Source organism: Pseudoalteromonas sp. A601 (assembly GCF_002165575.1).
In the GTDB taxonomy this organism is placed as follows: Bacteria; Pseudomonadota; Gammaproteobacteria; order Enterobacterales; family Alteromonadaceae; genus Pseudoalteromonas.
In genome coordinates, this window is sequence record NZ_MXQF01000002.1 from 115,343 (window position 1) to 173,013 (window position 57,671).

The window sequence follows — 57,671 nt, forward strand, 5'->3', positions numbered from 1 at the left end:
ACTGAGCCGAGACAGCACTTCAACAAAGGTGACATTTTCTATCCATAACGGAGCTTGCTGCGTGTCACTCAATAGCGCCATAAAATCATCAGCACTACTGCCATGTACTGTGATGCTTCCACGCACTTCTAATATGCCGTTTTCATGCTTTTTATAGGAAATGCTAGCGCCATCTTGCTGCTTCCATAGCTGCCATTGTTTTTCCTGAGCTGGCGCAGTTAAACAATAAAAAGCAGTAATAAATAACAGTAATTTAGTTAGCATTCACATTCCTTTGCGTTGCTTATTACAAACGCTTATTGCCAATAAGGCTGAATTTTAAAGGACGCTTGACGGCTTTGCTCCATCGCTGCGACTAAAAACTCTGACTTTTTCTCAAGCCAGCGCTGAATTTTTGCAAGCTCTTCGTCGTCTTGTCCCGCACATAACTGCTTTAAGTATTCCAGCGTACTTAACTCATAAATCCCATGAGAAATGTCTAACCAAGGAATACGAAATTCACTACGCTCTTCTTTATCGTACAACGCACCTAAACAATTACCGCTCAGTAGGCTATTTTCTAAACGAGCCCTAAGATTTAAGTACTCTTTAGAGCTAATAGCTTGTTGTTCTGGTAGCAATTGATGTAAGTCTTGCCAATCCTTATTGAATAATCGGCTTGCAATGTCAGCCACCGGCTGCTCCGCAGCTTGATATTCTGCTTGACTCCAGCTTTTGCGCCATTGCTTATCAACAAGCCAAGTGGTTAAGGCTAATAATAGTCGGTTATAGCGTGCGGTATGAAATAGTTTATTAATATCGTCAATACTCGGCTGTAGCTCTTTTAAGTCATTTATAACTTGCGTGAGCTCAGGCGCACTGTTTATTTTTTTATAGTAAGCGTGGCGTTTTGAAGTATACGTTTTTAACTGAATAGCATTTTCTACCCAAGCAAGCTCACTTAACAGCCACTTTAGCTCCACACGCAAAGATTCTGTGGTGCTTTTATCAACGATGTCATCAAACAACCAAAATGTATGACGAATTAAGCTAATGCCATCCGTTACACGCTTAAGTGTTTTTAAGCTTGGTTTATTGAAATAACATTGCTCATGCTTTTGCACAAATCGAATGCCAAAGCCAATTGCAGCTATTAATGCTTGTTCTTGCGTTGGCTTTTTAGGCAATGATACAAAGCCTATAGATTTACTCGGCTTTAGCGGTTTTTCATCCGCTAAACGGTAGCCCCTTGCTGCCTTTGAATATAAACCTAAGCGAATATTATTTTGTGCTACTAATTTATCGGCTAAGGCAAAAAGTTCATCGCGGCTACCTTCCATCAACTCAATTTCAAGTTCACAGATTGGTTCCATTTGCCCTGATGCTGAAATTTCGCCTTTGTCTAAAACCACTTCAATTTTTGCACCGCTGTCGGTTTCGATTAACCAAGTACGGCGAATAAAGTTAGTACTGAAAATAGGATATAAGTTTGCTGCAATTGCACTCACTTGCATACCATGAGGCCAGATACTGCTATCAAAAGCGCTAATGTCTGGACGATTGCTCTCAAGTGGTAAGTTATATTCAGGGCGTTGATGTAATCCCCCCATCACTTCACCTGCAAGCTTAATTGTTTGCTCACATTGGCTATCAGAACAACGCGTTCTAAAACCAATATCAAGCGCTCTAAGCTCACGACTTGGCGTATCGTAGTATGCATTTTGCAAACTTCGAGAAGGCTTATTTGTAACGGTTTTTGCAAATTGAGTAATTAACGCGGGGATCAGTGGAACAACGGCATCTGACACCAAAAACTTCAGTTCTATCTCAGTATCCATTAGGCTTGAGGATTACCTTTAAAATAAATAAGAGCTCAAAATAAACAAAGCACAGCTGTAATGCAAATTTTTTAGTGAGATTTACCCACCTCCAATGTAAAGCGATTACAATATCAGCCTTGCTATTAGAGTGCTAAATCCATACTATCTCTATACTTATACGAATAAATTGCCGTAACAATCACGGTTACATTAACAGGGTAGATTGATGTTAAAACATTATTTATTAGCTTTATTACTAAGTGCGGTTGCTTTTATAAGCCACGCTGAAGAAGCCAATGCAGCAAGCGATGACAATACGGCTTATATTGTTGATAACCTATATACGTTTATGCATTCGGGTTCGAGTAAAAACTACCGAATTATTGGCTCAGTTGATGCGGGTACAAAGTTAACGCAGTTATCAGGGGAAGAAAATGGCTTTGTTAAAGTTATTGACGATAAAGAGCGTGAAGGCTGGGTTGAAGCTAAGTTTGTGTCAAAAGCAGCCGGCATACATCAGCAGTACCGTACTTTGAGCGAAGACATGGCATCAATGCAAGAACAACTTCGCCAAGCACAAATTGAATTGCCACAGCTACAAGAACAAAACCAAACGCTGACTGATCAAAACACATTGTTATCAGAGCAAATCAGTAAACTTAAAAGCACCTTAAATGCTGAGCGTACGCAAAAGCAACAAGCAGGTGCCAAAGAGAAGCGCCAATTACTTACCTATGGTGGCGCAATTGCATTTATTGGCTTGTTCTTGGGTATTATTTTAACTATCGTATTATCGCGTCGTAAACGTTACGACGGCTGGGCATAAGCGATAGCTACATATATTTGATACTAAAAAAGCACCCTCGGGTGCTTTTTTATTTATAAACTCATTACAAAAGGTTAATCCAACCTCAAGCCTTTATCTTGTTTTATCTTTTCAATCACCATATAGGTATGGTGGGTCCCTACTCCAGGAATATCGACTAAATCACCCAATACCTGACGGTATTCATCCATATCAGATACCCGTATTTTCAGAAGATAATCATAGCCACCAGCAACCATATCGCACTCAACAACCTGATCTATTTTTAAAATATGTTCACGAAACACTTTAAAAACCGCAGTGTTCGATGTTACTAATGACACTTGCACATGCGCTAATAAGCTCTGATTAAGCTTTGCTTCGCTAAGCTTAGCAAAGTAGCCTTCTATATAACCTTCTTGCTCAAGTCGTTTTACGCGGTCAAGGCAAGGGCTAGGGCTTAAGTTAACCTGCTTTGCGAGGTTAACATTAGAAATTCTGCCGTTTTTTTGCAGAACGTCTAAAATTGCTAAATCGATACGATCAAGCAGGCGTAATCTATTGGGACTTGTCATAACAGAATTTTATGCGGATAAGTTTAAGGTATGCCCTGTAAATTATCGTAAAACGCCAAATTTAACCAGCATATTCTGCTGGAATTTAATTAGAATGCACGCATTAAACAACATGATAATCGAGCAGCAAATTTTTTTCGCTGCAAGACTCCACACTTTTGAGGTTACTTATGTTATTCAACGGCGATTTGACTACAACGTGTCCAATTCGACAAAAAATCCGTGATTTTTACCGCATCGATGAAAATGCAGTAATTGATCATATTTTACCCCTTGCCGAAGTAGGTGTTAAAGCCCGTAGTCGTGCATGGGAACGTGCGCGTCAAATAGTTCACAATATTCGTAAAGATCAAGATGGTCAAAGCGGTGTTGATGCACTTTTAAATGAATTCTCACTTTCGAGTGAAGAAGGTGTGGTGCTAATGTGTTTGGCAGAAGCCTTGCTTCGCGTACCCGATAAAGAAACTCAAGAAACCCTTATCCGTGACAAATTAGCTAAAGGCGACTGGAGCTCACATTTAGGCAGCAGCGACTCTTTATTTGTTAATGCATCGTCTTGGGGTCTACTGGTTACCGGTAAAATGGTTAACTACACAGACAAAACCAAAGAACAGCAATTTGGTGTATTGAAAAAAACCATTGGTCGTTTAGGTGAGCCAGTAATTCGTAAATCTGTGAACTTTGCTATGAAGATCATGGGTAAGCAATTCGTTATGGGCCGCACCATTGACGAAGCGATTGAACGTGCAGCAGAAACCGAGCGTAAAGGCTATGTATATTCATACGATATGCTAGGTGAAGGCGCACGCACTATGAAAGATGCTGAGCGTTATTATCAAAGTTATTTAAATGCGATTCACTCGATTGGTAAAGCTGCAAATGGCCGTGGTCCAATTAAGAGCCCGGGTATTTCTGTAAAACTCTCAGCTATTCACCCACGCTATGAGTTCACTCATAAAGAACGCGTTATGGAAGAGATAGTTCCAAAACTTAAAGAGCTAGCGCTTGTTGCTAAAAGCTATGATATCGGCTTTACCGTTGATGCTGAAGAAGCTGATCGTTTAGATATTTCTCTCGATGTTATTGAAGCTGTATTTAGCGATGAAGATCTAGCAGGTTGGAATGGCTTTGGCTTAGCTGTACAGGCTTATCAAAAGCGTGCGATTTTTGTTATTGAATGGCTAACTGATCTTGCTACCCGTGTTGGTCGCAAATTAATGGTACGTTTAGTAAAAGGCGCATACTGGGATACAGAAATCAAAACCACTCAACAAGACGGTTTGGATCACTACCCTGTATTTACCCGTAAAGCAACGACTGACGTTTCCTATAAAGCGTGTGCAATTAAAATGCTTGAAGCCCGTGACGTGCTTTACCCACAATTTGCCACACATAACGCCTATACAGCAGCGACTATTTTAGAAGTTGCTAAAGGCGATCACGATGGATTTGAATTCCAACGTTTACACGGTATGGGCGAATCTTTATTTGACCAAATCGTAACGCAAGAAAAAATTCAATGCCGTGTTTATGCTCCTGTTGGTCAACACGAAGACTTACTTGCCTATTTAGTACGTCGTTTACTTGAAAATGGCGCTAACTCGTCATTTGTAAACGCCATTGTTGATACAACTCAGCCAGTAGAAGCATTACTGCCAGATCCTGTTGAAACACTGCAAGGCTTACGTAATAAATACAATACTCAAATCAAAATGCCAATTGATCTATATGGCGCAGAACGTGCTAATTCAAAAGGCATGGATTTAACAGACATTAACGTTATTACGCCATTTAAAGAAAACTTAGATTCGTGGTTTGAAGAACACCGTATTAGCGAAAGTGATGTTCCTGAAGGTGCTCTTGCGGTTAAAAATCCAGCCAATCACAAAGAAGTCATTGGTCATGTAAAACTGCAAAACAGCGATGAAATGCTCACTTTACTTGAAAACGCCGAAACTGCGTTTGAGTCTTGGTCGCAAACACCGGTTAAAGAGCGTGCTAATTTATTACGCCGTATTGCGGATATTTTAGAACGTCACCACGATGAGCTAGTGGCTATTTGTATTAAAGAAGCAGGTAAAATTGCTCAAGACGGTATTGACGAAGTGCGTGAAGCCGTTGATTTTTGCCGTTACTACGCAGCGCGTGCAGAAGAGCTTAGCGAAGATGAACGCTTTGAAGCGCGTGGTGTGATCTTATGTATCAGCCCTTGGAACTTCCCGCTTGCTATTTTCTTAGGTCAAGTCGCAGCTGCCATCGTGACCGGTAACACAGTCATCGCAAAACCTGCTGAACAAACAAGCTATATTGCGCTTCGCACCATTGAACTAATGCTCTCTGTTGGCCTTCCTGAGTATGTTGTGCAACCAGTTATTGCCCGCGGTAGTGAAGTCGGTAAAACAATCGTACCTGATGAGCGTATCCAAGCTGTTATGTTCACAGGTTCGACAGAAACAGGCACCATCATTTCACAAACATTAGCTGCACGTAACGATATTCAAGTACCGCTAATCGCAGAAACCGGTGGCCAAAACTGTATGATCGTTGATTCAACTGCACTTCCAGAGCAAGTGGTTGATGATGTAATTAGTTCAGGCTTCCAAAGTGCCGGTCAACGTTGTTCAGCACTTCGAGTATTATTTTTACAAGAAGACATTGCTGATGGCGTAATTGAGATGATCAAAGGTGCACTTAAAGAGTTGCACGTAGGCGATCCATCTTTGCTTTCGACTGATATTGGTCCGGTAATCGACGAAAAAGCGCTGAAAAGCTTAAACGACCATGTTGAGTACTTAAAAGGTAACGCGACACTGCATTATCAATGTGACATTCCTGATAACAGTGAAAATGGTGCTTATTTCTTTGCTCCTCGTTTATACGAAATCAAAGATTTATCAGTACTTAAACGTGAAGTATTTGGCCCATGTGTGCATATTATTCGCTTTAAAGGGACTGAGCTTGACAGTGTTATTGATCAAATCAATGGGACTGGCTTTGGCTTAACCATGGGCATTCACTCTCGTATCGAAGAGCGTTGTGAGTACCTAGCTAAGATGTCGCGTGCAGGTAACGTATACGTTAACCGTAACATGATTGGTGCAATCGTTGGTGTGCAACCTTTCGGTGGTCGTGGGTTATCAGGTACTGGTCCAAAAGCCGGTGGTCCTAACTACTTACAACGTTTAGTGAAAGAAAAAGCATCACCAGATAACGTGCAAATGACAAACCTAACTCCTGACGAGCTTGATTTACACCACTACTCGGGTGCAAACGAACAAGTTGATAAGTTAATGGCAAACTCACTACGCGATGAAAAAATCTGGCGCGCAACACCATTAAACGACCGTGTTTCGGCTGTACGTCAGTTACTCGCAAAAGTTGCTACCGTTGATATTATCGACGAGCTTGCCGACGATTTAGCATTAACACTTGCCGATGCGCGTGCTCAACTTAATCGCCTAGAAAAGCACATGCGTAAATTTACGACGTTGCCAGGACCTACGGGTGAATCAAACACTTTACACCTTGAAGCACGTGGCTGTGTAGTATGTTATGCAGATAAGAGTACATCATTTAACTTTTGGGCTATCTCAATCATCACAGCACTTGCTGCAGGTAATACTGTGATCACTGTAGCGTCTGAATTGTTTTATGATGAAGCCGTGGCGTTTAAAGATAAGTTTATTTCTACAGGTGTTGCAGAAGGTGTATTCCAAGTAGCTAAACCGAACCAGTTACAAGCTCTTTTAGCGCACCCTCATTTAGCAGGCGCTTTAGTTGCTGCGCGTTCGTCGCGTCTAGGTTACTTTAGCCAACAGCTAGCACAGCGCAAAGGCGCAATCTTGCCTGTAATAAGCTCTGAGTACTACGATACGCTTATCAAGCGCTTAGTAACTGAGAAAACTATCAGTATTGATACTACGGCCTCTGGTGGTAATACATCACTAATGACCTTGGTTGAAGATGACGAGTAAAGTTAACGACTAACTATTTAAGGGCGCTTTTAAGCGCCCTTTTTTTATTTTAACTAATTATTCCTAAAACGCTCCCTTCGTTCGTTTATAAATTTACAAAGCCATTAATCCGTCAGCTTTGGATAAAACAACAACGAAGGGAATACGATGAACAACAACAAATCTTACAACAAACATCTTATTGCACTGGCAGTGAGCAGCGCATTATTCAGTTTCAATGCAATAGCAGCCGAGCAAAGTACAGAGCAAAGTGCTCAATCCAACACCCAGCAAAAAAAACTACTCGACCTTGAACGCATCGTAGTGACAGGTAGCGGTGGGCGCGGGCAAACTAAGCTTGAATCTTCGGTATCTATCACCACCCTAGACAGTGAGCAACTCGCCCGTGAAGCGCCACTTGGCACAGGAGACTTACTTGAATCAGTGCCTGGTTTTTGGGTTGAAGACTCAGGCGGTGAAACCAATAATAACGTCGCGCCAAGAGGCCTGCGTGGCGGTGAAGGGTTTCGTTATATTGGGGTTGAAGAAGATGGTCTCCCCGTCGTTTATGATGGCGTGTGGGTCGATTTCTATCAGCGTCAAGATATAACTATCGAACACATGGAAGCCGTGCGCGGTGGCACATCTGGCCTACTCACCACCAACGGCCCTGCTGCTTTAGTTAACTTTATTACTCGTAAACCCGATGATGTGGAAGAAGCCACGATTCGCCTGACCACTGCCGATTATGGTATATATCGCAGCGAATTTTTCTACGGTACACCAATCAGTGATGACTGGAAAATGTCATTAGGTGGCTTTTATCGCCGTTCTGATGGCGTAAGAGACACCGAATTCACCGCCGATCATGGGGGCCAATTACGACTCAGCCTAGTGCGCGAATTTGATAAAGGACAACTGACTCTCTCCGCTAAGCACCTTAATGATCACACTACCTTTTTTGTGCCTATTCCATTGCAAGATCAAGACAACCCAAAAGGAATACCCGGCGTTGATCCCCAACATGGCACCCTAATTGGTAATGGTCAGCGTTTGCTAAAATATCTACAAGAAGACGGCAGTTACCATACTCGTGACCTAAAAGACGGCCAACACACTAAGTTTAGTACCTTAGGTTACAACTTAGATTGGGAGCTTAACGATCGCTGGTTATTAAATACAGCTGGTCACTACTCGAACTTCGAAAACGATATGTACATTTTGCTTAACTTTGATAACTCAACTTTAGTCAATGCCAACGATCGATTGGGCCAACAAGACGTACTGTCTATGCTTGATCAATTTGCGGATGACGGCGCAGTGGCTGCTCAGTATCGTTATGTTGATAACGGTGAAATGCTCAGCGATCTAAATAACTTAAACGGCAATGGTTTAGTCACCACCAGTTACCCACTGTATTCACGCTATGACGCAGAACAGTTTGTAAATAAGCTTAATTTTACTTACGAAGGCGATAAACACACCCTTACCATGGGTTGGTTATTTGCTTATGTTGATGCCGATTCATTACCAGTGGATAAGTGGGAGTCGCAATTTTTAACCGAAGTTAAAGATAACGCCCGCTTGCTTGATATTGTTGCCGTAGATAACAACCAACAAGTCGTTGGCCAGCTTACCGACAACGGCTCAACAGGTTATGCGCCAGGCTGGGGACAAGCAACAGCGTTTGGTACTAGCACCTCTAACTCATTATTTATCAATGAACAGTTCCAAGCTACTGACAACCTTCGTATTGATGGTGGTATTCGGGTTGAATGGCTAGAACTTGAAAGCACTGCCTCGGGCACTGAGTTTGCAAAGCCCGTCGATGGCGCATTTGATGCCGATGGCAATGACATTGATAATAACCTAGCGAATAACTACGTTGATACGACCTCAACAAAATACTTATCTAAAAAACGCAGTGAAACCGAAACCGCTTGGACTGTTGGTTTTAATTATACTTTTTCAGACGATGTTTCAATGTTTGGCCGCTACGCTGATGCCTTTGAAATGCCACGCTTAATGAGCTATGGACAAAATATTCATGCCGGCATTGATGCCGACTTTAATGACAGCGTAAACCTAACCTTTAGTGAGTTGGGGGCCCGCTATTCTGGCGATACATTAGGCTCATCAGTAACATTATTTAGAACGAAATTTAATGACTTGGTTGAGCGAAACTTTACTGGCAGTAATGGAGAAGTGGCTAATCAAACAATAGATACAGTAACAGATGGGATTGAATTTGAAGCCGTTTGGCAGGCCCTTGAGGATCTGCAATTTGAACTGACAGGAGTTTTACAAGATCCAAAAATGGAAGGCTTCACCGGCGCATTTTCGCACTGGGAAGGTAAACAAGTTAAACGTACCCCTAAAGTACAATTTCGATTAACGCCTACTTACTATTTTGATGACGGTGATATCTACCTAACTGTGCACCATTTAGGTGAACGTTACTCTGATGGCGAGAACAAATTTGAGCTACCCGCCTATACCACATTCGATATGGGTGTAAATTATCGCTTTAATGACAGCGTTGCCTTGCATGTTAAGGCCACAAATATCAGCGATGAACTTGGCCTAACCGAAGGTAATCCACGAGCAATTAACGACGTGCAAGCTGGTTATGATTATTACTATGCTCGGCCTATTTTAGGGCGCACGATAAGTGCCTCTTTAACCCTTAATTTTTAACGTCCCCTTGCTAATTTGCGCTATGCCCAGTGCTAATTAGTTTACTCAAGCCCGCATTTGCGGGCTTTTCTTAGGATTTTACAATGAATAGACACGCTTTATGTAAATACCTGCGCAGCTGCTTTTTTGTATTTACTGTTTTACTTGCACCATTTTATGCTGCTGCAAATATCATCCCAAAGCCAACAAATATGGCACTCGGAGAAGGCCACTTTAGCCTAACGCATCACAGTCAAATTAGTTATAACCATAATACGGCTAAGCCTGTGGCAGAACAGTTAGCTCGCTTTTTACGCGCTCCTACAGGGTATCAATTACCGGTTACGCAAGCTAATAACACGATTAAACAAACTATTGCCTTCAAAATAGTGGATTTACCGCTAAACAAAGAAAGCTATCAATTAATCGTAAAACAAGACTTTATCGAAGTAAAAGCACGCACTGCAACGGGATTATTTTGGGCGATGCAGTCACTACGGCAATTACTACCCAACGAAATAGAGTCTCGTATGCCAATCAATCGCCAGAGCTGGCTTATCCCTAGTGTAGAGATAGAAGATCAGCCTCGTTTTTCTTATCGCGGTATGCATTTGGATGTCAGCCGTCACTTTTTTGATGTCGCTTTTGTTAAACGCTACATCGACTGGCTAGCCATGCATAAATTAAATACTTTTCAATGGCACTTAACAGACGATCAAGGATGGCGTATTGCAATAGACGCCTACCCCAAATTAACTAAAATCGGTGGCACTCGCCCACACACAGTTGTAGGCCATACATACGATTATAAACCGCTGTTTGATAACCAACCGGTATCAGGCTTTTACACTAAAGCACAAATTAAAGAAGTGATTGAATATGCCAGAGCACGCCATATTGAAGTGATCCCTGAGATTGATATTCCAGGCCACAGCAGTGCAATTTTTGCTGCTTACCCTGAACTTTCATGTCATCAACAACCCGTTTCTGTACAACCGCAGTTTGGTATTTTTGAAGATGTACTTTGCCCGCGAGAAGATGTATTTGAGTTTCTTGCACAAGTGTATAAAGAAGTGGCCGAGTTATTTCCTAGCCAATACATTCATATTGGCGGCGATGAGGTGATCAAAAAACAATGGCTTGCAAGTCCAATTGTGAAGCAGCTAATGCAACAACATAATCTATCAACCCCTGAACAAGTGCAAAGCTACTTTATCAAACGGGTGGCTAAAATTGTCCAAGGGCTAGATAAAAAAGTAATCGGCTGGGATGAAATTCTTGAAGGTGGTGTCGCTGATGATGCTTTGATCATGTCATGGCGCGGCACCGAAGGTGGAATAGAAGCCGCTAAGATGGGCCATCAAGTAATTATGAGCCCCTATCAATATATTTATTTTGATGCTTATCAATCGCGAAATCTCGACGAACCCAAAGCGATTCATGGCTTAACCAGGTTAAAAGATGTCTATCAATACGACCCTCAACCTAGTCACTTAACTGATCAGCAACAGAGGTATATTATTGGCGCACAAGGCGCTTTATGGACCGAGTACATTAAAACCCCACGCCACGCCGAATATATGCTGTTTCCGCGCTTAAGTGCTTTAGCTGAAACCTTATGGTCAAATAAGGCGAATAAATCGTGGTCTGATTATAGTCAGCATCGCTTGCCTAATTTACTAAAGCGCTATCAGCAAATGCAGATAAATACTGCCAATAGTAGCTATAAACCGATTATCAGCAGTGAAGTTAAAGATAATGAGTTAGTAGCAAAAATCACCACAGATATTGCGGGTCCGACGATTTACTACACCTTGGATGGTAGTGAGCCAACATTAAAGTCAGCACAATATCAGCAACCCATTGTTATTACTAAGCACAGTCAATTACGCGCTCGCAGCTATATCGATTCACAAGCTCAGCTTGTCGGTGATGCCCGTCTTACGTTATCGCCACATTTAGCTATTGGCAAAAAAATAACATTAAAAAACCCCGCCGCTGGTGACTCAGCTGTAACATTACAAGACGGAAAATTCGCCTATGACCAATTTTATAGCGCTGATGATTATGCCATTTTTTACCACAGCGACCTTGATGCAGTAATTGATTTTGACACCCCAACGTTAATCAAACAAGTAAGCTTAGGCTATAACAGTGGTCGTCATCGTCAATTGCACCCGCCAACAAAAATACAAGTATTAGGTTCAGATGATCAGCAAAATTGGCAAAACCTAGCAACCATTACACAACCACAAGGCCCTATGTCTGTGCTGTCATTAGCCCCGACTAAAGTGCGATACTTAAAAGTAATAGCCATTAACGCTAAGCAATCAGACGATATCCAAATCCCCAAACTGCCCCTGTATATTGATGAACTTGCCGTAAACTAAAACCGCCTAAAGCCCTAATACTAAATACGTATTTAGGGCTTTTTTTCATTTTTCTTTCCCAAATAGCTTGCTGATTACGTTTATAGCATTGGAGTCAACTTGCAGTAATAGCTCTACCGACAACAACAATACTCAGGAGCCACTATGTTTGTCACAAAGCAAAAATTAACTAGCGCACTTTCAGTGTTAGCCTTACTCACTGCCAGCCAATTTAGCAATGCCCAACCAAATCCAGATAACCTAGCATTAAAATGGCAGGTTCTTGATCATGGTATTGGCGAAAATATATTTAAGGGCAGTTTAACAATTACTAATAATGGCATAGAGCCGCTTGGAGAAACGGGCTGGGCTTTATATTTTAGTTCAGTGCGGCCCCCTGCAAGTGTGTTGCCAAGCTCAGATGCAAATGGTGATTTTGCTCGCCAACATATTGCGGCGCAGCATTTAAGCCTAGATAATGCCGACGTGGCAAAAAGCGGAGATTACTTTGTATTAAAACCGGTAGCAGGATTTGCACCTATACCACCAGGAGAATCTCGTGAAATAGAAATTATCGCGCAATATTGGCAAATGCTGAAAAATGACTCTCCATCTGGCTTTCATATTAGTTATGATGGCCAAGCCCCACAAGCCGTATTAGTAGAAGTAAATATGGATCCGGGCGATCCTAAACAAACGACACAAACCGCAAACGACAACATGCCAGTGCAAACCACTGCATTACGGTTTAGTGAAAACAACGCCCCACTAGCAAACTTAACATTGCAAAACCAGCTGGTGCCAAAACCACACTCAGTTGTTACCACTGAGAATGAATTTTTAACCCTGATGAGTCAGCTAACCAGTATTACGGCACCGGCAAGCTTAACCAAAGAGGCCGCTTATTTACAAACTGCGCTAAGCGATTTACTCAGTGGTAGCTTTACTATTAATAGCAATCAACAAAACGGTCCAAATCAGATCACCCTTCTTATTGATAGTAATCTAGACACCAATCAAGATGGCCAAGCAGACGCCAGCGGTTATAAGCTCGAAGTTGATGCTTATGCTGGTATAAAAATTACCGGTACTGATGCCCAAGGGGTATTTTATGGTATTCAAACTTTGCGCCAAATGATCCCAACATCGATATACAAAAATGCCCGCAATTCAGCAACCTTGGCCGACAACGCTGTGCTACCGGCGAGTGTTATTGTGGATGCTCCTCGATTTGCTTATCGCGGAATGATGCTGGATGTAGCGCGTAACTTTCAGTCTAAAGAGACCATATTTAAATTGCTCGATTTAATGGCCTTTTATAAGCTCAACAAGTTCGAAATTAACTTAGCAAATGATGAAGGGTGGCGTTTAGAGATCCCTGGCATTCCTGAACTAACCGAGTTTGGCGCTAAACGAGGTTATGACCTCAACGAAGATACAATGCTGCATACCTTTATGGGTGCCGCTAATGAATTTGATTCTGGTGATGGTATAGAAAATAAGCCAACAAATAGCACAGAGGCCAATTTAGGTATTACCCCTAACTTTCAAGGTTTTGAAATTGCGCAACAAAACTTTTTAGGCAAAGGATGGGGGTATTATACAGTTAATGACTTCAAGGAAATCTTACAATATGGCGCAGACCGACATATTGATGTGATCATCGAGTATGATTTCCCGGCCCATGCAAGAGCTGCAATAAAAGCGATGGAGTATCGTTACAACAAATACAAAGATACCGATCCGTTAGAGGCAAATAAGTTTCGCTTAATAGATCCACTTGATCAATCACAATATTACACACCGCAATTCTATAATGATAACTTTGTAAACCCAGCCTTAGAAAGTACTTTTGCCTTTTTAGACCATGTTTTAGCGCAAACTAAAGCCATTTATGATGCAGTGCCTGATGCTAAACTTACCCGTTTACATGGCGGAGGCGATGAACTTCCTCACTTAGGTCCTAATGAATGGTGGGCACAATCTCCTGCGGTACAACTAAACCCTGCAACTGCAGGAAAAACCGATGCTGAGCTATTCGATTACTTTTTCTTACGTTGGAAACAAATCGTCAATCAACACGGGTTTGATATGGCCACTTGGGGTGATGTACTTTCGCACAATGGCACCGGTGAAGTTAACTATGGCGAAATATACCCAATTTTTTGGAACAATGTATGGGGTTGGGGCAACGAGCATCAAGCCTATAAATTTGCTAACCAAGGCTATCAAGTGGTGCTCTCCCATGCCACTAATATGTACTTAGATTTAGCTTATAACAAACACCCTGACGAAATTGGCTACCACTGGGCGGGCTATACAGATACTAAGAAAACATTCGAATACCGTCCTTTCAATATTTACGCTAATGCTGAAACCGATAAACTAGGTAACCCAGTTTCTTGGAATCCTAATTGGGTTCTACTCAATGAAACTGGAAAACAAAATATCCAAGGCATACAAGCGCAGCTATTTGGTGAGAACCAGAAATCACCAGAAATACTAGATTATATGACTTTTCCAAAATTACTTGGTGCGGCCGAACGTGCTTGGGTGCAAGAGATGCCAGCTGAAGGCCTTGCCACAGAGCAAGCTTGGCATACTTTTACCAATACCTTAGGGCAATACGCTCTACCACTATTGGACTATTACCAAGTGGTCGATACTCATGCTCAAATGCCACAGCAGGTTGGAGTAAATTATCGAGTTCCATTACCTGGGGGAAAAATTGAAGGCGGACAATTAATCGTTAATACTCGATTTGTTGGCATGGGTACTGAGTACTCAACGGATCAAGGTGTTACATGGCATTGTTATCTAGGTCCTGTGACTTTGGCTACAACGACAAGTGTACAACTGAGAACCGTAACTGATTCAGGCAAAGTCAGTCGTATCGCAAAAATTAACTAGCTTAGGAGGTAGCGTGAGCTGTCTATTTAGTCACTCACGCTACATTATAAATGGAAGAATAGGATGCGTAGCTATGCCACCTTTATTATCATTTAAACGAAAAAGAGCAGCAAACGAAGAGCCAACTGTATTGCAGGCTGATGTTATTCGCCGTCAACAAGTGGAACAATTGTTTTTGCAACAACAACAAAAATTAGTGCGCCATATTATGGCCAAAGGGCTTGATAAACGCGAAGCGGAAGATATTGCCCAAGAAGCATTTGTGAAACTGTTAGGTCTTGAGCAAACACAAGTAAGTAATTATGTTGCGGCCTATTTATATAAAATAGCGACCAATTTAACTATTGATAAATTGCGTCGCAAAGCCCGTAGCCCATTTGATGATTATGCTCATGATAGCGAGCAGGCGAGTCAGCCTAACAGCAGCGCTAACCCAGAAAAGAGTCATCATCAGCAAGAGCTATTAAAAGAAATGGAGAAGTCTCTGGCCAGTTTGCCAGATAAATGTCGACTCGCATTTTTGCTTTATAAAATACGTGGCCAAAGCTATGAAGAGATTGCTTTGACCTTACAAGTTTCACCCAGTATGGTACGAAAATATGTACTTCGTGCAGTTCGTCATTGCTATCAGCAGTTACAACATGAGCTTTGATCATGAGTTTTAAGGATATTAGCATGAACCCAACCCCTGATGATTTATCGGCTATTGAAGAGCAAGCAGCAGACTGGCTGCTATTCCTTCAAGAGCAGCAACTATCGCTGAGCAACAGTGAGAGTTATCCAGCGCAGCTCAATGAGTGGTTAGCACAAAGCAAGCTACACAGCGATACTTTTGAAAAAATGCAGCAGCTTTGGCACATTTCTACGCAATTAGACACTGACTATGTCGAGCAACAACTCGCGCAATTACCTGAGTCAGATAGCATCAACAAGCAAACCACACAGCGCTCTAAAATCGGCTATTTTGCCCTTGCTGCTGCGTTTTTTTTATTAAGCTTTACCGTTTACCTTAATGTTGAACAACCTAGTAAACAAACGGCTACGGTCGCCAAGAGTAGTAAAGTAACAAGCGACGTACAAAACCAATTTTATCGCACTCATATCAATGAACATCGTACTATCACTTTAGCCGATAACAGCCAAGTTGATTTAGGCGCTAACAGTCAATTAGCGGTGCGTTATAGTGATACCTTTCGAGAGCTGACCTTATACCAAGGCGAAGCGCTTTTTAGCGTCAGCAAAGATAAACAACGTCCATTTATTGTTCGCCATCAGCACAATCAGGTTGAAGCATTAGGTACTGTATTTAATGTACGCGCTAACCCCGCATCGATCCGTGTTGATGTACTTGAAGGCACTGTAGCTGTTGCAGCAGAGCAGCCAGTTAAGTTAACCCAAGGACAAGCTGCTGAAGTAACCAGTACAGGGATGATCAGCCGAAGCAAAGCACAAGGAGATAAACTGACTATGGCGTGGCAGCAAGGCCGTTTAGTTTATCAAAATGCACGTTTAGGCGATGTACTCAATGATGTGGCTCGTTACAGTGAATTAAAAGTAACCTTGAGCAATAAGCAACTGGCTCAGCTAACTTATAACGGGACTTTACTAACCAGTGAAATTGACTCTTGGCTCAATAGCCTAGATAAAATATACCCAATAAAAGTTAGCCAGCAGGGAGGCGTTTTCACCCTAACGGCTAACTAAACTGAATTCTGGCTAGCTAGATTAGCTAAAAGTGGCATGGCATACGCGAGCTAAAAATGGTACAAAGTTTGGACAATAATAAAAACATTGAATCAAACTATGTTATTAAGGTTATTAACCAAGCCACTGCCTTGGTTAATATTATTTAGTAGCTATGCACATGCTACGAGCTATTATCAATTTAATTTACCTGAGGCAACTTTGCAGCAGCGTTTACTTGATGTTGCAACGCAAAGTGGTTGGCAACTCAGTGCCGCAGCGTTACCTGAGCAAGCGTTATTAACCCCATTACAAGGACGCTTTAGTTTAGAGGAACTACTGAATAAAAGCTTTGAAAGTAGTCAGTATCAATTTCATTTAGACCCACAGCAACAACGAATTTTTGTAACATTCGCTATGCCTGAAAAAAAACATGATTTTGAGCGAATCATTGTAACGGGTGTCAGTGGTAAAACCCGTAATATTTTAAACTCTTCCATTTCAATTACTCAGTTGTCTACTCAACAGCTTGAGCAACACACTCCCTACTCTAGCGCCGAAATTCTAAAGGAGGTTACCGGCTTTTGGGTTGAAGATTCCGGCGGTGAAACCAATAATAATGTATCGCCACGGGGACTTAGAGGCGGTGAAGGGTTTCGTTTTATTAGTTTAATGGAAAATGGATTACCTATTACTTACGATGGTATTTGGAGTGACTTTTTTTTACGTCCTGATCTCACTCACCAAACAATTGAGGCTGTACGTGGCGGTAGTAGCGGTATTTTTACCCTTAATGGCCCAGCGGCCATGGTTAACTATATTACCCGGCGAGGTTCTGATCTCCCTTTTAATTTAGTTAAATTTAGCCACGCTCTTAATTATGATTACAGCAGATTAGACGCCCTATTTAGCGGCCCAATTAATGAAGAGCTTTTTTATAGTCTTGGTGGTTTTTATCGTACCTCCAATGGCATTCGCGAGCCCGGTTTTAATAGCGACTTGGGTGGCCAGTTTAGTGCGAAATTAAGCTGGATAAGGGATGATTTTGAGTTAGACCTAAGCTTTAAACATCTAAACGATAAAACCAGTTTTTATGCGCCCTTAGTCATGCAAAACTATAACAACATTAAGGAGCTGCCCAGTCTCCCTTATGATTACGGCACCTTACTGAGTGATGACTTGCAATATTTAGACTTTCACACCCCAGAAGGGCAAATAAAACGGGATTTAGAAGACGCGCAGCAAAGCTTAATGAACAGCTATACAGTGCAATTTAAAGGTATTTTATCAAAGCAGTGGCATATCAATAACAATGCACGATATGCAAACCTTAGTAACCAGTTTTATACCTTAATGAATTTAGGCAACGAGACTATTATTGATGCTAGTTCGCGCTTAGCCGCAGATGATGTAAATACATTCATCAATGATTTTTCCAAGTCTAATGTGCAAGCAAAATATCTGCGCAGTGCTGATAACACACTGATCCAAGACCCGTCTTTGCTCAATGGCAATGGCCTTATCACGTCGAGCTACCCTTTGTATTCTCGCTATAAGCAACAGCAATTTATTAATCATTTTAATGTCAATTATTACCAACCGCAGTGGTCACTCAGGCTAGGCCATATGTATGCGCATAATGACTTTAGTTCATTACCACTGGATCAGTGGCTTGGGCAAATACTGACCGATGTACAACATCAACCACAGCGCCTTGATATTGTACTGGTAGATGAACAGGATAATATTGTCGCAAACTTTACCGAGCAGGGCTTTTTATCTTACGCGGGACCTGTGTATTTAACTGGCCAAGGAAAGTTACGTTCGCATTCATTGTACGCAAGCCTTGATTGGCAAGTATCCGATAAGCTTAAGTTTGATTTTGCCCTCAGAAATGAACAACTCAGATTAACCAGTAGTACACAGCAAGGCAAAATTGGCCAAACAAGCACAGCCAAAGACTATTACTCACATTACTCTGCAAATAGCTCATTTACTGATTCTTTTAATCAAAACGCTGTCAGTCTTGGTGCTAACTATCAAATTAATGAACAACTGGCGGTATTTACTCGCTACGCAGATGCGTTTGAAATGCCCCGTTTAATTAGCTTTGGCAATGCCCGTGGTTGGGAAAAAGATACAGAACAACGGGATACACAAGGCTTCGGCCAACCGATAAGCTTAACCTTAACAGAGGTTGGTTTGCGCTATCATGCAATGCACTGGCAATTTAGTGGCACTTTGTTTGATACTAATTTTGATCCGCTTCCCTTTACCGTCTATCGCGGGGCTGCAAGCACTCAACAAGCGGTGTTGATCAACACGCAGACCCAAGGGCTAGAGTTTGAATACGACTATCAATTTAATCAAGCTTGGCAATTTAAGGCCATAGGTGTATGGCAAGATGCTGGCTTCTATGGCATTCCAACGCAATTACCGCAAAGCGAATTTAATGGGAATCAGATAACTCGGACACCGGAGCTGCAACTACGCCTGACGCCCAAATACCAAGCAGAGCCTATAACCGTCGCCGTTACTTGGTCTTATGTGGGTGAACGCTATTCAGATATTGCCAATCAATTTGCACTCCCTGCCTACCAAAGCTGGGATCTGTTTGCAGAGTTTATATTTACTGAGCAACTAAGCGCACAACTACAGGTAAAAAACCTAACTAATACGCTGGGTTTAACGGAAGGAAATCCAAGGGATGATCTAACTCATCAAGAGCCATTATTTTATGGCCGACCAATATTTGGCCGAACCATAAAATTAGCTTTAAGTTACCGGTTTTAGTTACTCTGGCCAGTCTTGTAGGGCTTTTAGGCTAAATTCATAACCATCAAAGCTCAATACACTTTGCTCAGGCGTAATTTCTAACACTTCAAAATCACCGAAGCGATCGCCTTCATACAACTCTCGATTGTTTAGCTTTATCCAGCGCTTTTCTACCGAAGAAGAATATATATGTGCTTGATATTTAATGCTCGGCAAAATAGCCAATAAACCATCGGGCAGAAGCTCAACAGGCTGCGCATAAGATGAGTTTTTAGTCCCTTGCGTTACTTGATGTGTTTGCGTTTGCTCTGTGTCTTTGATTGCACGAGCAAACGCATTTTTTAGCTCACTTGGCACAGAATCTAATTCATCATCACTCACAGTGGCAGGCTTTTTCACGGTGTTAGGTTCACCAATTGGCTTACCAAGCACTTTATACTTACTTAAATCCACATTACTTGAACTCGTATTAGCTGCTTGCTGAGTAAATTGTGGCGGTTGATTCGCCATCGCTTGGTACTGTGGCGCGGGTGCATTATAAACTTGTTGATAGCCATTCGGCGTTTGTATAAGCACTGGTTGATTCTGCGGGTAAGTAGGTACTGAGTTAACAGGTACTTGAACCCATTGATATTGCTGAGCAGATTGCAGGCTACCTTGAGGCATTACTTGCGCCGCAGCTTGGTTAAGCAGCGATGCCCCCCCTGCTTGAGAAGGTGTTGTACTCTCTTGTACAGGTTTTTCCACAACAGTGGCTGTTACTTGCTCTACTTTGGGTTTTGCTTCTTTTTCTTGCTGCTTAGGTTCTGCTACTTGAGCATCATTGAATTGTATAGTGTCAGTTTGTAGCCACTTTCCAATCATAAAACCAGCAACTAAAGTTAGCCCTAAAGCCAACACTACACCGAGCGATAGCGCAATAAAACGGTAGCGTTTTAGCTCTTGTTGTTGCTTAAGCTGCTGAGCACTTTGATCATAAGCAGATGCTTCATCATGATGTTCTGATTGTTTTAACGCATCTAATAAATACGACATAATTTACCACTACTAAAAAATAAACGACAAGCCAATACCCATACCAAGCACAGCAAGAAAACCTAAAGGTAGTAACCAATAAATAGAGTTTTGTTCAGTCTTTAACTCACTTTTAATGGCGCTAGGGGGTAATGCTTCCTCTGCTGAGCGCATGACTATATCGCTGTCTATCACCATGAGCTGCTTTGAAAACGCGCCCATTAAACAACGCTCACATAATAGGTTCACTAATCGAGGAATACCTTGGGTCGCAACATACACTGTTTTTATTGCATCAGGTGAAAACAACGCCCGTTCACAACCGGCTACATATAAACGGTGCTTAATATAGGCAATAGTTTGCCCCTCAGTAAGCGGTAACAAGTGGTATCGCGCAGTGATCCGCTGCGCTAATTGACGCAACTCATTGCGCTTGAGCAACGCTTGTAATTCAGGCTGACCCACCAGTACAATTTGCAGTAACTTTTTATGATCCGTTTCTATATTGGTAAGGAGCCTGAGCTGCTCAAGCACATCAGGTGATAATAACTGTGCTTCATCAATTAACAAAATAGTATGGCCACCTGCTTGATGGTTCGCTTCTAAATGTTTTTTGATGGCATCAGTTAAGGTTTTTAAGGTGGCATTTTGCTCATCATAATCAATGGCAAACTCATCACAAATGCTAGCCAATAACTCTAGCTGCGACAAAGCAGGATTATGGATCAAAGCCACTTGGGTATTTTCTGGCAGTTGCTCTTGCAAGCTACGGGTAAGGGTAGTTTTTCCTGTGCCCACTTCACCTGTTAACAACACAAAGCCACCCGCTTCACCTAAACCATAGGTTAAGTGAGCCAAAGCCTCTTTATGGCGTTCGCTTAAAAACAAATACTGTGGGTTTGGCGCGATTGAAAATGGTTTTTCCGACAAGCCAAAATAGCTTAAATACACCCTGAATTTCCTTACTGAGTAAATCAGCGCCTATAATGGCAAAAAAATGCACTAAGTGAAAACCTTGTTAGCGTTTTATTGGTTAAATAACGTAAAATAGTTTGAACAGTTAATTTTTAGGTGAGTTATGCAAGTTTATTTGGTCGGTGGTGCAGTACGAGATGAGCTTCTTGGACGCAAAATAAAAGAGCGTGATTACGTTGTTGTGGGAGCGACCCCTGAGCAACTTTTGCAACTAGGATATCAACAAGTCGGAAAAGACTTTCCAGTATTTCTGCACCCAAAAAGCAAAGAGGAATATGCCCTTGCCCGCACGGAGCGTAAACAGGGCCAAGGATATACAGGATTTATCTGTGAATTTTCTGCCGATGTAACGCTAGAAGACGATCTGCGCCGTCGTGATTTAACTGTTAATGCCATCGCTAAAGCAGATGACGGCAGCTTAGTTGACCCTTACGGTGGCAAGCAAGATTTAGATAACCGTATTTTACGCCATGTCTCCGAAGCTTTTAGTGAAGACCCGCTGCGTATCTTACGTGTTGCACGATTTGCTGCACGCTACCACTATTTAGGCTTTACCATTGCCGATGAAACTCAGTTATTATTAACTCAAATGATTAACCGTGGCGAACTAAATACGTTGACCGCTGAGCGTATTTGGCTTGAATGTGAAAAATCACTCGATGATGGTGCGTTTGCTGAGTTTTTAAATGTTCTCGCACAACTGGGAGCCCTCAACGCAATTAGCCCTGCCCTAGCAAATAACTGGAACAATAAATTATACCAACAATTAAAAAATCGATATGCATACGCACAAAGCCAAGAAATAACGGATAAGTCACTGTTGTTTGCACAAGCTACTAGCTCATTAACCGCCGATGACATTAAAGCCATAAGCGAATCGATTCGCTTACCTAATGATGTACGCGATTTGGCATTACAACTCAATGCCCATCAAGCAACTTTAACGAGCAAAATACTCAGCGCTGAGCTATTACTTACTTGTTGTAATCAACTTGATTTGTGGCGCCGCCCAGAGCGATTTACAGGATTGCTTTTAGCTTTAGAGGTTGCCAATTGTGGCGTTTTCAATAATAAGCAAAAGTTAATAAGAGCGACCGATGCAGCCAAAACGATCAACCCACAGCAATTTATTGCCCAAGGTGTGCAAGGAGCACAAATAAAAACCGCGCTAGAGAACGCGCGGCTTGAAATGTTCAACAATTATTTTAACTAACGTAAATGCTGGCTAACTATTCTTCGTAGCGGACAAAACGCAAGTAAACATTTGAGGCTTTAGCATGCAAGCTGTTAAGGCCTCTATCGAAAGTATATACCCAAGCAAAACTTGGATCCGTCACGTTTGATGTATTTGTCCAATAGTTGTCGTTTTTACTACCAATAAAAACGTCTTCATTAATACTTGGCGTTACACATTTATGCTCTAAAATACTTGCCAGCTCTTTAATATTTGGCACTTGCCAATCATCATAATTACCGGTGCGGTCATTAACTGATGCTCTAAGCGCTTCTTGCCAAGTCGTTTTAATTGCGCTGTTTGTGCAGCGAGTGGTATCTGCATCAAAGCTTTGTCCATAACTACAGGTTTGCCACATCAGTCCCGTAACATTATCACTGACTGTCCCATCAGTATTTAGCGTAAAGCGGTTACTTGGTGTGGTTTCGCTAATCGAATCATAACAGGTCTTAGCTGCTAAGATTGAAGGTGTAAATAATAGCGTTAGTACTAATAAAGCTTTCATTGCGTGCCCCCCGCTGTTCTCACTAATCGTACAAATGCAGTTTTACTTTTTGGATAAGCTAAATCGTTACCATTACTCATGTCGATAATATAAGCCTGCGACAAACTCGTACCATCAGCTGCGGTTTGCGATGTCCAATAAGGTAAGTAAGGCGCCTGAGTAAAGGTATTTTTGCTGGGTGTATTAGGGAAATAGTCATCATCTAACAGTAATGATTGCCCTTGTTTACCATAATCTAATAATGTCATTAATTCTGTATAAGTTGGCACTCGCCAATTAGTACCACCGCAATAATCAAGTCCATTTACGGCATCAACATAAGCTTGCAAACCGCAATTAGATGTACTTGGGCAAGTGCTATTAGCAGCCCCTAAGCTACTCCCTGTTTGTACGCCGTTATTATCGTTTAAATACCAAGTATAATGATTTTGACCTTCTCTTAACTGAGTATTTGGCACCGTCCCTGTATTTGGCGCTTTCACTTCCCAAATTAAGCCCGTGACATTATCGCGAACACAGCTATAGTCAGATTCAGTGTCAGGCAATTCATCAGCAAATTCATTAAGTTTAGTAAAATCGAAGGCATGTTCACCTGCCCCTACTTTATCTATATGTGTAGTAACCACACTATCACGGCCAACTGCCGCATCTTGACGTGGGAAATCAGGGCTAGTACAAGCAACTTCTTGCGTATGGTTGTAGCACTTACCCATACCCGAGTCATTAATCAACCCAAGCGGTTTAGACTCGACAGTAATATTCACAGCGTCAGTATCAGTACGTCCTTTGCTATCGGTCACAGTAACTTCAAAAGTTAACGTATTGATTGCGTCAGTATTGGGGGCAGTGAAAGAAACAATGCATTGCCGTTGATTAGCTAAGGTTGCATTACCAGTCAGTTGTTGCCAATAGCATGAGAAGGTATCAGTGACTGTTTCACTTGAGGTCGCATCAAGGGTAACCTGTTCCACTTCAATAACGGTTTGATCAGCGCCTGCATTTGCAATGACAACTTCATCCGTTTTATTAAGAATATGTGTATATTGTGTGCTGTCTTCACCACCTTCATCATCAACAACGGTGAGCTGCCAAACTAAAGTGGTGTTTACATCGAGTAAGGGGTGAGTAAAGCTAATGGTGTCATTGCTAGCGCTATCAATAACCATGGTTGGTCCAGAAAGCTGTAGCCAGCTGTAGCTATTGATTGCCCCGTTTTCATCAGGGTCTATGGATGTTTGGGCGCTCAAAGTAATGGTATCGTTATAATCTGATGGCAATTCAGTGGGAGCTGTCTGCATTACTATGGCTTCAGGGAGTTGATTATTTGACGCTATTGAAATTATAACATCATCACTAACTAAAGTGCCGTCAGTGGTCTGATAATTAACACGTAATACAAGCTCGCTGTCTGCCTTAATATCTGGAGCTATGAGTGTTTGTTCAGCGCCGTCAGCGGGTAAGCCGTCTATACTAGGGCCGCTAACTCGTTGCCAGGTAAATGTACCATCGGCTGGCGAGCCTAATGCCGTAACTGTAAATTCATTTTTTTCAATGACTTGTTGATCTACTCCAGCATTTACTGAAGTGGCAACTTCAGGGTTATCATTACCGCCCCCTGAACCACCACACGCACTTAACAAAGAAATAATCGGTAATATAACGAAAAGCACTCTCATGCACTGCTTCCTCATCTACATTAAAAAATTTTGCAGCACAAATACTTAACGCTACATTCTTAAGCTAGATAACAAGCAACAACAGTGCCAATTGTATAAGTAGTGTTAAAGGTAACTATCTTGATGAATACGTACAAAAAGTTTAGTGCCTACTTTACTGTAGTCTATTTTATATTCGCGGCCATCTAAGGCCTGGATAAACAGCAAACGTTTTTCTTCACCAAATACATCTACTGAACCTATATAAACTATTTCTAGGTATCGTTCTTTTGCCTCACGACGGTTTTTTGGCAATTCTTCTTTAAATGGCTCTAAACCATGTTGTGTTACTTTAATCTTAGGGTGAGTTTCAGAGTTTACGATCACTAAATCGAGTTTTTTTTCTTTGTGGATAATCGTATTTCTTCCACTTTTTATAAATGATCTTTCTTGACTCATCGCTTTATCCTACTAACGTCTACTTAGGCGCTTTTAGCCCTTTAATTGAGATTGAATAAACTGCTTGGGATTTTTTCGCCACCTATTAAGGTTATGACTAAAATCCCAAATACTTCGATCTAATACACTCGCAGGTAACAGCAAGTCATACCCTGTTAATTGCTGCAAATGCCGCATTCTATTTGCGAACATTGCAATTAGTCCATTAAAGTTGTGACCATTCAAAGAGGTATAAAAACTATCTTCTACCAACCATTCTGATGGGCAATTACCATTTTTGCAATGTTTTTGAACAACCTGCATAAATAAATGTCGCTGTTCTATCAATAATTTACCCGCAAGCCTTGGTGAAATATGCATTAAAAACTCATCGCGGTCATTAAGCATAATACCGACGGCATTTAACTCAAGGTACTCAACTCCGTGCTCAACTTTAGGAATGCCACTATGGTGCACATTTTCTCTATTGAGAGACCAAAAACCATACTTATGATGGTAAGTAAGTAGTTGTTCAGAAATAATTAAACTATAGAATGGTTCTTGCGTCTTTAAAAAGCCGACAAATACAGCGGCTAAACATAAACTAACTAAAAATATCTCGATAATACTAATTGCTCCAGGCCGCAGCTGGTTAAATAACATAATAAAGACAACACCAAACGCCCCTACAAGTAGAGTTTCAATGCCGTGTGAAGCACCTTGCGCTCTGAGTTTTAAAAGTAAGTTTGACTGTTCAACCATGACGATAAAATACCATATACAAAACAAACATAATTATAGCCCATATTATTAATTTGCGAATTTTCATGCAATACGGACAGCCAGTTTTAAATTTCATAGCATACATTTCTCTTTACAAAACAGGGACAAGTAACAAATTAACCTATATTTACGCCAAACTGACATATTTATGAGATACGCGACAACTTTTTCACGAGGTTATTTTGTACACTATAGCTAATTAATCTTCCGGTATAACTCAGATGTATTCAAAGCAATCAGGCAAGGCGCTATTTCCGTTTATTATTACCCTACTCTTAGGGTTATGTGTTTATCTTTATTTACCTAATAGCCAAGGCGAGCAATTAGGCTACACTCCTACTGCTACACAGGTAACAGCACATACTGTTGCAAGTGAAGAAAATGCTGTTTTGATTGAGGCTATCGGGAGTGCTCGAGCTAATCAAGCTATATATATCAAAAGCGCGCAAAGTGACTATGTGACTGACATTTTCTTTAATGATGGCGACTTAGTGAGTAAGGGTCAAAAGCTAGTACAACTACAATCTCAACAAGAACAACTAACCGTTGAAGAGCTGGCAATTAATTTACGTGAAGAAAAACGTCAACTAGAACGTTTAACTGAGTTATCACGCTCTCAAGCAACCGCAAAATCATTATTAGAAGAACAACTTTCTCGTGTTGATGCAACACAAGCGCAGCTAGAAAATGCTAAAACCAAATTAGCTGAAATGACTATCAAAGCACCTTTTTCAGGTATTTTAGGTAAACGTCAAATATCCATCGGTGCTTATGTTAGTAATAGCACAATCATTACCAGTTTAGATGATATAAGTATTATCAAAGTTGACTTTAAAGTCCCTGAGAAATACCTAGCGCAGTTAAATGTAGGTATGAAGGTCATGACACAAAACGATGCCTACCCAGAGAAGACATTTACCGGCAAAGTAACTCATGTTAGCGCACGAATAGATGCGGTTACTCGCAGTGTTGAGGTAACGGCTAGCTTTTCTAACAAATCAGGACTTTTACGCCCAGGTATGTTATTAAACACCGCGCTACAACTTAGCTCTAATCAAGCGATGATGGTGCCTGAAAAAGCAGTTATTCCGCAACAAGATAAACACTATGTTTTCCAAATTGAAGATGGTGTAGCAACAAAGGTTGAAGTGCATGTTGCAGGTCGTCATAACGGCTGGGTGGCAATAGATCAAGGGATCAGCAATGGTCAACAAGTTGTGACTGAAGGAATTATTAAAATTCGTTCAGGCAGTAAAGTAACAGTGAAGGGGTAACCTGTGAAAATTACTGATACTAGTGTTAAACGTCCCGTTTTTGCAATTGTAATAAACTTACTGCTACTAACGTTTGGTTTAGTGGCTTTTTCGATGTTACCACTGCGCGAATACCCTGATATTGAATCCCCTATAGTGAGTGTAAGCACTGACTACACAGGTGCTTCAGCTGAGATCATAGAAACCAAAATCACCCAAGTATTAGAAAATCGAATTTCGGGGATTGAAGGCATAAAGAGTATAAACTCATCAAGTAGGAATGGCCGCTCTAATATTACCATTGAGTTTAATATTAGCCGTGATATTGATGCTGCCTCAAACGATGTACGTGAACGTGTTGCCCGTGCACTGGATAGCTTGCCCGAACAAGTTCGACCACCGGAAGTATCTAAATCAAACAGCGATGAAAGCCCAATAGCCTGGTTTTTACTCAACAGCGATACCATGGACTCACTGCAACTATCTGATTACGCACAACGTTTCATTGTCGACCGCTTAGCGGTAGTTGATGGTGTCTCCAATGTGCGGGTAGGTGGTGAACGTAAATATGCAATGAAAATTTGGCTTAACCGCCAAGCTATGGCTGCGCGTGGTATTACCTCAAGCGATATTGAAAACACTCTGCGTACAGAAAATGTTGAGCTACCAGCTGGTGAAATTGAATCTATTGACCGTGACTTTACGGTACGTACTGCTCGTAGTTATAAAGAACAACGTGATTTTCAAAATCTGGTAATCAAACGCGGCGACGATGGCTATTTAGTTCGCCTTGGGGAAGTCGCTGATGTCCGTCTTGAAGCAGCTGACGATGAAAGTCTATTCCGTGGCAACGGTCGTAACATGGTAGGGCTTGGTATTGTAAAACAAGCAAAAGCGAATACGCTGACGGTTGTTGATAATGCTCGTGCAGAGCTTGAAAAAATCAAACGTAACTTGCCTGAAGGCACCACTATTCAAGATAGTTATGACTCATCGATATTTATTAAAGAATCAATAAACGAAGTTTACAGTACCTTAGCTATTTCAATGGCCTTAGTGGTATTAATTATCTTTTTATTCTTAGGAAATATTCGTGCTACCTTGATCCCGGCAGTAACAGTACCGGTCGCGTTAGTGGGTAGCTTTATGTTCTTACTCGCAATGGGTTATTCAATTAACTTATTAACGCTGTTGGCGCTCGTGTTAGCTATTGGTTTAGTGGTCGATGATGCCATTGTAATGTTAGAAAACATTCACCGTCGTATCGAATTAGGTGAGCCAGCCTTACTTGCCGCTTATCGCGGAGCCCGTGAAGTTGGTTTTGCAATTATTGCGACCACCTTGGTATTAATTTCGGTCTTTGTACCTTTAGTCTTTATGGATGGTCGTATTGGTGCATTATTTACTGAGTTTGCGATGGCAGTTAGCGCTGCGGTATTTTTCTCAAGTATTACGGCTTTAACTCTCTCCCCAGCCTTGTGCTCAAAAGTACTAAAACACTCAGACAAACCAAGTAAGTTTAACCAAGGGATGGACCGTTTATTCAGTAAAATTGAGCAAGGCTATCAAAACTCGCTGCGCTCAAATATGACCCGTTCAGGCGGCCTGACTTTAACTTTATTACTTGCTGGTTTTGCTAGTTATTTATTGTTCCAGCAAATACCATCAGAACTAACCCCTAAAGAAGACCGTGGTACATTCTTCATAATGATGAGCCCTCCTGAAGGCGCAAGCTATGAAAATAACGCCGAAAACATGGCGAAGATTGAAGAACGCTTAATGCCCTACTCTGAATCGGGAGAGCTTAGCCGGGTTTTAATTCGCGTTCCTGGTTGGGGCGGTAGTGGCGGTGTTGCGATTGTTGGCATGGCTGATTGGGATGAGCGTAAACGTTCAACCTGGGAAGTGATGGATGAAATCAGCGGTAAAATGACCGAAGTCACCGATGTACGTGCCTTTGCTATTATGCGACGCGGTATTGGCGGTGGTGGCTCCTCTCGACCCATTGAATTTGTTCTACAAGGCAACGACTACGATCAACTTGCTGATTGGCGCGACCGTATTATTGAACGCGCTGAGAAAAATCCAGGACTAGTACGCATTGATCATGATTATAAAGAAACGTTTCCACAATTCTTAATTAGTATTGATAAGAATAAAGCTGCCGATTTAGGTGTATCTGTATCGGATGTTGGCCGTACTCTTGAAACAATGCTGGGACAACGTCGTGTTACCACCTTTATCGACCGTGGTGAAGAGTACGACGTAATATTGAAAGGGACTAAGTCTGACTTTACAGATCCAACCGATATTTCAAACATTTACCTAAAGTCACGTAGTGGCGAATTAGTCCCTTTGGATAGCTTAATTAGCCTAAAAGAAGAAGCTACCGCATCAAGGTTAAATCGTTATAACCGTATGCGTGCTATTACATTGAGTGCCAACCTTGCCGATGGTTATACACTTGAACAAGCACTTAACTTTTTAAATAAAGTCGCAGCCGAAGAAAATGATATTGATGGCGCGGTAGATTATAAAGGTGAATCACAGTTATTTTACGAAGGTGCATCAGCCATGATCTATGTGTTTATTTTAGCACTGACGGTGACCTTTTTAGTGTTAGCTGCTCAATTTGAAAGCTTTGTACATCCTTTTGTTATAATGCTTACTGTACCGCTAGGACTCATGGGTGCCATGTTTGGCTTATGGGCGGCAGGTCTCACGCTTAATATTTACAGCCAAATAGGCATTGTAATGCTCATTGGCTTAAGTGCGAAAAATGGTATTTTAATTGTTGAATTTACCAACCAACTGCGTGATAAAGGTGTCGAATTTAGTGAAGCAATTATACAAGCAGCAAGCCAGCGTCTTCGCCCTATAATTATGACTTCATTAACCACGGTAATGAGTGCAGTGCCACTAGTACTTGCATCAGGCCCAGGCGCTGAAAGCCGTATGGTAATTGGTGTGGTTGTATTTACTGGGGTAATTGTAGCCACAGTACTTACCCTATTTGTTGTTCCAGCAGCATATTATGCATTAGCTCGTAATACGCAATCACCTGAGTTTTTACAGCAAAAACTTAACCAACAAGAAGCAGAAAAACCACTCAAAGAAGAACTTTAAGCGATATTCAGCGCTGATACAATCATATATCAGCGCTTCTCTTTTGTTTTCAAGAAATAAAAACCCACCTTACTCGTCCTTCTGATAGGCTGGGCATATTCGCTATTTAACGTTTTATGGAGTAAGTAATGAGCAAAATAATTGAAACAGCGACATTTGGCGGCGGTTGTTTTTGGTGTATTGATGCTGCATTTAGGCGCGTGGAAGGTGTTACTCATGTAAGCTCAGGCTACACAGGGGGCGAAACTGGTGAACCAACCTACCAACAGATATGTACAGGCCTAACAGGGCACGCTGAAGTGGTAAATATTGAATTTGATCGCTCTCAGATAAGCTATGAGCGCTTATTAGCTATGTTTTTCACCTTGCATGACGCAACTCAATTAAACCGCCAAGGTAACGATGTTGGCACACAATATCGCAGTGTGGTGTATTACCACAATAATGAGCAGCGTATCCAAACCATAGATTACATTACTAAACTACAAAGCCAGATACGTGAAGAAATAGTCACTGAGGTAAGCCCTGCAACTACTTTCTACCCAGCTGAGCAATATCATCAAGACTACTATGAGCAAAACCCAGAACAAGGTTATTGCAGCATATTAATTGCCCCCAAGTTACAACGTTTTGAAAAAGACTATAAACAGTTTTTAAAAGACTAAATTATTAAATAAAAAAGCCCGTTATGGATTAATCCGTAACGGGCTTTTTTATTTAGGGGTTGCAATTAACCAAAGCTCAGTTCACTAAATGTACTTAGAACTGATAACTTGCACCTGCAAAGAAGCGTCGTTCGGCCGTATTGTAGTAGAACACTTCGCCTGTCGTATAATCCATACTTGAATCAACTGCGTCATACTGCTTATCAAATAGATTTTCAACTCGTAAAGAAAAAGACAATGATTGGTTAAATTGGTAGTTTGCAGTTAAGTTCCATAAAGTATAGGAGCTAAGCTTTGTTACTTTACCTTGACGATCACTACGGTATTGCATGTTAAAACCCGCGTCGAAATCACCCCACTGTTTCGCAACAGACCAGTTTACTGTACGTGGCGAAACATAAACTTGCGCTGCACCCGTTTCTGTATTTTCAGCATCTAAATAAGTAAAATTAAATTGATTATCAAAACCAAGAACTGTATTAGCAAAACTAAACTCCACCCCTTCATGGCGTGCTTCATTGATATTTGCAGGTTGCCAATCTCCCGCTGCATTTGGAGCCCATGCAATTAGATTTTCAATATCATTTCTAAAGATAGATATATCAACTTTGGCTTGTGTAAAATCAAGCTTCAAGCCTAACTCCTGATTAACTGAAGTTTCCGGAACTAAATCAGGGTTGCCCGAGTAGGGATAATATAAATCATTGAAAGTTGGTGCTTTAAAACCAGTACTTTGACTCATTCTAAAGGTAGCGTTTTCATGTAAACGATAACCTGCAGCCGCAGTATAAGTTGTTTCATTTCCAAAATACTGATCATCATCATAACGTAAGGCAAAATTAGCGAGTACTCTCTCATTATCGTAGTAGGCACCCACAAAGCCTGCAAATACTTCACGATTATCTTTACTGTAATCACCAGAAGTTTCTGATATATCATCTTCGTACCAGTTAAGACCACCTGAAACATCAAACTCATCATTAATAGCATACAAGCCATTATAATCTATTTGTTCACGTTTAGTTTCAAACGCATCTATCACCGTTGCACCGGTATAGTCTACACGAGAGTTATCAGAGCCATCATTCGCTATTGCGATATCAATTGAGTGAGTTTGTTGCCCAAAGGATTTTTTCCAGCCAAGGCCTAACTGATAATTTTCAAACTCATTATTTTCAACGGTGCTATCAACTGGCGAAAACGCGCTATCATATTGAGCATAGCCCTCACTATATTGGCCTCGTGCTGTAATATCACCAAGTAAGTCATCGCCATACTGAATGTTAAAGCCTATATTTTTATTTTCATAGCCATCGTCATCCGGTGCTACGCCTTGTAATACATCAAAGCCATCTGTTTTTTCAAAACCAGCATTGAAGGAAGCTGTAACTTTATCTACAACAGTTGTTCCTGCAACCTGATAACTTTGATACGCATCAGAACCAAATGTTGCATCTAGAGTTAAGTCCTGAGCTTGTCGGGTAATAATATTGATTACACCTGCAAGTGCATCTGAGCCATACACAGCTGCACGCGAACCTTTAACTATTTCTATTCTTTCAATTGAATTTAGAGGAATATTGCTAATTGATTTGTAGCCTAGGGTGGCAGAACCAGTACGAATACCATCAACTAATATAAGTGTATGACGCGAGCTTGAACCACGCAGAGAGACACCTGAGCTTTGGCCAAATCCGCCATTAGAGTTAATTTGAAAGCCCGCTTGTGTTTCAAGTAAGCTCGGTAAGTCGCGTACATTACTTGTTTCAATATCACTACGCTCAATAACAGCAACACTGGCAAGAACCTCGTCAATTGATTGCTCAAATTTATTTGCTGTTACTGTAATACGTTCGATTGGTTGCTCTGCAGACACAGAAAAAGACAACGCAGCAGTGACAGCTACGCCTAGAGTTGATTTTTTTAGCATGATATCCCCTGACCCGTGCCCACCGCACAAGTAATAGTAAGTTTGTTTCAAGGCCGGTCTCCGGACTCTGCACTTAAAGCACATTACCGTTGCGGGGGCAGTGTTGGGATTATGCTCATCATGAGCATGCACCAACTTCCCGATTATCCTGCTACAAATTTCAATACCTTGAAACCTATACTGATGTATTTAGCAAGCACCTTGAAAATAGGTCGTTATTGTGATTATTTTAAGGATAAATGTCAATGGACGGCTATACATCTAAAGTTAGATTAGCGAGTTGGTTATTACTTATAAAAGGTGCGAGTTGGCGAGTTGGCGAGTTGGCGAGTTGGCGAGTTGGCGAGTTGGCGAGTTGGCGAGTTGGCGAGTTGGCGAGTTGGCGAGTTGGCGAGTTGGCGAGTTGGCGAGTTGGCGAGTTGGCGAGTTGGCGAGTTGGCGAGTTGGCGAGTTGGCGAGTTGGCGAGTTGGCGAGTTGGCGAGTTGGCGAGTTGGCGAGTTGGCGAGTTGGCGAGTTGGCGAGTTGGCGAGTTGGCGAGTTGGCGAGTTGGCGAGTTGGCGAGTTGGCGAGTTGGCGAGTTGGCGAGTTGGCGAGTTGGCGAGTTGGCGAGTTGGCGAGTTGGCGAGTTGGCGAGTTGGCGAGTTGGCGAGTTGGCGAGTTGGCGAGTTGGCGAGTTGGCGAGTTGGCGAGTTGGCGAGTTGGCGAGTTGGCGAGTTGGCGAGTTGGCGAGTTGGCGAGTTGGCGAGTTGGCGAGTTGGCGAGTTGGCGAGTTGGCGAGTTGGCGAGTTGGCGAGTTGGCGAGTTGGCGAGTTGGCGAGTTGGCGAGTTGGCGAGTTGGCGAGTTGGCGAGTTGGCGAGTTGGCGAGTTGGCGAGTTGGCGAGTTGGCGAGTTGGCGAGTTGGCGAGTTGGCGAGTTGGCGAGTTGGCGAGTTGGCGAGTTGGCGAGTTGGCGAGTTGGCGAGATGGCGAGTTGGCGAGTTGGCGAGTTGGCGAAAAGTATTAGCGTAACTTTACTTCAAAGCAACTAAATTGGAGATAATTATTATCTTTTAATACTAAAAACAAAAACCGCAACAAGTGCGGTTTTTTATGATTTATTTTAGCTTTTTAACTTATAAACCAGCACGATCTTTAATTACTGGAATAAGTGCAGAACCGCCATGGCCATTTGATTCAGCCCAGGCTATATCGGCACCATCTGATAATGAGCTTTTAGATAGATTTTTAACTACATACTCACCCGCATCAACTGCATTACTAGCAATTGCATGGCGTAATAAATTGTTACCGTTACATAAAACTGCATCATAAATATTACGAATTTTTACACGAGAGCTTTTTAGCTTACTGCGAAGACGGTTTTTATCGTCTGCCGCGATATACTCACAAATTGACACAGCTAATTGATCATCAGCTTTAACCGGGGCGCTAAAAGCCACCGAACCAGAAATAACAGCAGTAACAACTAGTAATGTTGATAATTTAACCATTTGACACCCTTGAGTAATACTTTTTACCTACGCTTGTTGGTTATTATTGTACCAATCTATAAGTTTAAGCGCAATAATGTTACTCAACTTTATCCAAGGTTACGAATTTATACTGATGTAAATTCTTATCATCAGGGTTATTAATTTGCTCTTCAACCACCTGCCAATTAGCAATTTTTTCATAGTCAGGAAACTGAGTATCTCCTGTAACATCAAGATTTATAAAAGTTAAATACAGTGTGCTTGCTTGTGATAAAAACTGCTGATAGATATTTCCACCACCAATAATCATCACTTCTTCACAGTCTTTAACCAGCAATAACGCTTCTTCTGGCGATGTTACTACTTCAACCCCTTGCGCACTGTATTGAGTATTACGACTAATAATAATATTTTTTCTGCCTGGCAATGGACGACCGATCGACTCAAATGTTTTACGACCCATGATCACAGGCTTACTCATAGTCACACTTTTAAAATGTTGTAAATCAGCAGGTAAATGCCAAGGCATTTTATTATCTTGGCCAATAATACGATTGTTCGCCATGGCTGCAATCATTGAAATCTTCACAGTAATCACCTAATACTTTATAACTAAACAAGAAAAAAGGAGCATTTGCTCCTTTTTAAAACCTATACGCTACTAACGTTCGTAGACAACTTCAACATCATAGTCATCTTCGTCCCAGTCTTCCCAATCATCATCATCGCTATTTTTAGTTGCATCTTTATGGTAGGTATCCCACTTAAATTCAACTTCTTCATCTTCGATTGGTACAAACTTCTCTTTAGGCATACTATCAAGTAACGCCATAATATCGTGACAAAGTGCTTGTGTATTTTGCTTATTAACGGCTGAGATACGGTAAATATTTGTTTCTTCACCTAGCTCTTCTGCAATTTGTTCACACAATGCTTGCGCTTCGTCTTCTGGGAGTAAGTCAATCTTATTAAACACCAGCCAGCGCGGTTTCTCTGCAAGTTTAGGGCTATATTGATGTAACTCATTAATAATGGCAAACGCATTATCAACAGGACTAGAACCATCCACAGGCATTATGTCGATGATATGCAATAATACACGACAACGCTCTAGGTGTTTTAAGAACCGAATACCTAAACCAGCACCATCTGAGGCACCTTCAATTAGACCTGGAATATCAGCAATAACAAATGACTTATTCGCATCAGGACGTACTACACCTAAGTTTGGTATTAGCGTCGTAAACGGGTAATCAGCTACTTTTGGTTTTGCAGCAGATACACTGCGAATAAAGGTTGATTTACCTGCATTTGGCAAACCTAGTAAACCCACATCGGCAAGTAGCATTAGTTCAAGTTTAAGCATACGCACTTCGCCAGGCGTGCCTAATGTCTTTTGACGTGGTGCACGGTTAGTACTTGATTTAAAACGTGCGTTTCCTAAGCCATGAAAACCACCTTTAGCGACAACTAAACGTTGGCCATCTTGTGTTAAATCACCTAAAGATTCCTGAGTATCAACGTCTGTTACACGCGTTCCTACTGGTACTTTAATGTATAGGTCTTCACCTTTTTTACCGGTACAATTACGGCTTTGCCCATTAGTACCACGCTCAGCACGATGAAAGCGCTCAAACTGATAATCGATTAAGGTATTTAAGTTTTCATCTGCTTGTAGATAAACACTGCCACCATCGCCGCCATCGCCGCCATCTGGGCCACCATCTGGGACATACTTTTCACGACGGAAAGACACGATACCACTGCCACCGTCACCAGCTTCTGCGCGAATTTCTACTTCATCTACAAACTTCATGATTACTCACTTTAGGATTGGCTTGTTAATTACTCTATTATATACCCAAGTGGCCTATAGAGCACACTATGTGTAAGAACACTTGGGTATATATTCTCAAGGCTTAAAACAAAAAACCCCGCAAAGGCGGGGTTTTTTAAGAACCGGCTCTGATTACTCAGATACGATGCTTACGTATTTACGGTTTAAAGGACCTTTTTGTTCAAACTGAACTTTACCATCTGCTTTCGCGAAGATAGTGTGGTCTTTACCGATACCTACGTTTGCGCCTGCGTGAAAACGAGTTCCACGTTGACGTACAATGATGCTACCCGCTAGAACTGATTCGCCACCAAAACGCTTAACACCTAGGCGTTTGCTTTCTGAATCGCGACCGTTACGAGTACTACCAGCTGCTTTTTTATGTGCCATTTCTAAGTACCTCTAATTAAGCGCTAATGCCAGTGATTTTAACTTCTGTGAACCATTGACGATGGCCCATTTGCTTACGAGAATGCTTACGGCGTCTAAATTTTACAACCTTAATTTTCTCACCGCGACCATGTGAAACAACCTCAGCTGTTACTTTACCACCGCTTACGAACGGTACACCGATCTCGATTTTCTCACCATCAGCAACTAAAAGTACTGAATCAAATTCAACTGCTGCACCAGTTTCAACGTCTAATTTCTCAAGACGAATTGTTTGACCTTCAGTCACACGGTGCTGTTTACCACCACTTTGGAAAACCGCGTACATAATTAACTCCGTCTGTGCGCCCTCAAATCGACGCAACTAAAATATTCTTCAATAGGGCGCGAAGTTTACGCTAATGCGTAAAAACTAGCAAGCCTGTTTTTTAATTAAATGAATAAAAAATAGCTGCATTGAGAGCAATTCAATATTTTCACCTATTTTATATTAAATTACCGTTATGCCAAGCGCTTTTTAACACATGGTGACAAATAAATTACAGCTTATGCAAAGTCATCATCAGAATAAAAAATAACCATGTGAATTATCGCTATTTTTAACTTTCCCCTAGCTAAACGAGTTAAAAGTGCACTTTAAACCTATTTTTTCAGTGAATTGTCACAAAATATCGAGCGGACGCGTTTTTTGTTGTACAATCGGCTACGTATACCCATTAAAATTGGCTCGGAGATCAATGGATATAAAAGCTATCCAGGCGTTAATCGAAAACGATATGAATGACGTCAATCAACTTATTCACACACAAATGCGTTCTGATGTCGCGTTAGTTAATCAACTTGGCTTATATATAGTAAATAGTGGCGGCAAGCGCGTTCGTCCTATGTTAGCTATTTTAGCAGCAAGAGCACTTGGCTATAAAGGTTCAGATCACATTACTTTAGCGACCATCGTGGAGTTTATTCATACCGCAACCTTATTACATGATGATGTTGTTGATGAATCAAACCTGCGACGCGGTACACCCACTGCGAATGCTGAATTTGGTAATGCTGCCAGTGTGCTGGTAGGTGACTTTATTTATACTCGCTCATTTCAGCTCATGGTGGGTATAGGCAAGATGCAAGTCATGCAAATACTCGCAGATGCAACCAATGTCATCGCTGAAGGTGAGGTATTGCAATTAATGAACTGCAATGACCCAGATACCAGCGAAGACAGTTATATGCAGGTCATCTACTCTAAAACAGCAAAGTTGTTTGAAGCAGCTACAGGACTTGCTGCCGTTATAACAGAACAAGACGATACGGTTCTAAAAGCACTAAACCTTTACGGTATGCATTTAGGTACTGCATTTCAATTAGTAGACGATGTACTTGATTACAATGCTGATGCTGAACAGTTAGGCAAAAATATTGGCGATGATCTCGCTGAAGGTAAACCTACCCTGCCACTTATTTATGCAATGCAGCAAGGCAATGCAGAGCAGGTTCAGCTAATCCGTGATGCCATAGAGCACAGCAACGGAATGGATCACTTAGAGGCTATATTAACAGCGTTACGAGAAACAAACGCATTAGAATTTACTATGAACAAAGCAGATGAAGAAGCCGATAAAGCCATCGCTTGTTTATCTGTGTTAGCTGATTCGCCTTATAAAGAAGCGTTAGTTAGCCTAGCCCGTATTGCGGTTGACCGAAACCACTAAAAACACGCATTAAGATACATAACACTTCGAGCATAAAAAAAGCCTGCAAAAGCAGGCTTTTTTATTACCGCCAACTACTTGGCAGTAATAACAAGATTATGCGTTGATGAAATCAACACCTTCTTGAATGTCTTTTTTCAGTGTATCTAACATATCGTTTTTAGCTTGTTGCTCAAACGCACTTAGCTCACCATAAGAAAGAATTTCTTCTACGCCGTTTTTACCTAAACGTACAGGGTGTGCAAAGTATTCTGCATCACCATCTTCAATAGCTACGTAAGCGTAATCTACAACGTCTTCGCCTTGTAAGCCCTTAACTAGAGACATACAAAAACGAGCTGCTGCAGCACCCATTGATAATGTAGCTGAACCGCCACCCGCTTTAGCATTTACAACTTCAGTACCTGCATTTTGGATACGTGGAGTAAGTGCAGCAACTTCTTCATCAGTAAAAGTAACGCCTTCAACTTGAGAAAGTAGCGGTAGGATAGTTGTGCCTGAGTGACCACCAATAACAGGTACTTTAACTGAAGCAACATCAACACCTTTAAGCTCAGCAATAAATGCTTCTGAACGAATTACGTCAAGTGTTGTAATACCGAAAACACGGTTTGCATCATAAGTACCCGCTTTTTTGAATACTTCCGCAACGATTGGCACAGTGCCGTTTACAGGGTTAGTGATGATACCCACTAATGCTTTAGGGCAGTTAGCAACAATACCTTCAGCTAATGTTTTGATGATTCCAGCATTTACGTTGAATAAATCAGCACGATCCATACCTGGCTTACGTGGCATACCAGCAGGGATAAGTACAATATCACAACCAGTTAGCGCTTGATCTAATGCGTCAGCACCGAAACCTGCAACTTTAACATCTGTTGGGATGTGAGAAAGGTCAACAGCAACACCAGGAACAACTGGCGCAACGTCATATAGTGATAATTCAGAACCAGCTGGTAAACCTGTTTTTAATAATAAAGACAACGCTTGGCCGATACCGCCTGCAGCACCTAATACAGCAACTTTCATGGGAATTCTCCGTAATTTAAGGTAGAAAATATTTGTGGCACTAAGATAAAGAAATTAGCGCCTAAAAACAAATTTATCCTGCTTATTTTGCATATAATTTCGACCATAGTTGTAAATAAACTGTTCTATCGACAAAAGCATACCTCAAACAGCAACTTATTAGCTCTATTCACTAATAAAAACAACTACTGCATAAATATTCATTTTTGTGTAGAATTTAGGACATCAAACAACAAAACAGAAAATTGACATGCAACCACAAGATAAGCAAGAAGCGTTAGTTAAAGCCTTTAAATCACTTTTAAAAGAAGAAAACTTTGGTTCTCAAGGCGAAATTGTTGATGCCTTAAAAGAGCAAGGCTTTGATAATATAAGCCAAAGTAAAGTCTCACGCATGTTAAGTAAGTTTGGTGCAGTACGAACCCGTAACGCAAAACAAGAAATGGTTTACTGCTTGCCTGCAGAAATGGGTGTACCCACAGCAAAAAGCCCGCTACGCCAGCTGGTTATTGATATTATGCATAACGAAATGATGATCATTATTCGTACCAGCCCAGGTGCCGCACAGTTAATTGCTCGCTTGCTCGACTCTTTAGGTAAAGCCGATGGTGTGTTAGGCACCATTGCTGGCGACGATACAATATTTATTGCTCCAGCAAAAATATCTGAAATAGATGTCACACTAGAGCGTGTACGCATCTTATTCGATACCGTTTAAAGTTGTTTTAAAAAGTTAATTGATGGGGCGAAAAAAGCAGAGCCCATATCGGCTTGCGTAAAGTCGAGCCAATGGTCGTAGCAATCGCCCTGCCCTAACCTACTTTTTAATACTGTTTCAAATGCATCGCCTTGCGCTGCACAGCTAATCGATAAAATTCCTTGCTCATAAACATCACCATAAGGCATGCTTTGGCTTAACAATAACGCCTGACCGTGCTCATCTTTGAGCTCAGTACGTACCGCATGGCTCGTATCAACGCTAGGCTCTAATAAGTTATTATCTAACCGAGTACGCCCCATTATTTGTTCTTGCTCATTGAGCGATAAATGCTGCCAAACACTTAGGTCATGCTTATAGCGTTGAACATGGATATAACTGCCTTGATCTTCAAAATGCCCAGGGTTATTTACCAACGCCGTAACACGCTTTTGTCGGCCATGGGGAGTATTTTCACCTAAAATAAAGCCATTAAAATCGCGACCATCTAAAAACCGAAAATTACGCACTTGTTCAACTAATTCAACATCAGGAGCGAACAACTGCAGTATTTGTAACGCAAAAAGGTGGTTTACATCTTCCCGATCAGAACGCATTTGTACAAATAAATCAAAAGGTTGAGCTCCCACAACATGATCGTTATGAGTGATATTCGGAAAGCTTTGAAGTTGACTTGGGATAAATTCTGGCAGTATATGCGGCCAGTACTGTGCACCTACAGCAACAAAACTAGATAGCATTGATTCTGAAAATTGATCGGCAAACTCATCCTGAATAGCACTAACTCGCTTTAATTTTTTGCGTAGTGACTCATCATGACCATCAAATACATTAAAAAACAAATGCAAACCGTGTAAGTTTGCTTCAGCACAAATCCCTGATTGCGCTTGCGCCATGGAAAATCCTTAACTTAAATTGGACACAGCTTTAATTATTTATCAGTAAAAAAATTTACCGTGTGTGGTTTTATTTTTATTGTAACTAGGTCATTTATATCAAATGACTGCGCTAGTTCAGCGGCAACTTCAATCTCTTGCTCATTCACGACTACTTTATAAACATAGCTTGAACCAATAAAACGACGGCTTAGCACCTTAACTGTTTGCTCACATTGCACCGAGGCCGGCGTTAGAGTTAAATGATGCGGGCGAATATATAGCTGTCCACTATCAGTGCTATGGTGATGCGCAATAAGCGATTCGACCACTCCGTAGCATGTCGAATATTCAGTCGCCGTTAATACATCTGCATTTAAGTATATGCCCTGACCTAGAAACTCTGCAACCACCTTTGAGTTTGGAGCGCTAAAAAGCTGCTCTGGCGTGCCTTGTTGTGCAATTTTACCTCGATGCATAACAGCCAACGTATCAGAAAACGCAAATGCCTCTTCTTTTGAGTGGGTAACAAACACGGCTGAAACCTGCTGATTTTTAATAATGCGGCGAATATCAGCAATTAATTCAAAACGAACTTGAGTGTCTATATTTGAAAAAGGTTCATCAAGCAACAGTAAGCTTGGCTTATAAGCCAATGCCCTAGCAATAGCAACTCTTTGCTGCTGTCCTCCTGATAACTGATGTGGAAAACGCATGGCACAACCTTGCAACTGCACTAACTCAAGCATTTCGTCAACACGTTGCTGCTTTTGGCTTTTACTCATTTTAGCTAAGCCAAATCCAATGTTATCTGCAACTGTTAAATGCGGGAACAACGCATAATCTTGAAACATCATGCCAATATTACGATGCTCAGGTGCTAAAAAAGTATCCTCATCAGAAACCAACTTAGTATCAATGAACACCTTACCTTGGTTAGCAGTAACAATACCCGCAATCGCTTTTAAAGTGGTTGTTTTACCACAACCGCTTGGTCCAAGCAGACAAACAATTTCATCTTTTTCAACAGTTAAATTTAAATGTTCGATCACTGCAGTGTCATTATATTGATACGATAAATTTTCTAAAATTAAACTACTCATTTAACTGTGTTGCTCCATTGAGCGATTAACAAAATACAAAGGCACTAAGCCTACCACGACAATAGCAAGCGCAGAGATAGACGCCAGCTCCAATTGCTCATCACTGACATATTGGAACACATGTGTCGCCAGAGTTTCAAAATTGAATGGTCTGAGCAGTAAAGCAGCTGGTAGCTCTTTCATACATTCAATAAACACTAATAAGCCTGCGGTTAAAATTCCACGTCGTAATAAAGGAATATGTACTTTGCGTAACGTTTGCCCATAGCTTTTCCCCATAGATTGACTTGCCATATCAAGCGATGGACTAATTCGCATAAAACTCGCTTCAACAGCACCGTGCGCGATTGCGTAAAAGCGCACCACATAGGCAAAGATTATGGCAAATAACGTTCCACTAAGCAGCAACCCTGGTACAGCCCCAAAAGGCTCTAACCAAGTATTAAGGCGGTCATCAAGTAAGGTTAAAGGTAGTAGTGCAGCAATTGCTAAAACAGTGCCAGGTAATGCATAACCCGTACTGGCTAAGCGCCCTGGTACAAGTGAATATTGTTGTGTACTAATTCGCTGATAAAACACCACCAACAAGCTTAAAATAATAGTGATCACACACACAATGCCGGCAACTTTAAAACTTTGCCAGGCGTACAAGAAGAACGCGTCATTCCACGCTTGCTCGGCATACGCAAATGCATAATTGATCAACACCGCAACAGGTAGTACAAAGGCAAAAAATAACACCGCACAACAAAACAAGGTTGCCGACCAAGCTGCCTTCCCCTTTAAGCTGTAGAGGGTTTCACTGTTAACCCCAGACTGGCGCTCAAATACAGCTTGTTTTCGACGGCTAAAACGCTCTACCATCAATGCTAAAAATAGTATTAACAACATAATACCTGAAATTTTTGCCGCTGCAGTTAATGAGTAATAACCAAGCCAAGTGTCGTACACAGCTGTTGTTAGTGTACTGACTGAAAAATAGTTAACTGTGGCAAAATCTGCCATCGTTTCCATGCTTATTAAGGTAAGCCCAGCCACTATTGCACCACGAGCAAGGGGTAAGCTCACACGGTAAAAGCTTTGCAAAGGAGACAAACCCATACCTTGGCTTGCCTGAACTAATTTAAATGATTGTTCGCGTAATGCGGTTTTAAAAATTAAATAAAGGTATGGGTAAAGCACCAGTGCAATCATCATAATTGCACCAGGCAAAGTACGAATATCAAAAAACCAGTAATCATCGGGTGATTGCCAAGCAAACCAATTTCGCAGCGCTATTTGTATAGGGCCTGCGTAATCAAATAAATCAGTGTAAACATAGGCAATGATGTAGGTTGGCATAGCAAGAGGCAACATTAACGCCCATTCAAACTGCTTTCTACCTGGAAAGCTACAATAGGCTGTAAGCCAAGCTAATGGCAATGCAAGTGCACAACTCACTACGCACACCCCCACAATAAGCACTAATGTATTGCGAGTGTAATCCCATAATACGGTATTCCAAAGGTGGCTAAAAACATCTGAGTCGCCTTGCAGCGACTCGAAAAGTAAAAAGCATAATGGGGTTACTAATGTAAGGCCAATAACCCATGCAAAAAGCTGCCATCGAGACAGCGGAGATTGAAAACTCATTAAAGGTCGAACTTCACCTCATCAATTAACTTAAGCGCTAACGGACGATATTTGCTAATTTCATCAAGTGGTAAACTGTCTTCCTTAAAGCGACCCCATGATGCTACTAAGCTTGATAATTCCACACCTGGCTTAACCGGATATTCCATATTGACCGAGGCATACATATTTTGCGCTTTATTGTCAGTCATATACTCTATTAGTTTCAAGGCATTTTCAGGGTTTTTAGCATACTTGGTCAATACGACACCCGAGACATTAATATGTGAGCCTCTATTATCTTGGTTGGGGAAGTTGATACTCACTGCATCGGCCCATGGTTTTTGCGCCGGGTCTTGGATCATTTTGCCAAGATAATAGCTGTTGCCTAATGCTAAATCACACAATCCTTCTTTAACAGCCTTAACCTGAGCGCGATCATTACCTTGTGGTTTTCGTGCAAGGTTAACTTTTACTCCCTCAAGCCATTGCTTAGCTTTAGCTTCTCCATGATACGCTATCATAGATGCCACTAACCCTAAGTTATAAGGATGTTTACCTGAGCGAGTGCACAGCTTGCCTTTATATTTAGGATCAACTAACTCTTCGTAGCTTAAATGTGGCAACGCGCCAATTCGCTCTTTAGACGAGTAAACATTACGCACACGTTTAGTTAGTGCAATCCATTGTCCTTCATCATCACGAAACTTAGCTGGTACATTATTATTAACCGTGTCACTACTAATAGTTTGGGTTAAATCCAGTTCATCTAACTGGACTAGATCACTAAAATTGGACGTTAGCACTAAATCGGCCGGGCTATGCTTACCTTCACGCTTCACTCGCTCAATCAGCCCTTTTTTAGCAAATACTACATTAGTTTTAATACCTGTCTGTTTAGTAAAGTCATCCAAAATCGGCTGAATTAAAAACGATTGACGAAAAGAATATATATTAACGGCATCATCAGCCAGAACAGGAGCTGACACTGTAAACCCAAGTAAAATAGCGAGTGTTTTTCTCATAAGTATTTTCATCTAAATAGTAATTATTATCAGCAAATAATACCTTTTCCCTATAAAAAGTGCACCCACTATCTAAGTTAAAGAGATAAGAGGAAATTACTTGTGAGATATATCTTACGATACTGACAGCTAATGAGTATAAACAACAGGACAAACGTCTCAAAAACCAACTAACCCATTGTTAATAAAGAACTTATAAACATCTAATAAGAGACAGCCTAATTTTAAGTGTAATTAGATGCCTATTTTGTTTGCTTAAACGCTCTATACTTACTTCATCGGTTAAGCAAACAGGCTTTAATGAGTAAACGGACAAGGAATGATTACTCAGCAACCTCGGATTAAGGTTACGTTAGGAAAATAAGGACTCACGGACAGGCTCAGGATGGGTAACACAAAGGATAGTACACACACGGACAGCGTCAAGATGATGCGAAATGGATGAACAACAGGGCTCGAAAGAGAGTTGTTATACAGGAAGTTACAAAGCGGACGAATGGACAGGCCTTAAAGGCAACACAATGGAACTGCTTAATAAAAGGATAGCATCAGGACGGTGCGTAACGGATGGGTAATAGATTTTACCAACATGGAAGAACGGATACTACTTGGATACAGGCCCGGACAGCCTAAATTACGCAGAACGAATAAGTAAAAGCGTAATAACATGGATTAGTAAAAATTAGGAGTTGATTAAGTTCAATTGCAGGATGCAGAAAATTAGAAGATTCCGCAAGCGCGACTAGAGATAGTACGCGCTTTTCTTTTGCCTGAAGTTCAACTATCAAAAAAAACAATATTTTATTTACAAAACATTTTAATAAATATTTATATCTTATTGTAATACATGCAACGTATAACTTTACTCGCTATAGTGGCCGACCTTTATTTCGTTTACCTAATAAATATGCATCGCGAAACTTCATAAAATGCTGTTCAAGTTTATGGGATGCATCAAACTCACCCGCTAATGCTAACACCATGATTGCGACTTCAGCAGTGCCAAGTTGATGTGCATGAGGTGCAACCCGTAAACGGTAATCCGACAGTTTTTCAGCTGTAATCGATAATACCGGTAAGTTATCAAGATATGGACTCTTACGAATCATTTTTTTGGCCTCACGCCATGTGCCATCCAAAAAGATGAATAATGGTCGCTTACTCGGTTGCAGTTTAACCTCAGTTATTACTCGATCAGTATCTTCAACATCTGTGGCAGGAAAAATCACCATAGGCTGATATCGACAATCATTTAACAAGGCTAAAAGTTCACGGTCAGGGTCTGTTCTGTCCCAACGAAAGGCATAATTATCAGGCACTATTTCAGCGATTAAACGCCCCGTATTAGAAGGTTTAAAGCTTTCATTATGATACATAAGCATACAGACAGCTGCATTACACTGAGCCTGCTCAACGCCTTCACAAATACAATAATGCTTTGCAATCAAACACTGTTCACAACGGTCCATTTTACCGCCACGAGCATTAAACTCACGTCGAGATTCGCTAATTTGCTGCGCTCGCAAGGTCAAGACAGCATTGTTTGAAGTGTTAGTCACAGTGATTAGATACCTAAAAATTGCTCGGCGCAGTGTACGTAAAGTAAAGAGAAATCAGCTATCAGCTATCAGCTATCAGCTATCAGCTATAAATTTTGCGCATATTAACTGACGTGTCAAGACTAGCTTGCCTTAAACTGACGGCTGACGGCTGACGGCTGACGGCTGACGGCTACAAGCTTACAGCTTTTTATGCTTGTGTTGCGTTTCTCTGGCGCAGCACTTCAAACAAACAAATGCCCGTGGCAACGGATACATTAAGGCTTGAAACACTTCCTGCCATTGGGATTTTAACCAGTACGTCACAGTGCTCGCGAGTTAAACGACGCATGCCTTCACCCTCAGCGCCCATTACAATGGCCATTGGGCCTGTTAGGTTTGCATCAAATACATGGGTGTCAGTTTCGCCAGCCGTGCCAACTACCCACACACCTGCATCTTTAATTTCACGTAAAGTACGGGCAAGGTTTGTCACTTGAATAAGCGGAACTGTTTCGGCTGCGCCACACGCCACTTTTCTTGCTGTGCCATTAAGCTTTGCTGACTTATCTTTTGGCACAATAATCGCATGAACACCGGCTGCATCGGCGCTACGTAGGCAAGCACCTAAGTTATGCGGATCTGTAATACCGTCAAGTACTAATAAGAACGGAGTGTCTTCACGAGCAATGATCACATCAAGATCTTTTTCATTGTATGTCGGCGCCGCTTTTACATTGGCAATGATGCCTTGGTGCTGCTCATCTTTTGCTTTGTTATCAAGCGCTTTACGTTGCATAAACTGTACTGAAATACCAAATTTACGTGCTTCATTAATTATCGGAGTTAAGCGCTTATCATCACGCCCTTTGAGGGCGTAAATTTCTAAAAAACGCTCAGGCTCTTTTGCTAAAATCGCTTCAACAGAGTGAAAGCCAAAAATTAATTCATTACTCACGTATTATTTGCTCCTGGGCTGGTACGTTTACGGGCATTTTTGCCGGGTCTTTTTGGCTTTTTAACAGCCTTTTTCTTGGTTTTCTTTTTAGTTACGCCATCGGTTGTCGCTTTTACTTTAGTACTACTGGCAGGTTTCTTTTTACCTTTACTACTGCTTTGTGAGTCTGATTTACCCTTAGTACCCGCTGATGACTTACCTTTGCGAGGCTCTTTTTCATCACCTTTTTTACCAGGGATTTTACCCGCTTTTAATTGTGAACGAACACTCGCTGGGGCATGACCCCCTTTTGCAGAACCACGACGGCGTGAATAACGGTCTTGTGCAACATCACCACTTAAGGTTAAGTTGATACGGCGCTCATCCAAGCTAACAGATGCTACCTGAACAGTTACCTTATCACCAAGACGATATACCTTGTGGGTTTGCTCTCCAATCAAGCAATGTTTAGCTGCATCATGCTGAAAATATTCATTACCTAAGTTGGTTACATGAATTAAACCATCAATTTGTAAATCATCTAAACGAATAAACAAACCAAAGTTTGTTACCGATGAAATAACGCCTTCAAACTCATCTCCTACATGATCTTGCATGTATTCGCACTTAAGCCAATCAGCAACTTCACGGGTCGCATCATCTGCGCGGCGCTCAGTGGTCGAACATTGCTCGCCTAATTGATCAACTTCGTCATCACTATATACATAGTCACCGGATGTTTGCATGCCCTGTGCTTTTAAAATACCTTTAATTGCACGATGCACCACTAAATCAGGATAACGGCGAATTGGTGAGGTAAAGTGTGCGTATTCACCCAGCGCCAAACCAAAGTGACCGATGTTATCAGCTTGATACACAGCCTGCTTCATCGAGCGCAGCAACATGGTTTGAATAAGCTCAGCTTCAGGGCGATCCCCTAACCTAGCGAGTACATGGGTGATTTCTTTTGGCGTTGGCTCATCACTAAGTGTTGATTCAATACCAAGCTCAGACAAGAACTGCCTAAAATTACCAAGCTTTTCGCCATCGGGCTCATCATGCACTCGATAAAGCGCGCTGGCTTCGTGTTTTTCAAGCATTTTAGCCGCAGATACATTGGCTAAAATCATACATTCTTCAATTAACTTATGCGCATCGTTACGTACCACTGGCACGATTGATTCTATCTTACGTTGGGCATTAAATACAAAGCGGGTTTCTAATGTTTCAAACTCAATCGCACCACGCTGTTGGCGTGCGGACTTAAGTGCCATGTACATTTGCTGTAAATCAGTTAAATGCGGAACCACAGCTGCATATTCTTTACGTAGCTTTTCATCGCCTTGCAAAATGGCATTGGTTTTAGTGTAGGTTAAACGCGCATGCGAGTTCATAACCGCTTCATAGAAGCGATAACCAGACAGTTTACCTGCTTCTGATACCATCATTTCCGCAACCATACATAAGCGATCAACTTCTGGGTTTAATGAACATAACCCATTAGAGAGTACTTTTGGCAGCATCGGAATAACTTGCTCAGGAAAATACACTGAGTTACCGCGTTCAATCGCTTCTTTGTTAAGTGGCGTATTCATGCCAACATAATGCGATACGTCAGCGATGGCTACCCATAAGCGCCAGCCTCCGGACTTTTTACGCTCACAATAAACTGCATCATCAAAATCGCGGGCGTCTTCACCATCAATCGTTACTAATGGTAAATCACGTAAATCTACGCGGTTTTGTTTATCGGCTTCTTCTACAAATTCACCTAAATGGGCAACTTGTTTTTCAACCGCTTCAGGCCATATATGGGGAATATCATGGTTACGTAGCGCAACTTCAATTTCCATTCCTGGCGCTAAATGCTCACCAAGTACATCAACAACCTTACCTACCGCATTCATATTACGGCTTGGATTTTGAGTTATTTGTACTTGCACCATTTGATTATGGCGAGCACCTTTTTCTGTACCAGGTAAAATAATAATGTCTTGGGTGATACGTGGATCTTCGGCCACAACAACCGCAATACCATGCTCAACAAAATAGCGGCCAACAATCGGCGCACGTTCATTGGTCAGCACTTTGATAATTCGCGCATCACACTTGCCGCCAGAGCCACGTTTAGTGCCTTTAGCTAGTACAATGTCACCGTGCAGCACCATGTTCATTTGATGCTTGGCAATAAACCAGTCTTTACTTTCGCCTTCAACTTCTAAAAAGCCAAACCCATCTCTATGACCGATGACCTTACCTTTAGTCAGGCCGGCTTCGTCAATTAAAGCGTAACATTTAAACTTATTAAAATATAACTGACCATCGCGCTCCATAGCTCTCAAACGGCGTTTAAACGCAATTTGGCGCTCGTCGTCGTTCACCGCCATTTCATCACATAACTGCTGAAAGTTGGCTGGTTTTGCACGGTCTTTTATATGAGTAAGTATAAACTCACGGCTTGGGACAGGGTTTTCGTACTTTTCTTGTTCTCGACTGAGATTAGGATCTTGGTTTGACATTCACTATCTTGTTAATTGGTTATGTTGTTATTTTAACCCATAACCGAACAATGAGACAGGCAAAAGCTATGAAACTTTTAAGAAAGCCAATTTAGTAACGTTAAAATGGATAAAAAAGGCTATAACCAACCTTTTTGCTTGGCTATTCGTGCTGCATCGACTCGGTTACTGGCATTTAATTTGGCAATGGCTGCTGATCAATAATGACGCACAGTGCCCCCTCTTAAGAATAACCTTGCGGCAACCTCTGCGGTTTTCAACCCTTCACTGGCTAACGGCAATGCTTTTCGTTATTTTTCTGATTGTTGAAAATAAAACCCTGCGCCAAACACTATCACTTAAATCAGGCTGTAATGTTCTGAGGTTGTAAGTAACATATGAGGTTTAGCATCTGAGTATTATTCATAGCTCACCCACCTAACAGAAGTTAATCATCTCAATACGTTAACTATCTCTTTTAAAGCAGGCTTAGTGTAGTGTAAATTGTCATTAATCAAACTAACTTTTGTCATAACCAACATATAAAAAGCAACAAAACTACGCCACTAACTTTACAGTAAAATGCTAATTTTTAATGATTCAAAAGAGGTAAAATGCAGCCACAACAACAAAGCCTTATCTATTTACACATAGCAGTACTGTTGTTTGGCGGCACAGCTTTGTTTGCTAAATTAATTAACCTTAATGCATTAGATATTACTGTTTACCGCACTGCAATCGCAGCGGTTGCGCTTTTAATATTGTTAGTGTTACAAAAAAAAGCAATTAGGCTACACTCACTCAAAGATTACGCTATAGCGCTTTTTTTAGGGGTAACAGTGGGACTCCATTGGGTAACTTATTTTTCCGGAATGCAACTAGCTGGTATTGCCGTGGGTATGATTGCATTTTTCACTTACCCTGTTATCACCGTATTTATAGAGCCTTTTTTTCATGGCAATAAACCGAAACTAAAAGATTTAATAAGCGCTGCTGTTGTCATGGTAGGAATCTATTTACTAACTCCTGATGCAGACATTGGTAACGATGTGACTCTAGGTATCATAATAGGCATCATATCGGCTTTTTTCTTTGCTTTTCGAAACATCATCCATAAACGCTACTTTAGTCAATACGGTGGCCCACAGACTATGCTTTACCAAACAGTGATTGCGTGTCTTATGTTATGTGCATTCATTGAAGTACCTATTATGCAAGTAGCTCATTATGATTTGAGCTTATTAATTGTTGCAGGCGTTATTTTTACGGCAACACCACACTCGTTATTTGCAGCAAGTTTACAGTATTTATCTGCATCAACGGCAGGGCTTATATCTTGTTTACAACCATTATATGGTACATTTTTAGCCTTTTTATTATTACATGAACAACCTTCATTACTGACTTTAGTCGGTGGAACTTTAGTGATCAGCGCAGCGTTTTATGAAACCTGGTCAGTGACACGGAAACACAGATGATGAAAATATTTGCTCACCGCGGTGCAAGCGGTACTTATCCTGAAAATACGCAAAGTGCAATCAAAGCAGCCGTTGAAATAGAAGTAGATGGTATTGAAGTTGATGTACAAAGTTGCTCAGACGACTACATGATAATCCATGATACTTGGCTTGACCGAACCACCAGCGGACGCGGTAAAGTAAATAAGCTAAGCCGTGAACAAATTCAACGCTTTGATGCTGGCAATGGGGAATTTGTGCCGACTCTTAGCCAACTTATTGATTGGGTAGCCAATAAAACACTGATTAATTTAGAGCTCAAGCATACTTTTTCTCTGGATAAGTTTGTTGCACAAATTGAAGCGAGTGTAGCAAATAATAAGCTCTCTCGTGATAACCTTTTAGTGTCTTCCTTTGATCACCATCAACTCATGTGGCTTAAACAACAGTTACCATGGGTAAAAATAGGCGCTTTAACGGCCTCTATCCCAATTCATTACGCAGAGTTTGCTCAGCGACTTCATGCATACAGCATTCACATTGACAAAAACTTTATTAATCATGAGTTTGTTGTTGACGCAAAAAGCAGGGGCTTAGAAATTTATGCCTATACTGTTGATAAACAAGAAGACATTGAACAAATGCTAGAATATGGTGTCGACGGCATTTTTACTAACTATCCGTGCAATACTAAAATGATTTTAAACTCAATCTAATGAACATTTTCAATGGCTGTGATTTAACCTATATTCTTGAATTAATTTAAATTTGAGCGATACTGAGTTAAACACGATGCAACAATCAAGTGGACCATTAATGAGTGGGTATATGCGTATTTATAATTTTATCGAACAGAGTTTATTCTTCACTTTAACACGAAAAATAGTGGGCAATCTAATTTTTGTTTTTACTTTTCAATTGATTACTCTAATTTGGTTGTATCAATCTCTAAATGAGAAAAATGCGAGTACAGGCTTATTTTGGTTGCTGAGCGGTCTCATTGTCATAGGTTTTGCTTTTACTCTTTTCTACATGCGTTTTTTAATTGTGCGCCCAGTAACAGCTATGCGCGACACCCTCGCTCAAATAAATCAGCAAGATGCCAATCTCGGGGCTAAACTCCCCCAATTTACTTATGACGAATTTCGTGAAATAAGCGAACAATATAACCAGTTTACCACTCATTTAACTGAGTTACTTGCAACTACCTACCAAAGTGCACAAGCAAGTGCGCAAAGTAACAATGACGTTACTCACTCAATGCAGCAAACAGCAGCATTAAGTGAACAGCAAATTAACTTTAGCCAAACAATTACATCAGCGAGTAATCAAATAACCGACAATTTACAAGGTATTGTCACCAATACTGATAATGTTCATGAAGTGAACGCTGAACATTTACACTTTGTAACTAACTCTGCAAAAGAACTCACAGAGTTAGTTTCTCAAGTAAAATCTATTGGGCATGTCCTTGGTAAGTTTTCAGAAACGATTACAGGGTTAAAGCAAAATAGTGAAAACATTCGCAGCATTTTAAAAATGGTCGAGGAGTTTTCAGACCAAACAAACTTATTAGCTTTGAATGCTGCGATTGAAGCAGCTCGTGCGGGCGAAGCAGGAAGAGGGTTTGCGGTTGTCGCTGACGAAGTTAGAACCTTATCTGTAAAAGTAAGCGACGCGACGCGACAAATTAGCGACTTTATTAATCAAATGGACTCACTTGTTGGCCAAACAAACAAAGAGTCTGAACAATTAATGGGCTACTCTCGCAATGCTGAAGACACAATAAGTAAAACCTCTCATGGCTTTACTCAGCGACTCATTGAATTTGAACAAAACCAACAACAACTTCAACAAATAGTCAGCGCTGTACACCAGTTAGAACAAACCCAAAACCAGACGCATAAGACCGTTGAGGAAATTGTAGCACTAGGTTCACAAGCTAAATCTCAAATAGATGTAGCACTAACTGATTGCCAACAATCACAAAGACTTAGTGAACATACTCAACAACAGTTAAAGCGCTTTGTTGAGGAACAGTGATTTTGCTCAACGATTATGATAAATTGCGCCGCTATTTTTCATGATTAGTGTACCCACGTGACGAACCCAACGCCTAATTACCAACAACTTGCTTTAGATATAAAACAATGGGGTCTAGAGCTCGGCTTCAGCGAAGTCGGTATTACCGATATTGATTTAACTAAGCATGAAGCTCAACTTCAGCGTTGGCTTGATTTAGGTTATCACGGCGATATGGAATATATGGCAGCACATGGCATGAAACGCGCCCGCCCCGCAGAGCTTGTCCCTGGCACACAACGGGTTATTTCTGTCAAAATGAACTACTTGCCTCCAGATGCAAGCTTTGCTAAAAACCTTAAAAATACCGACAAAGCTTATATTAGCCGCTACGCGCTTGGTCGCGATTATCATAAATTGATGCGCAACCGTATAAAAAAGTTAGGTCAAAAAATAGAACAACATGTTGAACACCTTGGTTTTCGTCCATTTGTTGATTCAGCGCCCGTCATGGAGCGTCAACTTGCAGAAAAAGCGGGCCTTGGTTGGCGTGGCAAGCATAGTTTATTAATAAACAAAGAAGCTGGCTCGTGGTTTTTTCTTGGAGAGTTATTTGTTGATATACCGCTGCCGATAGATAAACCTAATGAATTTGAAGGCTGCGGAAAATGTGTTGCATGTATAACCCTTTGCCCTACAGGGGCGATTGTTGAACCGTATGTAGTTGATGCACGCAAATGTATTTCATACTTAACCATTGAATTGCAAGGTCCAATCCCTGAACAATACCGTGCGTTATTAGGCAATCGTGTTTATGGCTGTGACGATTGCCAATTAGTATGCCCATGGAACCGCTATGGCCAAATTACCGATGAAGCTGATTTTCATCCACGTAAACAACTAAAAGATAAGGATTTACTCGAGCTTTTCACCTGGAATGAAGCAACATTTTTAAAAAATACCGAAGGCAGCCCTATAAGGCGTATTGGCCACCAACGTTGGCTGCGCAACTTAGCCGTTGGACTAGGTAATGCAAAGTTTAATCAAACAATCATTAATGCCCTCAACAGCAGTCGAGAACATGCATCTGAATTAGTAAAAGAACATATTGATTGGGCCATCGAACAACAACTAAAAAAACAAAAGCAGCTCCGTAAAACTGCTCGTTTAATCAGAATTGTTGAAAAAGGCCTACCTCGAGACGCATAACCTAGTTATTTATTAAAAGAGTTAAGTCTTGCTCAATCTCGTTAAATGCAGCTTTAACGCCTTTTACAGACGCCTCACGAGCCACTGAGTTTTGGATCGTTTGATCTACCTTCTGATAAATAAACATTTCTTGGTCATCATCCAACCCCATACTCGGGATCCGCTCTTCGAGCTCTTCTTGCAAGCGCTTAAACACCGCTTCATTAGCGACTCTATTTTTATCGAGTAATTCAATCAAATCTTGAAACTTTTTATGTAGCATAGTAACCACATTATTAAAATTATCTTGCTGAGATTCTAATTTTTTACTAGTTAGAATTGCACGTAATTGCTGCTCAGTTACACTCACTATAAAACACACATGATCACGAATTCGGCCATGCTTATCTGGATCGTGATCTGGCATATTTAAAATCAGCATACTAATCAACTCATAGTTAACTAAAATACGATGGGAAAACTCATGTAAACGCCCTTTGTTCTTTAACATATCAAATAGCTCTATTACGATAGGTGAACAACTACCATTTAAAGCAAAATGCTGTGCAGGCTCAGGGTCTAATCTAAACTCAATATTACTTTGCAGATCAAAACTATTCAGACAATTAACCAAGGCTTGGCCTAGGTCTTTAACGTTATCTATTAATGCAATACTTTCAATGTAGTTAACTATTTGCCCCATTTCACTGCAATTGGCCATTGCATTAAAAGCCGTCGATGTTGCATCTTCTACCTGTTGCTCTAAACTTGCTTTTTCAAGTAACACGTCGTTTAAATGGACAAGTTTTGCTTTAAGTTCATCTTGGCTAAATGGCTTAACAATATAATCTTCCGCCCCTACAGCATAGCCTTCCATACGCTCCTCCACCGTACCTCTAGCAGATACAAACATGACGATCATATTTTCCGTCTTTGGGTTTGCCTTTAATTGCTTACACACTTCATAACCATTCATTTTTGGCATACTAACATCAAGCAAAATAACTTGTGGTGAGAACTCTTCGACCATACTTAAGCATTCAGGGCCGCCACTTGCTACTTTTAACTCAAAGGGAAGGTCTGCTAAAATTTCTTCAATTATTTCGAGGTTAAAAGGTTCGTCATCCACAGCTAAAATTCGAGTTAAAGGCATAAATATATGTCATCCATTCTTATATTGTCTTTTAATAGTTTAGTCTCAAAAAAAACACTTACCAGTCAGTCTAAGTAATTTATTTCTCCTGTGTACGAGATGTCATTGTTTTCAGCGGTAATTTAACCTTGATTGTTGTGCCGCCTAAATCATTATTATGCGCAGTAATATCACCTTGATGTAAAAGCACAAATTCCCTACATAAAGCTAAACCTAAGCCAGTTCCTCCGGAACCATTATTCGTTTTACTACTTTGAATAAATTTTGAGAAAACATGTTCTAATTCATCTTCAGGAATACCCACGCCACTATCAATCACCTCTATCATTGCATGCTGTTCTATTTGCATTAGTGTTAAGGTTATATAGCTATGAGGACCACTAAACTTCAGCGCATTGCCTAAGATATTGCGTAAAAGTTGATTTACTTGTTCTTCGTCACAATCAGCTACGACAGATGTTTCGGGGGGCTGGTATGCGATTTCTATTTCTTTTTCCATCGCAGTCCCCGCAACATCCTCTATCGCTGTTTTAATTATATGGCTCAAGTCATGTGCCTGTGGATTAAAGGGAAATTTACCTACATCTAGTTTAGATAAATCTAATAAATTATTTAATAATGAAAGTAAACGTTCACCGCTGGATTCAATTCTAGTTAAGTACTTGAGTATTTTATCCGCGGAGAAATCCCCTTTACGAAGCTTCTCTAACCCAAACCGAGCAAAACTTAAAATTGAGTACATGGGGGTTCTTAACTCATGAGACATATTCGCCAAAAATTCTGATTTACTATGATTAGCAGCTTCGGCTAAATCTTTTGCTTGTTCCAATTGACACGTTCTTGCACGAACTTGCTCCTCGAGCATATCTTTAGCTTCTAATAAAAGCTCCTCTTTTTGTTTCAAGTGCGTTACATTCTTAAAGATAACAGCCAGTGCTATTTCCCCATGATGGTCAATCTCATTAAATGAGCCGACTAAAGGAATTCCAGATCCCTCTTTTTGAGGCAGATATAAATCACAGCTAAACTGTCGGTTTAAATTAAGTGTGGTTATTTTTTCTTTAATCTGTGAAATCGAGGGACTATCTAATAGCTCGAACACCGAACGCCCTTGAAAATCTTTAGCGGCTAAAGAAAATAAGCGTGAACAAGCATCATTCGCTTCAATAATTTTGCCATTACGCTCAAATAACATAATCGCATCTGGGGTATGCTTATAAATAACACGCAATAAACTGTCTTTTTCAATTAGCGCATCAACAGTATCTTGAAGTCGCTCAACTAGTTCAGTGTTATGACGCTTTAATAATTCAGTTTGCCAAAGTTTATGTAGAGATTGTAGCAATACATTTTCATCAAGTGGCTTTATTAGTACATCTTCAACACCTTGGCGAATTGCTTCAATCATAGAGACTTGATCGGGTTTTGAAGTAAACAACAGGCAACGACATTGTGGCTGTAACCGCTTTAACTTGGCAAATACTTCAAGGCCTGACCCATCAGGTAAACTAAAGTCGCTAAGCAACAAGTCAAACTTTTGCTTGTTTGCATGAGCTACAGCTTCATTTAAAGTACTTGCGGATTTTGTTGGAATATGTGCGCCGAGCAAACTTCTCTCTATTTTTCTAGCCGCTGGGGAATATGGTCGACGAGCAATACGGTGGGTAGTTGTAAAATAAAATCAGAGCCAAGTTCTAAGATGCTTTCAAGTAAAGAGCTGATCTCTTTATTGACAAAAAACGGATAGATAACCACCGCATTAGGCATCAACCTGTTAAGTTCACTGAACGCATTTAGCTGCTCGCCATTTTCAGCTTTGGGGGCTAATAATAAAAAATTATCTTTACTTACTTGGGCCACTAACAATTGTGCTATATCTAATGGCGTGCCATGTGCAATAGCAATTAAGTCATAGTCGTTTAATAACTCTTCCTCATGCAACATTGAAAAATGAGTCAATTCAACCTCACAGCCTATGAGTT

Annotated in this window: 43 protein-coding genes, 2 pseudogenes and 1 riboswitch (2 of these 46 running past the window's edge); of the genes and pseudogenes, 19 read left to right on the forward strand and 26 right to left on the reverse strand. The window is 41.0% G+C overall.

What is annotated here, in order from left to right:
• Both B5G52_RS02055 and B5G52_RS02060 read right to left on the reverse strand, forming a co-directional pair.
• Nucleotides 1-264 carry the 5' portion of an START domain-containing protein gene (locus B5G52_RS02055; RefSeq protein WP_087531041.1) on the reverse strand. 396 nt of this gene lie to the left of the window's left edge, so the window shows 264 of its 660 coding nt (coding positions 1-264); the start codon lies at nt 262-264; the stop codon falls past the left edge of the window.
• A gap of 32 nt (nt 265-296) precedes the next feature.
• Nucleotides 297-1,817 carry a CYTH and CHAD domain-containing protein gene (locus tag B5G52_RS02060; RefSeq protein WP_087531042.1) on the reverse strand — a complete coding sequence of 507 codons (1,521 nt, stop codon included), beginning with the start codon at nt 1,815-1,817 and terminating at the stop codon, nt 297-299.
• Between the two features lie 208 nt (nt 1,818-2,025).
• Between B5G52_RS02060 and B5G52_RS02065 the strand changes: the two genes are divergently transcribed.
• Nucleotides 2,026-2,625 (forward strand): TIGR04211 family SH3 domain-containing protein, encoded by a 600-nt coding sequence (locus B5G52_RS02065; RefSeq protein ID WP_087531043.1) that lies wholly within the window; start codon nt 2,026-2,028, stop codon nt 2,623-2,625.
• Between the two features lie 74 nt (nt 2,626-2,699).
• On the opposite strand, the gene B5G52_RS02070 is transcribed toward B5G52_RS02065, so the two are convergent.
• Nucleotides 2,700-3,179, reverse strand: a complete 480-nt coding sequence (locus B5G52_RS02070) for a winged helix-turn-helix transcriptional regulator (RefSeq protein ID WP_087531044.1) — start codon at nt 3,177-3,179, stop codon at nt 2,700-2,702.
• 170 nt (nt 3,180-3,349) lie between these two features.
• Here B5G52_RS02070 and putA point away from each other — a divergent pair, with 170 nt between their 5' ends.
• From putA to B5G52_RS02105, 7 genes are all read left to right on the forward strand, one after another.
• A complete protein-coding gene (gene putA, locus B5G52_RS02075) occupies nt 3,350-7,153 on the forward strand; it encodes a bifunctional proline dehydrogenase/L-glutamate gamma-semialdehyde dehydrogenase PutA (protein WP_087531045.1) in 3,804 nt (1,267 codons plus the stop codon).
• Nucleotides 7,154-7,300: 147 nt separating this feature from the next.
• Nucleotides 7,301-9,829, forward strand: a complete 2,529-nt coding sequence (locus B5G52_RS02080; RefSeq protein ID WP_087531046.1) for a TonB-dependent siderophore receptor — start codon at nt 7,301-7,303, stop codon at nt 9,827-9,829.
• Between the two features lie 83 nt (nt 9,830-9,912).
• Nucleotides 9,913-12,198 carry a beta-N-acetylhexosaminidase gene (locus tag B5G52_RS02085; RefSeq protein ID WP_087531047.1) on the forward strand — a complete coding sequence of 762 codons (2,286 nt, stop codon included), beginning with the start codon at nt 9,913-9,915 and terminating at the stop codon, nt 12,196-12,198.
• A 144-nt stretch (nt 12,199-12,342) separates the two neighbouring features.
• A complete protein-coding gene (locus tag B5G52_RS02090; protein WP_087531048.1) occupies nt 12,343-15,087 on the forward strand; it encodes a family 20 glycosylhydrolase in 2,745 nt (914 codons plus the stop codon).
• 73 nt (nt 15,088-15,160) lie between these two features.
• Entirely contained in the window at nt 15,161-15,739 is a 579-nt protein-coding gene (locus B5G52_RS02095) for an RNA polymerase sigma factor (protein ID WP_087531049.1), read from the forward strand.
• 23 nt (nt 15,740-15,762) lie between these two features.
• Nucleotides 15,763-16,791, forward strand: a complete 1,029-nt coding sequence (locus B5G52_RS02100; protein ID WP_087531050.1) for a FecR domain-containing protein — start codon at nt 15,763-15,765, stop codon at nt 16,789-16,791.
• A gap of 99 nt (nt 16,792-16,890) precedes the next feature.
• Complete coding sequence (locus B5G52_RS02105; RefSeq protein ID WP_087531051.1) at nt 16,891-19,563, forward strand: TonB-dependent receptor; 2,673 nt, start codon at nt 16,891-16,893, stop codon at nt 19,561-19,563.
• Here the strand turns inward: B5G52_RS02105 and B5G52_RS02110 are convergent, their stop codons facing one another.
• Nucleotides 19,564-20,580, reverse strand: coding sequence for a general secretion pathway protein GspB (locus tag B5G52_RS02110; protein WP_087531052.1), 1,017 nt, complete (start codon nt 20,578-20,580; stop codon nt 19,564-19,566).
• Nucleotides 20,581-20,592: 12 nt separating this feature from the next.
• The gene (locus B5G52_RS02115; protein ID WP_087531053.1) at nt 20,593-21,510 is read right to left on the reverse strand and encodes an ExeA family protein; all 918 of its coding nucleotides are present in this window, start codon (nt 21,508-21,510) and stop codon (nt 20,593-20,595) included.
• A 127-nt stretch (nt 21,511-21,637) separates the two neighbouring features.
• Between B5G52_RS02115 and B5G52_RS02120 the strand changes: the two genes are divergently transcribed.
• A complete protein-coding gene (locus B5G52_RS02120) occupies nt 21,638-22,747 on the forward strand; it encodes a tRNA nucleotidyltransferase (protein ID WP_087531054.1) in 1,110 nt (369 codons plus the stop codon).
• A gap of 16 nt (nt 22,748-22,763) precedes the next feature.
• Here the strand turns inward: B5G52_RS02120 and B5G52_RS02125 are convergent, their stop codons facing one another.
• From B5G52_RS02125 to B5G52_RS02140, 4 genes are all read right to left on the reverse strand, one after another.
• A complete protein-coding gene (locus B5G52_RS02125) occupies nt 22,764-23,273 on the reverse strand; it encodes a DUF1566 domain-containing protein (protein WP_087531055.1) in 510 nt (169 codons plus the stop codon).
• Nucleotides 23,270-24,949 (reverse strand): DUF1566 domain-containing protein, encoded by a 1,680-nt coding sequence (locus tag B5G52_RS02130; RefSeq protein WP_087531056.1) that lies wholly within the window; start codon nt 24,947-24,949, stop codon nt 23,270-23,272. The genes B5G52_RS02125 and B5G52_RS02130 overlap by 4 nt, the downstream gene beginning before the upstream one ends.
• A 105-nt stretch (nt 24,950-25,054) precedes the next feature.
• Nucleotides 25,055-25,387: a hypothetical protein gene (locus B5G52_RS02135; protein ID WP_087531057.1), complete on the reverse strand. Its 333-nt coding sequence runs from the start codon at nt 25,385-25,387 to the stop codon at nt 25,055-25,057.
• A gap of 33 nt (nt 25,388-25,420) precedes the next feature.
• The gene (locus B5G52_RS02140) at nt 25,421-26,128 is read right to left on the reverse strand and encodes a DUF2982 domain-containing protein (protein WP_087531058.1); all 708 of its coding nucleotides are present in this window, start codon (nt 26,126-26,128) and stop codon (nt 25,421-25,423) included.
• A 242-nt stretch (nt 26,129-26,370) separates the two neighbouring features.
• On the opposite strand from B5G52_RS02140, the gene B5G52_RS02145 reads away from it, so the two are divergent.
• The 3 genes from B5G52_RS02145 (at nt 26,371) to msrA (ending at nt 31,193) form a co-directional block, all read left to right on the forward strand.
• A complete protein-coding gene (locus B5G52_RS02145) occupies nt 26,371-27,423 on the forward strand; it encodes an efflux RND transporter periplasmic adaptor subunit (RefSeq protein ID WP_087531059.1) in 1,053 nt (350 codons plus the stop codon).
• 3 nt (nt 27,424-27,426) lie between these two features.
• Nucleotides 27,427-30,528, forward strand: coding sequence for an efflux RND transporter permease subunit (locus B5G52_RS02150; RefSeq protein ID WP_087531060.1), 3,102 nt, complete (start codon nt 27,427-27,429; stop codon nt 30,526-30,528).
• A gap of 128 nt (nt 30,529-30,656) precedes the next feature.
• Nucleotides 30,657-31,193: a peptide-methionine (S)-S-oxide reductase MsrA gene (msrA, locus tag B5G52_RS02155; protein ID WP_087531061.1), complete on the forward strand. Its 537-nt coding sequence runs from the start codon at nt 30,657-30,659 to the stop codon at nt 31,191-31,193.
• Nucleotides 31,194-31,287: 94 nt separating this feature from the next.
• Here msrA and B5G52_RS02160 read toward each other — a convergent pair whose 3' ends face one another.
• Nucleotides 31,288-33,123, reverse strand: coding sequence for a TonB-dependent receptor (locus tag B5G52_RS02160; RefSeq protein ID WP_087531062.1), 1,836 nt, complete (start codon nt 33,121-33,123; stop codon nt 31,288-31,290).
• Nucleotides 33,124-33,156: 33 nt separating this feature from the next.
• Nucleotides 33,157-33,309: riboswitch (cobalamin riboswitch) on the reverse strand.
• Between the two features lie 59 nt (nt 33,310-33,368).
• On the opposite strand from B5G52_RS02160, the gene B5G52_RS22155 reads away from it, so the two are divergent.
• A complete protein-coding gene (locus B5G52_RS22155; RefSeq protein ID WP_217896155.1) occupies nt 33,369-34,127 on the forward strand; it encodes a hypothetical protein in 759 nt (252 codons plus the stop codon).
• A 109-nt stretch (nt 34,128-34,236) separates the two neighbouring features.
• Here the strand turns inward: B5G52_RS22155 and B5G52_RS02180 are convergent, their stop codons facing one another.
• The 5 genes from B5G52_RS02180 to rplU all read right to left on the reverse strand — a co-directional run bounded on the left by B5G52_RS02180 (nt 34,237) and on the right by rplU (nt 37,151).
• Nucleotides 34,237-34,614: a DUF3718 domain-containing protein gene (locus tag B5G52_RS02180; RefSeq protein WP_087531063.1), complete on the reverse strand. Its 378-nt coding sequence runs from the start codon at nt 34,612-34,614 to the stop codon at nt 34,237-34,239.
• 79 nt (nt 34,615-34,693) lie between these two features.
• Nucleotides 34,694-35,185 (reverse strand): type 3 dihydrofolate reductase, encoded by a 492-nt coding sequence (folA, locus tag B5G52_RS02185; protein WP_176372482.1) that lies wholly within the window; start codon nt 35,183-35,185, stop codon nt 34,694-34,696.
• Nucleotides 35,186-35,257: 72 nt separating this feature from the next.
• Nucleotides 35,258-36,412, reverse strand: a complete 1,155-nt coding sequence (gene cgtA / locus B5G52_RS02190) for an Obg family GTPase CgtA (protein WP_087531065.1) — start codon at nt 36,410-36,412, stop codon at nt 35,258-35,260.
• 153 nt (nt 36,413-36,565) lie between these two features.
• Nucleotides 36,566-36,823 (reverse strand): 50S ribosomal protein L27, encoded by a 258-nt coding sequence (gene rpmA, locus B5G52_RS02195; RefSeq protein WP_087531066.1) that lies wholly within the window; start codon nt 36,821-36,823, stop codon nt 36,566-36,568.
• A gap of 16 nt (nt 36,824-36,839) precedes the next feature.
• The gene (gene rplU / locus B5G52_RS02200; RefSeq protein ID WP_087531067.1) at nt 36,840-37,151 is read right to left on the reverse strand and encodes a 50S ribosomal protein L21; all 312 of its coding nucleotides are present in this window, start codon (nt 37,149-37,151) and stop codon (nt 36,840-36,842) included.
• A gap of 409 nt (nt 37,152-37,560) precedes the next feature.
• Here rplU and ispB point away from each other — a divergent pair, with 409 nt between their 5' ends.
• Complete coding sequence (gene ispB / locus B5G52_RS02205) at nt 37,561-38,532, forward strand: octaprenyl diphosphate synthase (RefSeq protein ID WP_087531068.1); 972 nt, start codon at nt 37,561-37,563, stop codon at nt 38,530-38,532.
• A gap of 96 nt (nt 38,533-38,628) precedes the next feature.
• Here the strand turns inward: ispB and mdh are convergent, their stop codons facing one another.
• The gene (gene mdh / locus B5G52_RS02210; RefSeq protein WP_087531069.1) at nt 38,629-39,564 is read right to left on the reverse strand and encodes a malate dehydrogenase; all 936 of its coding nucleotides are present in this window, start codon (nt 39,562-39,564) and stop codon (nt 38,629-38,631) included.
• 250 nt (nt 39,565-39,814) lie between these two features.
• Between mdh and argR the strand changes: the two genes are divergently transcribed.
• Entirely contained in the window at nt 39,815-40,282 is a 468-nt protein-coding gene (gene argR / locus B5G52_RS02215; RefSeq protein ID WP_006794541.1) for a transcriptional regulator ArgR, read from the forward strand.
• Here argR and B5G52_RS02220 read toward each other — a convergent pair.
• The 8 genes and pseudogenes from B5G52_RS02220 to B5G52_RS22265 form a co-directional block, all read right to left on the reverse strand.
• Complete coding sequence (locus B5G52_RS02220) at nt 40,279-41,178, reverse strand: Dyp-type peroxidase (protein WP_087531070.1); 900 nt, start codon at nt 41,176-41,178, stop codon at nt 40,279-40,281. The genes argR and B5G52_RS02220 overlap by 4 nt on opposite strands.
• Nucleotides 41,179-41,213: 35 nt before the next feature.
• Nucleotides 41,214-42,260 carry an ABC transporter ATP-binding protein gene (locus B5G52_RS02225; RefSeq protein ID WP_087531071.1) on the reverse strand — a complete coding sequence of 349 codons (1,047 nt, stop codon included), beginning with the start codon at nt 42,258-42,260 and terminating at the stop codon, nt 41,214-41,216.
• Nucleotides 42,261-43,892: an iron ABC transporter permease gene (locus tag B5G52_RS02230; RefSeq protein WP_087531072.1), complete on the reverse strand. Its 1,632-nt coding sequence runs from the start codon at nt 43,890-43,892 to the stop codon at nt 42,261-42,263.
• Complete coding sequence (locus B5G52_RS02235) at nt 43,892-44,896, reverse strand: Fe(3+) ABC transporter substrate-binding protein (RefSeq protein WP_087531185.1); 1,005 nt, start codon at nt 44,894-44,896, stop codon at nt 43,892-43,894. The genes B5G52_RS02230 and B5G52_RS02235 overlap by 1 nt, the downstream gene beginning before the upstream one ends.
• Nucleotides 44,897-45,765: 869 nt before the next feature.
• Entirely contained in the window at nt 45,766-46,455 is a 690-nt protein-coding gene (locus B5G52_RS02240; protein ID WP_087531073.1) for a tRNA-uridine aminocarboxypropyltransferase, read from the reverse strand.
• A gap of 190 nt (nt 46,456-46,645) precedes the next feature.
• Nucleotides 46,646-47,392, reverse strand: coding sequence for a 23S rRNA (guanosine(2251)-2'-O)-methyltransferase RlmB (gene rlmB / locus B5G52_RS02245; protein ID WP_087531074.1), 747 nt, complete (start codon nt 47,390-47,392; stop codon nt 46,646-46,648).
• Entirely contained in the window at nt 47,389-49,890 is a 2,502-nt protein-coding gene (gene rnr / locus B5G52_RS02250) for a ribonuclease R (protein ID WP_087531075.1), read from the reverse strand. Before rnr ends, rlmB begins: the two co-directional genes overlap by 4 nt.
• A gap of 119 nt (nt 49,891-50,009) precedes the next feature.
• Nucleotides 50,010-50,192: pseudogene (locus B5G52_RS22265) on the reverse strand (response regulator transcription factor); the annotation flags it as partial.
• A 291-nt stretch (nt 50,193-50,483) separates the two neighbouring features.
• Here B5G52_RS22265 and B5G52_RS02260 point away from each other — a divergent pair.
• The 4 genes from B5G52_RS02260 (at nt 50,484) to queG (ending at nt 54,557) form a co-directional block, all read left to right on the forward strand.
• Nucleotides 50,484-51,347, forward strand: a complete 864-nt coding sequence (locus B5G52_RS02260) for a DMT family transporter (protein ID WP_087531076.1) — start codon at nt 50,484-50,486, stop codon at nt 51,345-51,347.
• On the forward strand, nt 51,344-52,042 hold the full coding sequence (locus tag B5G52_RS02265; protein WP_087531077.1) for a glycerophosphodiester phosphodiesterase family protein: 699 nt from the start codon (nt 51,344-51,346) through the stop codon (nt 52,040-52,042). Before B5G52_RS02260 ends, B5G52_RS02265 begins: the two co-directional genes overlap by 4 nt.
• 100 nt (nt 52,043-52,142) lie before the next feature.
• Nucleotides 52,143-53,369, forward strand: a complete 1,227-nt coding sequence (locus B5G52_RS02270) for a methyl-accepting chemotaxis protein (RefSeq protein ID WP_087531078.1) — start codon at nt 52,143-52,145, stop codon at nt 53,367-53,369.
• A gap of 57 nt (nt 53,370-53,426) precedes the next feature.
• The gene (queG, locus tag B5G52_RS02275; RefSeq protein WP_087531079.1) at nt 53,427-54,557 is read left to right on the forward strand and encodes a tRNA epoxyqueuosine(34) reductase QueG; all 1,131 of its coding nucleotides are present in this window, start codon (nt 53,427-53,429) and stop codon (nt 54,555-54,557) included.
• Between the two features lies 1 nt (nt 54,558).
• Here queG and B5G52_RS02280 read toward each other — a convergent pair whose 3' ends face one another.
• Together B5G52_RS02280 and B5G52_RS02285 are read right to left on the reverse strand one after the other, a co-directional pair.
• Complete coding sequence (locus B5G52_RS02280) at nt 54,559-55,689, reverse strand: PleD family two-component system response regulator (protein WP_087531080.1); 1,131 nt, start codon at nt 55,687-55,689, stop codon at nt 54,559-54,561.
• A gap of 79 nt (nt 55,690-55,768) precedes the next feature.
• Nucleotides 55,769-57,671: pseudogene (locus B5G52_RS02285) on the reverse strand (ATP-binding protein) (it continues 22 nt past the right edge of the window).

Coding starts and splice junctions, on each gene's coding strand:
- B5G52_RS02130 (WP_087531056.1), bottom strand. CDS start 24,949: ATGAGAGTGCTTTTCGTTATATTACCGATTATTTCTTTGTTAAGTGCG.
- argR (WP_006794541.1), top strand. CDS start 39,815: ATGCAACCACAAGATAAGCAAGAAGCGTTAGTTAAAGCCTTTAAATCA.
- B5G52_RS02080 (WP_087531046.1), top strand. CDS start 7,301: ATGAACAACAACAAATCTTACAACAAACATCTTATTGCACTGGCAGTG.
- B5G52_RS02105 (WP_087531051.1), top strand. CDS start 16,891: ATGTTATTAAGGTTATTAACCAAGCCACTGCCTTGGTTAATATTATTT.
- cgtA (WP_087531065.1), bottom strand. CDS start 36,412: ATGAAGTTTGTAGATGAAGTAGAAATTCGCGCAGAAGCTGGTGACGGT.
- B5G52_RS02090 (WP_087531048.1), top strand. CDS start 12,343: ATGTTTGTCACAAAGCAAAAATTAACTAGCGCACTTTCAGTGTTAGCC.
- B5G52_RS02180 (WP_087531063.1), bottom strand. CDS start 34,614: ATGGTTAAATTATCAACATTACTAGTTGTTACTGCTGTTATTTCTGGT.
- B5G52_RS02095 (WP_087531049.1), top strand. CDS start 15,161: ATGCCACCTTTATTATCATTTAAACGAAAAAGAGCAGCAAACGAAGAG.
- B5G52_RS02085 (WP_087531047.1), top strand. CDS start 9,913: ATGAATAGACACGCTTTATGTAAATACCTGCGCAGCTGCTTTTTTGTA.
- ispB (WP_087531068.1), top strand. CDS start 37,561: ATGGATATAAAAGCTATCCAGGCGTTAATCGAAAACGATATGAATGAC.
- B5G52_RS02065 (WP_087531043.1), top strand. CDS start 2,026: ATGTTAAAACATTATTTATTAGCTTTATTACTAAGTGCGGTTGCTTTT.
- B5G52_RS02160 (WP_087531062.1), bottom strand. CDS start 33,123: ATGCTAAAAAAATCAACTCTAGGCGTAGCTGTCACTGCTGCGTTGTCT.
- B5G52_RS02230 (WP_087531072.1), bottom strand. CDS start 43,892: ATGAGTTTTCAATCTCCGCTGTCTCGATGGCAGCTTTTTGCATGGGTT.
- mdh (WP_087531069.1), bottom strand. CDS start 39,564: ATGAAAGTTGCTGTATTAGGTGCTGCAGGCGGTATCGGCCAAGCGTTG.
- B5G52_RS22155 (WP_217896155.1), top strand. CDS start 33,369: ATGGACGGCTATACATCTAAAGTTAGATTAGCGAGTTGGTTATTACTT.
- B5G52_RS02140 (WP_087531058.1), bottom strand. CDS start 26,128: ATGGTTGAACAGTCAAACTTACTTTTAAAACTCAGAGCGCAAGGTGCT.
- putA (WP_087531045.1), top strand. CDS start 3,350: ATGTTATTCAACGGCGATTTGACTACAACGTGTCCAATTCGACAAAAA.
- B5G52_RS02135 (WP_087531057.1), bottom strand. CDS start 25,387: ATGAGTCAAGAAAGATCATTTATAAAAAGTGGAAGAAATACGATTATC.
- rplU (WP_087531067.1), bottom strand. CDS start 37,151: ATGTACGCGGTTTTCCAAAGTGGTGGTAAACAGCACCGTGTGACTGAA.
- msrA (WP_087531061.1), top strand. CDS start 30,657: ATGAGCAAAATAATTGAAACAGCGACATTTGGCGGCGGTTGTTTTTGG.
- rnr (WP_087531075.1), bottom strand. CDS start 49,890: ATGTCAAACCAAGATCCTAATCTCAGTCGAGAACAAGAAAAGTACGAA.
- B5G52_RS02265 (WP_087531077.1), top strand. CDS start 51,344: ATGATGAAAATATTTGCTCACCGCGGTGCAAGCGGTACTTATCCTGAA.
- rpmA (WP_087531066.1), bottom strand. CDS start 36,823: ATGGCACATAAAAAAGCAGCTGGTAGTACTCGTAACGGTCGCGATTCA.
- B5G52_RS02235 (WP_087531185.1), bottom strand. CDS start 44,896: ATGAGAAAAACACTCGCTATTTTACTTGGGTTTACAGTGTCAGCTCCT.
- B5G52_RS02070 (WP_087531044.1), bottom strand. CDS start 3,179: ATGACAAGTCCCAATAGATTACGCCTGCTTGATCGTATCGATTTAGCA.
- B5G52_RS02125 (WP_087531055.1), bottom strand. CDS start 23,273: ATGAAAGCTTTATTAGTACTAACGCTATTATTTACACCTTCAATCTTA.
- B5G52_RS02280 (WP_087531080.1), bottom strand. CDS start 55,689: ATGCCTTTAACTCGAATTTTAGCTGTGGATGACGAACCTTTTAACCTC.
- B5G52_RS02060 (WP_087531042.1), bottom strand. CDS start 1,817: ATGGATACTGAGATAGAACTGAAGTTTTTGGTGTCAGATGCCGTTGTT.
- B5G52_RS02220 (WP_087531070.1), bottom strand. CDS start 41,178: ATGGCGCAAGCGCAATCAGGGATTTGTGCTGAAGCAAACTTACACGGT.
- B5G52_RS02270 (WP_087531078.1), top strand. CDS start 52,143: ATGAGTGGGTATATGCGTATTTATAATTTTATCGAACAGAGTTTATTC.
- B5G52_RS02145 (WP_087531059.1), top strand. CDS start 26,371: ATGTATTCAAAGCAATCAGGCAAGGCGCTATTTCCGTTTATTATTACC.
- B5G52_RS02225 (WP_087531071.1), bottom strand. CDS start 42,260: ATGAGTAGTTTAATTTTAGAAAATTTATCGTATCAATATAATGACACT.
- B5G52_RS02120 (WP_087531054.1), top strand. CDS start 21,638: ATGCAAGTTTATTTGGTCGGTGGTGCAGTACGAGATGAGCTTCTTGGA.
- B5G52_RS02110 (WP_087531052.1), bottom strand. CDS start 20,580: ATGTCGTATTTATTAGATGCGTTAAAACAATCAGAACATCATGATGAA.
- B5G52_RS02260 (WP_087531076.1), top strand. CDS start 50,484: ATGCAGCCACAACAACAAAGCCTTATCTATTTACACATAGCAGTACTG.
- B5G52_RS02100 (WP_087531050.1), top strand. CDS start 15,763: ATGAACCCAACCCCTGATGATTTATCGGCTATTGAAGAGCAAGCAGCA.